Origin of the sequence: Phyllobacterium sp. SL163, from assembly GCF_049896885.1 — a bacterium.
GTDB lineage: Bacteria > Pseudomonadota > Alphaproteobacteria > Rhizobiales > Rhizobiaceae > Phyllobacterium > Phyllobacterium calauticae.
The window spans coordinates 54,821-110,913 of the sequence record NZ_JAFCVE010000002.1; the positions used below are offsets into that span (position 1 = coordinate 54,821).

Sequence of the window (56,093 nt, forward strand, 5' to 3'; positions counted from 1 at the left end):
TATTACGCGCTCGCCCATTGCAGCCAGTTCGGCCTTGAATTCGGCCGCGATCCCGCGCGCAAATTCATCGAGGCGGCAACATTGCTCACCGAAGCGGTGAAGGACGCCGTGCCGCTGGCGCACCCGGATCACAGCGACCTTGCCTTCCTCTATGGTTCCATCCTCACCGACGGTCTCGACGGCTGGTCGGAAGCGCCGACAAGGAATGTCTGCATTTTCGCCGATGCGCAGCTCGACCGCTCGCCGACGGGGTCGGGTGTGACCGCGCGGCTGGCTGCCATGCACGCCAAGGGCCAGATTCATGCTACCGAAGCGCGGATTTTCGAAAGCATTGTCGGTTCGCGCTTTGCCGGGGCTGTCGCCTCGCTCACCAGGGCGGGACCCTTCGACGCCATCACGGCGCGTGTCTCCGGCCACGCCTATTACAGCGGCAAGGCGGAGTTCATCGTTGAAGACGATGATCCGCTCGGACAGGGGTTTCTGGTTCTCTAGAGGGAAGTGACCATGTTCGGGAGGATTGCAGGCGCGGTGTGTTTTTCGCTTTTGATGGCATCCGTGCCGGTTCGTGCCGAGGACAAGAAGCCGGTTGATTCGCGTTTTGCCGCAATCGTCAAAGAACTTAGGACCAGTGTGCAAGCTTGCTGGAACAAACCCGATATGAACAAGGACGATAAGTCCGTCGTCACAGTGATAATTCGGTTGGCAAAAGATGGCACCATCATTGGCAAGCCAGAAATTCAGAGCCGATCTAAGGATAAGGCTTTCAGCCTGTTAGCCGAAAGTGCGGTTCGTGCGGTTACTCGCTGTGCGCCGTATTCTGCCGTTGTAGAAAACCCTGACTTCTACGAGTATTTGAAGGTGATTTACATGAGTTTTTACAATCCGGCCCTCTGAGTGACGCCTTCAAAGCACAAACATTCAAACCCGATTGCCAGTGCGGAAAATCGGCGTATTGTCCCGCCGCACAGACTTCACGCAGAGAGTGATCATGACACTTGCCGGTTTCATCGCCTATTCGGGCGCCCTTGCCATTGCCGCCGCCATTCCCGGGCCCGGTCTCACCGCCCTCATCGCGCGGGCGCTCGGCTCCGGTTTCCGCTCGGCCCTGTTCATGTCGCTCGGCCTCGTCCTCGGCGATCTGACCTATCTGACGGCCGTGGTGCTCGGCCTTTCCATGGTGGCGCAGACGTTCGGAACACTGTTTCTGCTGATCAAATGGGCGGGTGTGGCCTATCTCGCCTATCTCGCCTGGAGTTTCTGGACCGCGGGAATTTCCGCTGAAAAGATTGAAGCCAGGCGCGGCAGCGGCGGGGCTCTCGCCAGCGTGCTTTCCGGGCTTGCGGTTACCCTCGGCAATCCGAAGACCATGATCTTCTATATCGCTCTGACGCCGACGCTGATCGATCTGCACGCCATCACCCCGGCCGATTATGCCCTGCTCGCCTGCGTAACGGTTGTGACGCTGCTTGTCGTGCTGGTGCCCTATCTCGCGCTTGCATCCAAGGCACGCTGGTTCCTGCAATCGCCGCGCGCGCTGAAACGGCTGAACCGCACCGCCGCCGCATTCATGGCGGGCGCTGCACTTGCCATCGCCGGGCGGGCATCCTGACCGTAGAATTTTATTCTAAGGCTGTAGGTATATTGGCATGAAATTCCTGTGATCGGGCTGTTTATGCATAGGCTCGACTATGAATTTTCAAGCTCGCGCCATAAGATGGCTGTCACAGCAATTGAGGGAGCATTTCCATGAGCACGAGTGATGCGCGCAAGCCCGGCCGCGGCCGTATCTACAATTCCATTGTCGATACCATCGGCGATACGCCGATTATCCGTCTTGATAAGCTGGCAAAGGATCAGGGTGTCGAAGCCAATCTGTTGGCCAAGCTCGAATTCTTCAATCCGATTGCCAGTGTCAAGGATCGCATCGGCGTCGCGCTGATCGAATCGCTGGAAGCACAGGGCAAGGCGACGCCGGGCAAGACGACATTCGTTGAGCCGACCTCCGGCAATACCGGTATCGCGCTGGCGTTTGCCGCCGCCGCCAAGGGCTACCGCCTCATCCTCACCATGCCGGAAACCATGTCGGTCGAGCGCCGCAAGATGCTCAAGCTGCTCGGTGCCGAACTGGTTCTGACCGAGGGCGCCAAGGGTATGAAGGGCGCCATCGCCAAGGCCAATGAACTGGTGGAAACCACGCCCGATGCGGTCATTCCCGGCCAGTTCGACAATCCGGCCAACCCCGAGATTCACCGCAGGACCACCGCCGAGGAAATCTGGAACGATACGGACGGCAAGGTCGATATCTTTGTGTCCGGCATCGGCACCGGCGGCACCATCACCGGTGTCGGCCAGGTCCTGAAGCAGCGCAAGCCGGACGTGCGCATCGTTGCGGTCGAGCCGAAGGATTCGCCGGTTCTATCAGGCGGCAATCCCGGCCCGCACAAGATCCAGGGCATCGGTGCCGGTTTCGCGCCGCAGGTGCTCGACACGCACATCTATGACGAGGTCATTCAGGTCTCCAATGAGGATGCCTTCACCTATGCCCGCCTGGTGGCCAAGCTCGAAGGCGTGCCGGTCGGCATTTCCTCCGGCGCCGCGCTCACGGCGGCTATCGAGCTCGGCAAGCGTCCGGAAAACAAGGGCAAGAATATCGTCGTGATCATTCCGTCTTTTGCTGAACGGTATTTGTCGACGGCACTCTTCGACGGTCTCGACGCCTGATAGTACCGATACTGTTCTGCAACCAGCCCCGCCGCGCGCCAAACGCCCGGCGGGGCGGATTGTTTTGCGGCCGCGATAGTTCGGCCGTGATCGAAGCATCGGATCATCCGGCTGCTCTAAAACAGGCCAATCCACACGAAGGAGCGGCCGTTATGAGCATCACCTGCATTATCAAATATGAAATCGACCCCTACCAGAAGGATGCATTCGAGCACTATGCACGTACCTGGAACGAGGCGATCCCGCGCTGCGGCGCCGACCTGATCGGCTATTTCGCCCCGCATGAGGGGTCGGCCACATTGGCCTACGGGATTTACAACATCGAAGATCTGGCGGCCTATGAGGCGTACCGCGCAAAATTGATGGCCGATCCGCTGGGCCGCGCCAATTACGAATTTTCGCGCGAACGGAAATTCATCCGCCGCGAGGACCGCACGTTCCTGCGCCGGGTTACTGGAAACAATGGGGAATTGATCCGATGATTGCTGTGATTTTCGAAGTGGAGCCGAGGGAAGGCCACGAGAAAGATTATTTCGAGCGGGCGGCGAATTTGCGCCCGCTTCTGGAAAAGATGGACGGCTTCATTTCCGTCGAACGGTTCCGCGGTCTTGCCAACGAGAACCGTTATCTCTCCCTGTCGTTCTGGCGCGACGAAGCCTCAGTTGCGGCTTGGCGCCAGACCGAGGAACATCGCGCTGCCCAGAGCGCTGGCCGCGCCGAAATCTTTGCCGATTACCGGCTGCGGATTGCGGCTGTTATGCGTGACTATGGCTTGCGAGCCCGTGATGAGGCTCCGTCTGACGCGCGCGTTTACCATCACGCCTGACCGTGGTTGCGCTGTGCACAGGCGGGGCCGGGGCCGCGCATGTAATGGCGTTCCGGCCGGTAGGACGGTGCAATGAATTCACGGACGACGCGAAGCGTATCGCGCAGTTGAACGAGCATGGTCATATCTTCATTTCCTGAATCTCGATCGCCCGAAAAAATCGGTTAGCGATCATTTAGCTAAAATTTAACCGATAAATATGAACGCTTGCTGAATACCGATGGTTAAGGCCCGGTGAATTCATGGAAAATTAGCTTTAACACCTGAGGCAGGCCGTAATTTCCCGGTTGAAAAGCTAAAAAGAAACCCGGTGTTAACCACCGGGTTTTGTCAATTCTGATTCGCCGCCAAGACACGTTTACACAAGCCGGTCGTCACGCATTGCCGATGAGAATGCCCGTGGCCAGGACGAGGCTGCCGCCCAGCACCACCTGTATCGCCGCGCGGAAGAACGGCGTTTCCATATATTTGTGCTGGATATAGGCAATCGCCCAAAGCTCGACGAAAACCACCAGTGCGGCGATCGTCGTGGCCGTCCAGAAATCTGGGATCAGGTAGGGCAGGGCATGGCCCAGGCCGCCGATTGCCGTCATCAGGCCGTTGGCGAGGCCGCGCTTCAACGGCGATCCTCGCCCGGACAGTTTGCCGTCATCATGGGCGGCTTCCGTGAAGCCCATCGAGATGCCGGCACCGAGCGAGGCGGAGAGGCCGACGAGAAATGTCTGCCAGGTGTCCTGGGTTGCGAAGGCCGCCGCAAAAATCGGCGCAAGCGTCGAGACGGAGCCGTCCATCAGCCCCGCCAGCCCAGGCTGGACATAGGTGAGCAGGAACTGGCGTTTTTCCGTCAGTTTCTCGTCCTGTTGCACCGCATCGGGCGTGTGCTGTTCGCCCAGCCGGTGCGCCAGCGATTCGTGGGTTTTCTCGGCAATGGCAAGATCCCCGAGCAGTTTGCGCGTCGAGGCATCGCTGACCAGTTTTACCGCTTCCGTGTAGAAGCGGTAGGCCTGCTCCTCCATTTTCTCCGCCATCTCGCGCACCTTGTCGATGCCGAGCGGCCGCACCAGCCAGTCCGGCTTGCGCTCGAGATAGCCGCGCACATGTTCGCGCCGGATCAGCGGAATGCGGTCGCCGAAGCGCGCGCGGTGCATGTCGATGAGCACCTGCCGGTGCAGGTTCTCCTCCTCCGCCATATCCTCGAAGACTTTGGCGCTCTGCGGGAAATCGTCCCGCAGCCCGTCGGCATAGGCAAGGTAGATCCGCGCATCGTCTTCTTCCGATGAAATGGCGAGCGCGAGGAGCTGCTGTTCCGACAATTCGTTGAGTTCGTGGCGGCGGGGACCGAAAAAGCGGCTGAGCATGGCACTGTCCTAATTTAGAATAATTCTAAACTATAGAAAGCAGGCGTGCTTTTCAAGAGGGCGCCCGGGACAATGATGACAATGATTTGGATGCCGAAACGCCGCGCCGGTGCTATGAATGGCCAGACCCGCCCATTCTTTAGCCGAGGACATGATGAACGCGTTCGCCATTGCCAATACCGATATCGTCGATGCCGCCATCCGGCTCAAAGGCCAGCTTGTCGCCACCCGGCTGATCGAGTCGGAAGCGCTCAATGCCAAATATGGCGCACGCATCCTGTTCAAGCCGGAATGCCTGCAGCGGACCGGCTCGTTCAAGTTCCGCGGCGCCTACAACCGCATCAGCCAGATGACGGCGGACGAGCGCAAGCGTGGCATCGTCGCCTTTTCCTCCGGCAACCATGCGCAGGGCGTGGCAAGCTCCGCCCAGCTTTTCGGCATCAAGGCTGTCATCATCATGCCGTCCGATGCGCCGCAGTTGAAAATTGCCAATACACGGTCCTACGGAGCGGATGTCGTTCTCTATGACCGTTACAAGCAGAGCCGGGAGGAGATCGCGGCTGAGTATATCAACGGGCGTGGCATGATCCTGGTGCCACCCTATGACGATCCCGCGATCATGGCCGGGCAGGGCACGATCGGCATCGAGCTGATCGACGAGGCGGAGGAACGCGGCATTGTCTTCGACGACCTGTTCGTGCCGAGCGGTGGCGGCGGGCTGATCAGCGGCATTTCCGTTGCCGTCAAGGCACGTTCCCCGCACACCCGCATCTGGGGTGTCGAGCCCGATCATTTCGACGATCTGCGCCGGTCGCTGGCGGCCGGCAGGCAGGTTGCCAACGAGCCGGGCTACCGCTCGATCTGCGATGCGATCCTGACCCAGCAGCCGGGTGACCTGACCTTCCCGATCAACAAGCAGAACCTGGCGGGCGGCGTCGCGGTTTCCGATAAAGCGGTTGCTGCTGCCATGCGCGATGCGGCGACCTATCTCAAGGTGATTGTCGAGCCCGGCGGCTGCGTCGGCCTTGCCGGCGTGGCGGCACGGGCAGACGCGCTGCAAGGCAAGACGGTTGCCGTGGTCCTGTCAGGTGGCAATGTGGACCTGGATATCTATGGCGGGCTGATCGCCGCGGCCTAGGGGCAAAGGCCCGATTTGCAGGTCAATCGTGCGCGTCGAACCACGCACGCGACAGCATGTCTACTTCTCACGCCGTCCGTTCGGGTGACATATGTCCGCAGCGAAAGGACGCCGTCATGGATCCGTTCATTCTGTCGAGAATACAATTCGCTGCGAATATCTCGTTCCATATCCTGTTCCCGACGATCACCATCGCGCTCGGCTGGGTGCTTTTGTATTTCAAGCTGCGCTATCGCCGCTCCAGCGACGAGAGCTGGATGAAGGCCTACCATTTTTGGGTCAAGGTTTTCGCTCTTTCCTTCGCTTTCGGCGTCGTGTCGGGCGTGACCATGAGCTTCCAGTTCGGCACCAACTGGCCGGGCTATATGCAAACGGTCGGCAACATCGCCGGGCCGCTGCTGGCCTATGAAATTCTCACCGCGTTCTTTCTGGAAGCAGCCTTTCTCGGCATCATGCTGTTCGGATTCCGCCGCGTGTCCAACCGCATCCACACGCTGGCAACCCTGCTGGTTGCGTTCGGCACGACGGTGTCGGCGTTCTGGATCATTGCGCTGAATTCCTGGATGCAGACGCCCGATGGTTTCGAGATGCGCGGCGGCAAGGCCTTTGCCACCGATTGGGCCGCCATCATCTTCAACCCGTCCATGCCGTACCGGCTTGTGCACATGCTGCTGGCATCGGGGCTCACCGTATCCTTTCTGATCTCGGGCCTGTCCGCCCTGCGCTGGCTGCTGGGCGACCGCAGCGATGCCATGGGCAAAGCCCTGCGCACAGGCGTTTATCTCGCCGCGGTGCTCATCCCGGTGCAGATCGTCGCGGGCGATCAGCACGGGCTGAACACGCTGGCGCATCAGCCGCAGAAGATCGCGGCGATCGAAGCCAACTGGCAAACCCGCTCCCATGTGCCGCTGCTGCTGTTTGCCCTGCCCGACGATGCGAAACGCGAAAATCGTTTTGAGTTTGGCGTGCCGGATGGCGCCAGCCTGATCTTGCGGCACGACGCTGCGGGTGCCGTGCCCGGCCTCGACCAGTTTGCAGGTAATCACCCGCCGGTTCTGCCGCTGTTTTTCGCCTTCCGCATCATGGTCGGCACCGGCATCCTGATGCTGCTGGTATCGTGGACAGCCGCGTGGATGCTGTGGCGGCGCGGCACGCTCACGCGGCCGCTCGCGCTCGTGCTGGTGCCGATGGCGCTGTCCGGCTGGGTGGCAACGCTGGCCGGCTGGTACACGGCGGAGATCGGCCGCCAGCCCTGGCTGGTCAGCGGCGTACTCAAAGCGGTGGATGCGCTGGGGCCGGTGCCCGCCGCTACGGTCGCCGCGTCGCTTGCGGCCTATCTCAGTGTCTATGCCGTGCTGCTGCTGGCCTATATCGGCGTGATCCTGCGGCTCACGGTCAAGGCCGCCCGCGAGGGCGACCGGCAGCCGGAACCGGGCGTCGAAGACCAGCCCTTGGGCCAGCCGGTGCGGGGAAGCGGATGACCTTTGATCCCGCCATCCTTCTTCCCCTCGTTTTTGCCGGGCTGATGGGCCTGTCGATCCTGGTCTACGCCATCCTCGACGGGTTCGATCTCGGCGTCGGCATTCTTTTCGCCGCAACGGACGACGCGGAACGTGACACCATGGTTGCCGCCATCGGCCCGTTCTGGGATGCCAATGAAACCTGGCTGGTCCTCGCCATCGGCCTGCTGCTGGTGGCCTTTCCCGCGGCGCATGGCATCGTGCTGCCGGCGCTGTATGTCCCCGTCACCGTCATGCTGATCAGCCTGATCCTGCGCGGTGTCGCCTTCGATTTTCGCGCCAAGGTTGACCTGCATGTGAAGCCGCGCTGGAATTTCGTCTTCGCCGTTGGCTCGATCACCGCTTCCCTGGCGCAGGGCTACATGCTCGGCGTCTATGTGCTGGGGCTTGACCAGTCAGCGGCCTGCATCCTGTTCGGCCTGCTGCTCGGTCTTTGCCTCACCGCGTCCTATGCCGCCATCGGCGCCGCGTGGATCATCCACAAGACCGAGGGCGCCTTGCAGCACAAGGCTGTCCTCCTGATGCGCCGGTCGCTGGTTTTCGCCGCGCTCGGCATGGTTGCGGTTTCGCTGGCGACGCCCTTGGCCAGTCCGCGCATTTTCGCCAAATGGTTCGTGCTGCCGCAGATGATCCTGCTCGCGCCGCTGCCGCTGGTCACTGCCGCGCTCTTTGCTGCACTCTGGGCCGTGCTTGCCAGGCTGCCCGCCGCCAATGACCGCTATTCGGCGCTGCCATTCATGCTGATGGCGGGTATTTTCACCCTCGGCTTTGCCGGGCTCGCCTATTCCTTCTATCCCTATGTGGTGCCGGAGCGGCTGACGATTTTCGCCGCCGCCAGCGCGCCGGAAAGCCTCGGCATCATCCTCGTCGGCGTCATCGTCGTGCTGCCCGCCATTATCGGCTATTCCATCTTCGCCTACCGGGTGTTCGGCGGCAAGGCGCACGACCTGCGCTACGACTGACGCGAAAAGGTCAGCCGATCGCGCTCGCGCTGGCTTCCCGCCACGTAGAACTTGTCGAACCACGCGGTGCTTTCACCCGATATGGCCTTGGGTTTCTTCAGGGTGATCTGTTTCGGCAGCGCGGCGATTTCCACCTGCATGCGGTTGCGGAAGTTCAGGTGGTCGAACATGCGCAGTGCCTCGATGGCAAAGGCCGTCGCCACCCGCTGGTCCTCGATGATGACGAGATGATCGCCATTGCCTGTCTCGCCGGAGGGTGAGAAATTGCTCGATCCGGTGAACACCTTGGCCGTCGGCTTGTCGAAATCCACCACCGCGAACTTGTGGTGGATATTGATGCCGCTGCCGCCGGACCATTCGCTCTTGAACGGTTCCGGCGCGTTCTTGGCGAGATAGGCGAAATCGACAAGGCCGTTCTCGCCGCTCGGCTTCTGGATTTCCATCCCGCTCTTCTTGTCCACCACGCCATAGCTGAACAGCGGCTTTTTGATCAGACGGTCCAGCGCCTCGCGCACCGGGCCGGATTTGGTCTGGTTCATGAAGGCGAAGGAATAGAACACCGAGGATGTCGCCTGGTCGATGGCGCCGCCCACCGGCCGCAGCGACAGCTCCGATGTCTTGTGCGGCGAAAAACAGACATGCACCGCCGGGCGGCCCTCGCGTTTCACCGAATGCCAGACTTTCGAAAACGGGTCCTTGTGGAAATTGGCCATGTCGGTGAAGGCCAGCGTGAACATCTGCGCGAACAGCCCCGCCACCGCTTCGTCATCGAAGATGAACAGGTTGTTGGCCTGGATGTAGAAGCCGCGGAACGAAAAGTTCATCGAGCCGCCCAGCACCCGCACCGGTACGCCGTTGCGTTTGGCGATCAGCACCTTGTTGTGCTGCAGCCCGCGAAAATGCCCGCGTTTGACATGGTCCGCCCCGGCGCTGGCGGCAAGCCGCGCCGCCGCCTGGGTTTCCGCACTGTCCGGCGCGCCATGCCCGCTTTTCATGCCACCGCTCTTCTTGTCGGCCACGCCGGAATCATCGACGATCACCCGCAGGCGGCTGCCGAGCTTTTCCAGCTGTGCCAGAAAGTCCGGCTCATTCAGGTCGTAGGCCAGCGCGTCGACCTCGATGGTCGGGTCCTTCACCGCCCAGTCGAGGAAAGCGAACAGCAGCCGGTGCGCCTCGAAACCCAGCCAGTCGTAAATGCCCGTCTTGGCGATTTCGGCTTTCTCAGCCGCGAAGGCGAGGCCGTCATCGGCGTTGCTGGGGATGATGTCATTGGTCAGGTGCAGCCGCTTTTTCTTGTCCTCGAAAGCCTGCGACGAGGCGAAGTTGCGGGTGAAACCGATATCGAGAAAGCCGTCATAGGTGACGCTGTCATAGCGGATCGGCAGTTCGATCATGGTGCCGCGCACCAGCTTGCCGTCCTGCGGCATGTGCATCTTGGTGATGCGGTAGGTGTAGATGCCGTCCTGCGGCTCATAGGGAAAATGCACCCAGCGGAACATCTGCAGCGGCGCTTCGGTGGTTGGGAACTTGACCCCGCCGGTCACCGCCTTCTTGGCCGGTTCGCCATAGTCGAAGGCGATGCGGTTGCGCAGGTTCAAAAATGTGTCGCCCTTCGGCTCCTTGTACTCCACCGCGAAACCGACAAAATCATCCTCCGGCGTATCCACGTCGAAGCCCAGCAGGCACATATATTCGCCCCGCCAGAGCTTGACCCGGAAACCATCCGTCTCCTTGAAATTGAAGAATTCGTCCATCATCACATCCCCGGTGTGTGGCGCAGGGGCAAAATATAGCACAGACGATGCAATCTTGTGACGGTCCGGGCGGGCGGATTGCATTTCCCGCTTTGCGTTTTGCCTGTTCACTGCTAAATCGCGCGCATGAGCACTCCACTTGACCACATCCGTAATTTTTCCATCGTCGCCCATATCGACCATGGCAAATCCACCCTTGCCGACCGCCTGATCCAGCAGACAGGCGGGCTCGAGCTGCGCGACATGAAGGAACAGGTGCTCGACTCGATGGATATCGAGCGCGAGCGCGGCATCACCATCAAGGCGCAGACCGTCCGGCTGAACTACAAGGCCAACAACGGCGAGACCTACGTTCTCAACCTGATCGATACGCCCGGCCACGTCGACTTTGCCTATGAAGTGTCGCGGTCCCTGTCGGCCTGCGAAGGTTCGCTGCTCGTCGTCGACGCCTCGCAGGGCGTCGAGGCGCAGACCCTCGCCAATGTCTATCAGGCCATTGATAACAACCACGAGATCGTCGTGGTGCTGAATAAGGTCGATCTGCCGGCCGCCGAACCCGAGCGCATCCGCGAACAGGTCGAGGAAGTCATCGGCATCGATGCCAGCCAGGCCGTGCTGATTTCCGCCAAGACCGGCCTCGGCATTCCCGATGTTCTGGAAGCCATCGTCAACCAGCTGCCGCCGCCGCGCGAAGGCGACCGCACCAAGCCGCTGAAGGCCATGCTGGTCGACAGCTGGTACGACAGCTATCTCGGCGTTATCGTTCTCGTGCGCATTATCGACGGCGTTTTGAAAAAGGGCCAGACCATCCGCATGATGGGCACCGGCGCCAAATATCCGGTCGAGCGTACCGGCGTGTTCACGCCGAAGATGCTGGCCGTGGACGAGCTTGGACCGGGCGAATTCGGCTTCATCACCGCCTCGATCAAGGAAGTCGCCGACACCCGCGTCGGCGATACCATCACCGAGGACAAGCGCCCGACCGATTCCATCCTGCCCGGTTTCAAGCCGGCGCAGCCGGTGGTTTTCTGCGGCCTCTTCCCGGTCGATGCCGCCGATTTCGAGGATCTGCGCGCCGCCATGGGCCGCCTGCGCCTCAACGACGCCTCGTTCTCCTTCGAAATGGAAAGCTCCGCGGCGCTGGGTTTCGGTTTCCGCTGCGGCTTCCTCGGGCTTCTGCATCTTGAAATCATCCAGGAGCGGCTGGAGCGCGAGTTCAACCTCGATCTCATCGCCACCGCCCCGAGCGTCGTCTACAAGCTCAACATGACCGACGGCACGCAGAAGGAGTTGCACAACCCCGCTGACATGCCCGAGGTGATGAAGATCGCCACCATCGAGGAACCGTGGATCCGCGCGACGATCCTCACCCCCGATGATTATCTCGGCTCCATCCTGAAGCTCTGCCAGGACCGCCGCGGCATCCAGATCGATCTCAACTATGTCGGCAAGCGCGCCATGGTCACCTATGACCTGCCGCTCAACGAAGTTGTGTTCGATTTCTACGACCGGCTGAAGTCGATCAGCCAGGGTTATGCCTCCTTCGACTATCACCTCTCGGATTACCGCGAGGGCAATCTGGTCAAGATGTCGGTGCTGGTCAACGGCGAGCCGGTCGATGCGCTGTCGATGATGGTGCACCGCGCCGCCGCGGAAAAGCGCGGCCGCGACCTCTGCGAAAAGCTGAAGGACCTGATCCCCAAGCACATGTTCAAGATCCCGATCCAGGCGGCCATCGGCGGCACGGTGATCGCGCGTGAAACCATCTCGGCACTGCGCAAGGACGTGACGGCAAAATGCTATGGCGGCGACGTCTCGCGCAAGCGCAAGCTTCTGGAAAAGCAGAAGGAAGGCAAGAAGCGCATGCGGCAGTTCGGCAAGGTCGAAATCCCGCAGGAAGCCTTCATCCAGGCGCTGAAGATGAGCGATAACTGAGGCTTGATGCAAGCCGGTTTTCCCCGCGCCCTGGCGCGGATGCTCGCCCTTTTTGGCATTCTGGCCTGTGCGGCCGCCTGTACCACGGTGCGGCCGCCCGTGCCGTCGGCGCCCGTCCTGCAGGCGGACAGGCCGGAACCGCTGCCGCCGGAGATCAAGCCGCTGACGGTCGAACAGGCCGAACAGGTCGGGCGCTGACCGCCTGATTATGTGCGCGATTTGGCGGTGTTCAGCGCGACGGCAGCGCGGATGAGCGCCTTGAAGGCCTCCTCGTCGATGACATCGCCCTCGTGCAGATCGATGGCGCGCCGGGCATTGCCCTCAAGGCTGGAGTTGAACAGCTTTGCCGGGTCGGCGAGTGCCGCGCCCTTGAGAAAGGTCAGCTTCACCGCGCTCTTGTAGGTCTCGCCGGTGCAGATGATGCCGGCATGCTCCCAGACCGGCACCCCGCGCCACTTCACCTCTTCCACCACCTCGGGGTCGGCCTGCCGGATGAGCGCGCGCACATGCGCCAGCATCGCGCCGCGCCAGTCGCTGAGTTCTTTGATCCGCGCATCGATCAGCGCGGACGGGTTTTCGGTTCTGGTTGCTGCTGTTTTGTCCATCGTCTTGGCGTTTCCCTTTTATGTCGACATACCACCCATGCGCATATTGCACTGCACAATCCGGGCGTGTGGATTTATCTTTGGGGTAACATTACATCGACACGGGTTACACACCAATGAGCTTCATCTTCGATTTCACCGCGCGCGGACGCCGCCGCAAGGACCAGGATTTCCGCAACGCCATGGCGCTCCTCAACGCCATGAGCCCGGCCGACCGCGCCGATATCGGCATCAAGCAGGCGGATTTCACCCGCATCGCCCGGGAAATGTCCCGCCGCTGATTTTGTTTTGCGGCGGTCGCAGTTGCAATAAGCGTGGTTCTCGGTGCGTGGTTCGACAAGCTCACCATGAGGGAAGTGGGTGGACTGCAAAGCTAATCTTAGACGCTGCAGAATATAGCTCCCTGCAATCCTCACCCTCCCTCATGGTGAGCTTGTCGAACCACGCACCGCCAACACTGCAATGGACTCAGCCCCCGCCCGCATGGCGCTTGCTCGCCAGTGCCTCGACCATGATCGCCACGGTTTCCAGATCATCCGGCGAGAGCACCCCGATGGCCGCGCGGATGCGCTGCTGCGCAATCGGCTCGGCCTCGGTCTCGTCTCCGAACGACAGCAATCTGTCCGGCGTCGTCTGCAGCACTTTTGCAATACGCACGACTGTCGCCAGATCAGGCTCGCGCCTGTCCGCAATATAATTCCCGTATCGTCTTTCGCTTAAACCCGCTCTGCGCCCTGCTTCCGAATTGGAGATGCCAAGTTCGGCGGCGCGCTTTTTCAGATTTGATGCAAACTGTTCCATCGGAACAAAATGTTCTGGCAATTACCACGGGTCTAGGTACAATACGACAGAATATACTACCACGTTTTGTCATAAGTTATAATCATGTCCAATTGTTTTGAATGGGTCATTTTCATCGTCTGTCTTTCCCCGATCTGGGGTACGCTGCTCTTCCATGCATGGGAAGCATCGATCAAGCCGTGGCTGGTTCCGCAGGATGAGATCACTGACATGGCCGACGCGCTTGTCGCCAGGCATGGCGCGTTTGCCGGGTATCAGGCCTGGATCGAGGAGGACTATGCATGGCGGCGCGGCGTCATGGTGCGGCAGGGCGTCTGGCGCCGTGTGCGGCGGGAATTGCGGCGGCGGGGATGACTATTTTACCCCCCTCTGTCCTGCCGGACATCTCCCCCACAAGGGGGGAGATCAGCTGCCATCATTGTTTCAGCCAACCTTCAACATTGAAGAGAATGTAAAGCCGTTGATGCCAATGTGATCTCCCCCCTTGTGGGGGAGATGCCCGGCAGGGCAGAGGGGGGTGAGGACACGATGCAATCTCGGCACAGCAGCATCACACCCGGGTGAACTGCATCATCCAGTTGGTTTCCCAGGTTTCGCCGCCATCGCGGGAAAACGCCTGTTCCCAGCATGGGGTGTGCTGGCAGGGTTCCCAGAGAAACCGCACGCGCACCGGCCTGCCGTCATCGGTGTCGTCGCCGTAGAACAGGCCTTCGTCCTGGTCGAACCGGCCGATAACCGGCGCAAACAGGCGGTTGCTCCGGCTGTCCGCCCAGTGCAGCGACCATGAGCCGTCGCGCGGGTTGAACAGGCGCAGTGTGATCCCGGCAAAGCCCTTGGCCGGAATGTCCATCTCTTCCAGATTGGCCGTGTCCTGCAACAGCTTGCGCACGCGCGACGTGGCGGGAAATTCATCCCAGTCGTCGCAACCGGCAAAACGCCGTTTCAGCCGCAGATTGCGGATCGTCCAGTCGCCGATGAGAAAATCGAAATCCGCCGCGCTGCCGGTCGTCTGTTCCCTGCCGTCCATGATGCCCTCCCTCGCGCCTGTCTTCCGGGCGCGCGGTATAGCGCAGGGCTGCTGACAACCTTCTGTCAGGAGCAACCGTTGCCACGCCCGCTTTTGCGTCTGGCCGTTGAAAGAGGAGAATGACGGGCGGTCCTTGGAACGCGGGTCTTGGGGTATGCTGTATGCTATGCTTGCGATCCAAGGACCACCCGCCCCGGCGTTTTCAGGTTTTGCCCGATGTTTCACCACCGAGCCAAACCTCCCCGGCCGCACAGGTTTTCCTCCCTGCATGGCCGAAGCGCCGATCCTTTCCCGACTTTCGAAAGTTTCCGGAAGCATTCCCGCCGGAAAGGACGAGGAGAAGAATAAGCGCGGATGGGAGAACGTGGATAAGTTTCACCCCAATTACTTTTCACCCCCCTCTGTCCTGCCGGACATCTCCCCCACAAGGGGGGAGATCACATCGGCATCAACGCCTTTACGCTATTCTCAATGTTGAAGATTGGCTGAAACAGCTATGACAGCTGATCTCCCCCCTTGTGGGGGAGATGTCCGGCAGGACAGAGGGGGGTGAAAACCTATCCAAGAGCACCCCAACACAACAGCTTACATCCCGATGAGGAAATGCTAAGAAGCTCGGCATGACAACGAAACCGCGCATCACCATCCTTTACTGCACGCAATGCAGCTGGCTCCTCCGCTCCGCCTGGATGGCGCAGGAACTGCTGTCCACCTTTGGTGCTGATCTCGGCGAGGTCGCCCTGATCCCCGGTACCGGCGGCGTGTTCGAAATCCGCGTCGAGGGCGATCTGATCTGGGAGCGCAAGCGCGATGGCGGTTTCCCCGAAGCCAAGGTGCTCAAGCAGAAGGTGCGCGACATCGTCTGGCCCGAGCGCGATCTCGGCCATTCCGACGGGCACAAGACCGCTGTCACCGGCGAGGCGCTTAAGGACGGGGCAGACAATGGGGTCCCCGCCAGCAACGAGCGGAGCGAGGCGCTTAAGGGCGGGGCAGATAATTGAGTAAGCCCGAGATTACCACATCAAGGCTGGACGATGCGGCGCGGGCCGGCTGGCTCTATTACGTCGCCGGCAACACGCAGGATGAGATCGCGGCCAAGCTCGGTATTTCGCGCCAGTCGGCGCAGCGCATGGTGTCGCTGGCCGTGTCGGAAGGGCTGGTCAAGGTGCGCCTCGATCATCCCATCGCCCATTGTCTTGACCTTGCGGCGCAGCTGAAAAAGCGCTTCGGCCTCAAGATGGTGGAAGTGGTGCCGACCGATCCGGGCTCGACCTCGACCACGCTCGGCGTGGCCGATGCGGCGGCGGATGAAATGACCCGCTGGCTGAAATCCGAGGCGCCGATCGTCCTCGGCATCGGCACGGGACGCACGCTGAAAGCGGCCATCGAACGGCTGTCACCCATTGAGTGTCCCCAACATAAGGTTGTATCGCTGACCGGCAATATTTCGCCGGATGGTTCAGCCGCGTATTACAACGTCATTTTCAATATCGCCGACAAGATCAAGGCGCGCTCCTTCCCCATGCCGCTGCCTGTTATCGCCTCCTCGCCGGAGGAGCGTGAGCTGCTGCATGCGCAGGCGATGATCCGCCCGGTCCTGGAATTGTCGGCGCAGGCCAATGTCGCCTTTCTCGGCATCGGCGACCTTGAGGACGATGCGCCGCTCTTCGTCGACGGCTTCATTTCACGCGATGAACTCCTGGCTTTGCGCCGGGCCGGCGCGGTGTGCGAGATCGTCGGGCGGGCGTTCGACCGCAATGGCATGCCCATCGAGGGCCTCACCAATGACCGCGTGGCCAGTGCGCATATTCCCTCGCGCGAGACGGCGACGGTGATCGCCATCGCCATGGGCGCCAAGAAGCTGCCCGGTATTGTCGCCGCGATTAAGGGCAGTCTTATCAATGGCTTGATCACGGACGAACAGACCGCCGAAGCACTCCTCCGTCCCGTCTGATTTCCACCGTTTTGCTGGAAGCGAAGGTTTGATGCTGCAGCGCAGCATCGATTGCCTCTTGACTTGTTTCGGGATTGTGTGAGTATTTGCCCATAAGACAAGCAATTGCTCATAACATTCACGGGAGGAATGAGATGTTAACGAGAACGCTTCTGCTCGGCGCTGCGTCAGTTCTGGCCATGGCGAGTTTCGCCAATGCCGAAACGCTGACCATTGCCACGGTCAACAATGGCGACATGGTTCGCATGCAGAAATTGACCGACGACTTCACCAAGAAAAATCCCGACATCAAGCTGGAATGGGTCACGCTCGAAGAAAACGTGCTGCGCCAGCGTGTCACCACCGATATCGCCACCAAGGGCGGCCAGTACGACATCATGACCATCGGCACCTATGAAGTGCCGATCTGGGCCAAGCAGGGCTGGCTCCTGCCGCTCGACGGCCTTGCCAAGGATTACAGCAAGGACGATCTGCTGCCGGCGATCCGCGATGCGGTTTCGGTTGACGGCAAGCTCTATGCCTCGCCGTTCTACGGCGAAAGCGCCATGGTCATGTACCGCAAGGACCTGGCTGAAAAGGCCGGTGTAACCATTCCGGAAAAGCCGACCTGGGACCAGATCGCCGAAGCGGCGAAGAAGATGACCGACAAATCAACCGAGACCTACGGCATCTGCCTGCGCGGCAAGGCCGGCTGGGGTGAGAACATGGCGCTGCTGACGGCAACCGCCAATTCGTTCGGCGCGCGCTGGTTCGATGAAAAGTGGCATCCGCAGTTCGACCAGCCGGAATGGAAGCATGCGCTGAAGTTCTATGTCGATCTGATGAAGGAAGCCGGACCTCCCGGTGCATCCTCCAATGGCTTCAATGAAAACCTCGCGCTGTTCCAGACCGGCAAGTGCGGCATCTGGATCGATGCGACGGTTGCCGCGTCCTTCGTGACCAACCCGAAGGAATCCAAGGTTGCCGACAAGGTGGGCTATGCGCTCTTCCCGACCGGCGGCGTTGAAAACCACGGCAACTGGCTGTGGGCCTGGAACCTCGGCGTTCCCGCCGGCACCAAGAAGGCGGAAGCCGCGCAGAAGTTCATCTCCTGGGCGACCGACAAGGCCTATACGGAACTCGTTGCATCCAAGGAAGGCTGGGCCAACGTGCCTCCGGGCACGCGCACCTCGCTCTATGCCAATGCCGAGTACCAGAAGGCCGCGCCTTTCGCCAAGATCACGCTCGATGCGATGACCGCCGCGAACACCAGCAAGCCGACCATCAAGCCGGTGCCCTATACGGGCGGCCAGTTCGTCGCCATCCCTGAATTCCAGGGCATCGGCACCGCCGTGGGCCAACAGTTCTCCGCTGCGCTCGCCGGTTCGATGAGTGTCGACCAGGCCCTGCAGGGTGCCCAGGCGCTGACCACCCGCGAGATGACAAAGGGCGGCTACATCAAGTAGAATCCTCCTGGCTCCGGACGGCTTCCGACGCGAATGTCGGAGGCCGCCCGGGCCTCCTTTTGCATTATCGTTTTTGATAATTATCGTATCGGAACCTGACCATGGCTACGCTTCAGACACGTGCAACGGCCCGTATCATGATGTCGCCCGCCGTCATCCTGCTCTTCGTGTGGATGATCGTGCCGCTTGTCATGACGCTGTACTTCTCGTTCCTGCGCTACAACTTGCTGATGCCGGGGACAGAGGAATATATCGGCTTTCTTAACTACCAGTATTTTCTGACCGATCCCGCCTTCTTCACCGCGCTTGCCAATACGCTCATTCTGGTGGGCGGGACGCTGCTCATCACCGTCATCGGCGGCATTCTTCTGGCGCTGGTGCTGGATCAGCCGTTCTTCGGCCAGGGCATCGTGCGGCTCCTGGTTATCGCGCCGTTCTTCGTCATGCCGACGGTTTCGGCGCTGGTGTGGAAGAACATGCTGATGCATCCGGTCAACGGCCTGTTCGCCTGGATTGCCCGCCTGTTCGGCTTCCAGCCGATCGACTGGTTCGCGCAAGTACCGCTGTTTTCGATCATCCTCATTGTCGCCTGGCAATGGCTGCCCTTCGCCACGCTCATTCTTCTGACCGCCCTGCAGTCGCTGGACGGCGAGCAGAAGGAAGCCGCCGAAATGGACGGCGCCGGGGCGATCTCGCGCTTCATCTATCTGGTGCTGCCGCATCTGTCGCGGGCCATCACCGTGGTCATCCTGATCCAGACGATCTTCCTGCTCAGCGTCTTCGCCGAAATTCTGGTGACGACCAATGGCGGACCGGGCATCCAGACGACCAACATCACCTATCTCATCTACATGCAGGCATTGCTGCAGTTCGACGTGGGCGGCGCATCCGCCGGCGGTATCGTCGCGGTGGTCCTTGCCAATATCGTCGCCTTCTTCCTCATTCGCCTCATCGGCAAGAACCTGGAGAGGTAAGAGCCCTTTCTGACCATATTGACCTATTCTGACGGAGGCATGTTGTGACAAGATCAAGCAAAAACAAGAAGTTACGCACTCTTCGTGCGGGCGAGTGGTTTTGCGCCGGGATTGGCGCAACAGGCCCCGTCCCTTCGGGTTTCCGTCTGGCGGACACCCGCATTGTCAGGCGGCTTCGTCCGATGAACCACATCGGCCTCGCTACCTTCCGCGCGGATTGTCTCGCCAGACGAGAAACAGAATACGGCCAATATGGCCAGAAAGGGCTCTAATCATGGCCCGCGCAACCACGACACGCAGCAAAGTCATCTTCACCGTTATCGGCTGGACCATCGGTTTCCTGATTTTCTTTCCGATCCTGTGGACGTTCCTGACCAGCTTCAAATCGGAAGGAGCCGCCGTGGCAACGCCGCCGCAGTTCCTGTTCTTTGACTGGACGCTGGAAAACTACCGCGAGGTGCAGAGCCGCTCCGACTACTTCAAGCATTTCACCAATTCCGTGGTGATTTCGGTGGGCTCCACCCTGATCGGCCTGGCGCTGGCCATTCCCGCCGCCTGGGCCATGGCCTTCTCGCCGACCAAGCGCACCAAGGACATCCTGATGTGGATGCTCTCCACCAAGATGATGCCGGCGGTCGGCGTGCTGGTGCCGCTCTATCTGATCTTCCGTGACTGGGGCCTGCTCGACACGCGTCTCGGCCTTGTCGCCGTCCTGACCATGATCAACCTGCCGATCATCGTCTGGATGCTCTACACCTACTTCAAGGAAATCCCCGGCGAGATTCTCGAAGCGGCGCGCATGGATGGCGCATCGCTGATGAAGGAGATCGTCTATGTGCTGACGCCAATGGCCGTCCCCGGTATCGCCTCGACCATGCTGCTCAACATCATCCTGGCATGGAACGAGGCTTTCTGGACACTGAACCTGACCGCCGCCAACGCCGCGCCGCTCACCGCCTTTATCGCATCCTACTCAAGTCCCGAGGGCTTGTTCTGGGCCAAACTCTCCGCCGCATCCACCATGGCCATTGCCCCCATCCTGATCATGGGCTGGTTCTCGCAAAAGCAGCTGGTGCGCGGCCTGACCTTCGGCGCAGTGAAATAGGTTTCAGCCTTTGGCGCAGCCAAAAGAGATGGGAAGAATATTATGGGAAGCATTACACTCGAAAAAGTATCCAAGTCATTTGGAACCACCTCGGTCATTCCGCACATCGATCTTGAAATCAACGATGGCGAGTTCGTCGTGTTTGTCGGCCCGTCCGGCTGCGGCAAGTCCACGCTGCTGCGCATGATCGCCGGGCTCGAGGACCTGAGCGGCGGGCGCATCATCATCGACGGCAAGGACATGTCGAGCGAGGCGCCGGCCAAGCGCGGCCTGTCCATGGTCTTCCAGTCCTATGCGCTCTACCCGCATATGACCGTCTACGGCAACATCGCCTTTCCCCTGAAAATGGACGGGCAGGAAAAATCCGTGATCGACAAGAAGGTCAAGGACGCCGCGCATATCCTCAACCTCACCAACTATCTCGAACGCCGTCCGGGCCAGCTTTCCGGCGGCCAGCGCCAGCGCGTTGCCATCGGCCGGGCGATCGTGCGCCAGCCGAAGGCGTTCCTCTTCGACGAGCCGCTGTCCAATCTGGATGCGGCGCTGCGCGGCAACATGCGGCTGGAGATCAGCGACCTGCACCATCAGCTGAAGACGACAATGATCTACGTCACCCACGATCAGGTGGAGGCCATGACCATGGCTGACAAGATCGTGGTGCTGAATGCCGGGCGCATCGAGCAGGTGGGTTCGCCCATGGAACTCTACCGCAGCCCGAAGAATGTGTTTGTCGCCGGGTTCATCGGCTCTCCGCGCATGAACCTCATCGAAGGTGCGGAAGCCGCCAAGCACAATGCAACGACGCTTGGCGTCCGCCCGGAACATATCCGCATTTCCGCAACGGAAGGTGCTTGGACGGGCAAGGTTGGCGTGACCGAACATCTCGGTTCCGACACCTTTATCCACACTCAGGTCGATGGCATCGGTCAGGTGACCGTGCGCACCGACGGGGACTTTGACACGAGACATGGCCAGCCGATTTTCCTCACGCCGGATCCGGCTCGGCTACATCGATTTGGCGCGGACGGACAGGTGATTTGACATGAGCAGACTGGCAGGCAAGACAGCATTCATTACAGGATCGGCACGCGGCATCGGCCGGGCCTTTGCGGAGGCCTATCTCAGGGAAGGCGCCGCCCATGTGGTGATTGCCGATATCGATCTGGCGCGCGCGCAGCAGACCGCGACGGAACTGGGCAAGGGCGCGCATGCGGTCAAGCTGGATGTGACGGACCAGGCTTCCATCGATGCCGCCGTCAAGGAGACCGTCGACCTGTTCGGTGGCATCGATATCCTCGTCAACAATGCGGCGCTGTTCGATATGTCGCCGACTGTCGAGATTACCCGCGCCAGCTATGAAAAACTGTTCGCTGTGAATTTTTCCGGCACGCTGTTCACGTTGCAGGCCGTGGCCAAAGCCATGATCGCGCGCGGCAAGGGTGGCAAGATCATCAATATGGCCAGCCAGGCCGGCCGCCGGGGTGAGGCGCTGGTCGCCATCTATTGCGCCACCAAGGCCGCCGTCATCAGCCTGACCCAGTCCACCGGGCAGGATCTGATCAAGCACAGGATCAATGTCAATGCGATTGCACCGGGTGTTGTCGATGGCGAGCACTGGGCCGGGGTCGACGCGCTCTTTGCCAAATATGAAAACCGGCCGCTCGGCGAGAAGAAGCGTCTGGTCGGCGAGGCGGTCCCCTATGGCCGCATGGGCACAGCGGAAGATCTGACCGGTATGGCGGTTTTCCTCGCCAGCAGCGACAGCGATTATGTGGTGGCGCAGACATACAATGTCGATGGCGGCAACTGGATGAGCTGAGCGAAAGCCCGGCTCCTGCTGCGCCCTGAAAACGGGCGCAGACGCAGCTTCATTTGAAAAAAGGGGTTAGGCCCGATGACTGTTAAACTTTCCAAAAGCGCGCTGTCGCAGCTTCCAGCCAACGTCGCTGTTCCCGGCTACAGGCAGGCCGATCTGACGGCCGGCATCATCCATTTCGGTATCGGCAATTTCCATCGCGCCCATCAGGCCGTCTATCTCGACGATCTTTTCAACGCCGGCAGCGATCATGACTGGGCGATTGTCGGCGCCGGGGTTCTGGCATCGGACGAAACCATGCGGCAGAAACTGCGGGAACAGGACTGGCTGACCACGGTGGTCGAACAGGACAGCGGTCATCGCACCGCGCGCGTGACCGCATCGATGATCGACTACCTGAAACCGGGCGAGACGGAAAATACCATTGCGCGGCTTGCCGATCCGAAAATCCGCATCGTGTCGTTGACCATCACCGAAGGCGGTTATTTCATCGATCCGGCCTCCGGCGTGTTCAACCCGCAGCATCCGGCGATCGTGGCCGACGCCGCCGATATCGGCGATCCCAGGACGGTGTTCGGTCTCATCCTCGCCGGACTGATGCGCCGCCGCGCCGAGGGCACGGCGCCTTTCACGGTGATGTCCTGCGATAACATTCCCGGCAACGGGCACGTTACCAGCGATGCCGTCAGCGGTCTTGCGGCGCTTGTCGATGCGGATCTGGCCAAATGGGTGAAGGACAATGTCGCCTTCCCCAACAGCATGGTCGACCGCATCACCCCGGCAACCTCCGACCGCGAGCGCGGCATGCTTGCCAGCGATTTCGGCGTCGAGGACAATTGGCCGGTGTTCTGCGAACCGTTCAAGCAGTGGGTGCTTGAGGATCATTTCCCGACCGGCCGCCCGGCACTGGAAAAGGTCGGCGTCACCTTTGTGAGGGATGTTGCGCCGTATGAGCTGATGAAAATCCGCATCCTCAATGGCGGCCACGCGACCATTGCCTATCCCGCAGCACTGATGGACATTCACTTCGTGCACGAAGCCATGGAGGAACCGCTGATCCGCGGCTTCCTCGGCAAGCTCGAGCGGGAAGAGATCATTCCCGTTCTCCCGCCGGTGCCCGGCATCACCTTCGAGGAATATTACGACCTGATCGACCGGCGTTTCTCCAACCCGAAGATCGGCGATACGATCCAGCGCCTCTGCCAGGACGGGTCCAACCGCCAGCCCAAATTCATCCTGCCGACCACGGCGGACCGCTTGAAGGCGGGCAAGAGCATCACCGGTCTGTCGCTGGTTTCCGCGCTCTGGTGCCGGTTCTGCGAGGGAACAACCGATAGCGGTAAGCCGACGAATTATCTTGACGCCAACGCCGAACGGTTGAAGGTGGAAGCGGTGAAGGCCAGGAGCGATCCCAGGGCATTTCTGGCGATGAGCGATATTTTCGGCGATGTCGGTACGTCGCCCATCTTCGCCCAATCCTTCTCGCGAATTTTGAAAACCCTTTGGGACAAGGGTACGCGCGAGACCCTGACGCTTTATCTCGCAGACAAGCTCTGACGCCATGACCAAGCCCGCTCTTGTCATTTTCGATTGCGATGGTGTCCTCGTCGACAGCGAGCCGATCTCCATTGCTGTTCTGCTCGAGATGATTTCCCGGAGCGGCACGACGCTGTCCGAGGAAGAGGCCTACGAGATGTTTCTTGGCCGCAGCATGGCGACGATCAGCAAAATCCTGCATGAGGATTACGGCTTTGCCGCCAGCGCCGCCGACCTGGAGGATATGCGCGCCAATCTCTACGCACGCTTCCGTGCCGATCTGAAACCGATTCCCGGCATAGCCGAGACGCTCAATGCGCTCGATCTGCCGCGCTGCGTTGCCTCGTCGAGCCAGCCCGACCGGATTCGCCTGTCGCTCAAGCTGACAGGCCTGCTCGATCTGCTGGAGCCGAATATTTTCAGCGCGACCATGGTGAAGCACGGCAAGCCGGCGCCGGACCTGTTCCTGCATGCGGCGCAGGTCATGAACACGCCGCCGGAAGACTGCGTGGTCATTGAAGACAGTCCTGCGGGCATTGAAGCCGCCAAACGGGCGGGCATGCGCGTCTTCGCCTTCACCGGCGGCACCCATGCGCGCGGCGGCCGGCTGGAAGCAGCGCTTGCGTCTCTCGAGCCAGACCTTATATTCGGCGACATGCTGGAATTGCCCGGCCTGTTGTCATCACTACAGGCCCGAACAAACGTTCATTAGAGCGTTCCGGTTCACGACAAGCCGGAAGGTTCGAATGCCAGATTTTGTATGTGCTGTGGATGTGGGAACGGGAAGCGCCCGGGCGGGTATTCTTGATATCAAGGGGAATCTGTTGGGGCGGGTGGAACACCCGATCCTGATGAACCGCCCGCTGCCTGACCATGCCGAACATGATTCGGAAGACATCTGGAAGTCGGTCTGCATCGCGGTGCAGGGTGCGGTCGCGGCGTCCAAGGTCGATCCGTCCGATATCACCGGCATCAGTTTCGACGCCACCTGCTCGCTGGTTGTGCGCGACAGGGATGGCAAGCCGCTGACTGTCTCGACAGGTGGTGACAACCGCTGGGACACGATCGTCTGGCTGGATCACCGGGCGCTCGACGAATCGGATGAATGCACGGCAACGGGCCACGACGTCCTCAAATATCTCGGCGGGGTCATGTCGCCGGAAATGCAGACGCCAAAGCTAATGTGGCTCAAGCGGCATCTGCCCAACTCCTGGGACAAAGCCGGCTATTTTTTCGACCTTGCCGATTTCCTCAGCTGGAAGGCGTCGGGATCGCTGGCACGGTCGCAATGCACGATCACCTGCAAATGGACCTATCTGGCCCATAAGGAACCGGGCTGGCAGAGCGATTATCTCCAAGAGGTCGGCATCGGCGATATGGTCGAGCGCGGCAGCCTGCCGGAGCGGGCAAGCCCGGTGGGGACCGATGTAGGGCCATTGACGCCGGAGGCTGCCAAGGCGCTGGGCCTTACCACGCGCTGCCATGTGGGCGCGGGGCTGATCGACGCCTATGCCGGGGCACTCGGTGTGCTTGGCGGCTTCGCCGGCGATCTCTCGCAGATCGACCGGCACCTGGCTTTGATTGCCGGAACCTCAAGCTGCCTGATGGCGCTGTCGCAGGAGCCGATTTCGTTCAACGGCGTCTGGGGACCCTATTACGGCGCGGCTTTGCCGGATTGCTGGCTGAGCGAGGGCGGACAGTCGGTTTCCGGCGCGCTTCTCGATCACATCATCCGCTGGCACGGGGCTGCGGGCGAACCCAACGCCGCCCTGCACAGGAAGATCACCGACCGCGTCATGGAACTGCGGGAAAAGGAGGGGCTCGATCTGGCCGGCCGCCTGCATGTCCTGCCGGATTTTCATGGCAACCGCTCGCCGCTGGCTGACCCGCATGCGGTGGGCGTCATCAGCGGCCTGACGCTGGACGCCTCCTTTGACAGCCTGTGCCGCCTCTACTGGCGCACCTCCGTCGGCATTGCCCTTGGCGTGCGACATGTCCTCGATGCGCTGAACGAGCGCGGCTACGCCATCGACACCATGCATGTCACGGGCGGGCACACCAAGAACCCGCTGCTGATGGAACTCTATGCCGATGCGACGGGCTGTACCGTCATCACGTCGGCTGCCGAAGATGCCGTGCTTCTCGGCACGGCGATGGTCGCGGCAACGGCGGCCGGGCTTTACCCGGATCTGCCCGCCGCCTGCATGGCGATGAAACAGGGCGGGCGCCCGCGCCAGCCCGAACCGAAGGCGCGCCAGCGCTTTGACCGGGATTACCGCATTTTCCTCGAAATGCATGCCCAGCGCAAAGTGCTGGATTCCATGCACTAGGCCCCAGCTTCCGGTTCTAGTGCGCTTCGTCCCAGTTGTGTGCGGCGCGCGCATCCACCTGCAGCGGCACGGACAGGGAAATCGCCGGCATGGCGGCATTGACCATGATCTCGCGAATGATCGGAATGGTCGCGTCGACTTCGCCTTCGGCGGTTTCAAAGATCAGTTCGTCGTGCACCTGCAACAGCATGCGGGCCGAAAGCTTTGCCTCGTTGAGCGCCGGTTCCATGCGCACCATGGCGCGGCGGATGATGTCGGCGGCCGAACCCTGGATCGGCGCGTTGATCGAGGCACGCTCGTTGAAGGCGCGAACCTGCGGATTGGAGGAGCGGATTTCCGGATAATGCGCCCGGCGCCCGAAGATGGTTTCGACATAACCGTTCTGCCGGGCAAAGGCCTTGGTCGCCTCCATATAGTCCTTGATGCCAGGGAAGCGCTCGAAATAGGTGCGGATATATTGCCCGGCTTCTTCGCGCGGAATCGACAGCTGGTTGGCAAGGCCAAACGCGGAAATGCCATAGATGATGCCGAAGTTGATCGCCTTGGCGCGGCGGCGCACTTCCGAGGGCATGTCCTTGACCGGAACGCCGAACATTTCCGATGCGGTCATCGCATGAATGTCTATGCCATCGGCGAAGGCCTGGGTGAGCTGGGGAATCTCGGCGACATGCGCCAGGACCCGCAGCTCGATCTGGCTGTAGTCGGCGGAAATCAGCTTGTTGCCCGGCGCGGCGATGAAGGCCGTGCGGATCTTGCGGCCTTCAGCTGTGCGTACGGGAATGTTCTGCAGGTTCGGCTCCGACGAGGACAGCCGCCCCGTCGAGGTCGCGGCCATGGCATAGGACGTATGCACCCGCTTGGTATCGGGATGGATATAGCCGGGCAGGGCGTCCGTATAGGTGGATTTGAGCTTGGTCAGCTGGCGCCAGTCGACGATCTTGCGCGGCAGTTCATGCCCTTCCGCCGCAAGGTCTTCCAGCACCTGTGCCGATGTCGACCACTGGCCGGTCTTGGTCTTCGAACCGCCGGGAAGGCTCATCTTGCCGAACAGGATGTCGCCCAGCTGTTTGGGTGAGCCGATGTTGAGCTTTTCCCCGGCAAGCTGGTAAATCTCGTGCTCGATGGCGGCTGCCGCCTGCGCCAGATCGCCGGAAAGCCGCGACAGGATTTGCCGGTCGACGGAAATGCCGCGCTCTTCCATCCGCGCCAGCACGGCAACGAGCGGGCGCTCCAGCCGTTCATAGACCGAGACAAGCCCATCCTCGACCAGACGCGGCTTCAGCAGGCGCCACAGGCGCAGGGTGACATCCGCATCTTCGGCGGCATAGGCGGTGGCGCGGTCGATATCGACCATGTCGAATGTAACCGATGACTTACCGCTGCCGGCCACATCCTTGTAGGCGATGGGCGTGTGGCCCAGCCAGCGCTCGGACAGTGCGTCCATGCCATGGGTGCCTTCACCCGCATCGAGCACGTAGGAGATCAGCATCGTATCGTCGAAGGGGTGCGGATCGATGCCGTAGCGGTGCATGACCAGCCAGTCATACTTCATGTTGTGCGCGATCTTGAGCACCGAACGGTCCTCGAGCAGCGGCTTCAATACGCGCAAGGCATCGTCGAGCGGAATCTGTCCTTCGACGGTGCCGCCGCCGAGGAGATCGCCATTGCCCGACTTGTGGTTGAGCGGGACATAGGCGGCGTGCCCCGGCCGGATGGCGAGGGAGAAACCGACCAGCTCGGTCTGCATCGGATCGAGCGAAGTGGTTTCCGTGTCGAACGCCACCAGTCCGGCTTCCGTTGCCTCGTCTATCCAGAGTTGCAGCGTGGCAAGATCGCGGATGCAGGTATAGGCTGTTGTGTCGATCTTCGAAGCCAGCGCTTCGTCACCGCGCGCTTTGATCAGGTCGGCGGGCAGCATGACGCCGGTCTCCGATTTGTCCTGTGGCTTCTCGGTCGTTGAAGCGGGAGCAGTTCCGTCAGGGATTTCAACGTCCGGTCCGTGCGCCTCGGCGACAGTGTCCACCGCGACCTCAGATGGTTCGACGGCGGCGGCATCGATGCCCGTCGCTTCGGCGGCGCGCCGGGTGAGGGAGGTGAACTCCATGGCCTTGAGGAAGGCGACCAGCTTCGGTCCGTCCTGTGGCTCAAGTCCGAATTCATCAAGCCCGACATCGATGGGTGTATCGGTCTTCAATGTCACAAGCTGGCGTGAGATAAGCGCCTGTTCGCTGAACGCAATAATGTTTTCGCGGCGTTTCTGCTGCTTGATTTCACCGGCACGGGACAGCAGCGTATCGAGATCGCCGAACTCTTCCAGAAGCTGCGCAGCGGTCTTCGGCCCGATGCCGGGAATGCCGGGAACATTGTCGGTGGAATCGCCGGTCAATGCCTGCAGGTCGATCATCTTTTCCGGCGGCACGCCCCATTTCTCGACGACGTCGGGAATGCCGATCTGCTTGTCCTTCATGCTGTCATACATTGACACCAGCGGGGTGACGAGCTGCATCAGGTCCTTGTCCGAGGAGATGATGGTGACTTCCGCGCCGGCGGCTTCCGCCATCCGCGCATAGGTGGCGATAAGATCGTCCGCCTCGTAGCCTTCCTTTTCGATGCAGGGAAGGTTGAAGGCCTTGGTGGCCTGGCGGATCAGTCCGAACTGCGGAATGAGGTCCTCCGGCGGGGCCGAACGGTTTGCCTTGTATTCCGGATAGATTTCCTTGCGGAAGGTGTTCGACGAATAGTCGAAAATGACGGCGAAATGCGTCGGCGTCACCCGGACCGAAGTGTCCCTGGCTTCCCGCAGCAGCTTCCACAGCATGTTGCAGAAACCCGACACGGCGCCCACCGGCAAGCCATCCGATTTGCGGGTGAGGGGCGGCAGCGCATGATAGGCCCGGAAGATATAGCCGGAGCCGTCGACGAGAAAGAGATGATCACCTTTTTTCATGGTGCCTACGATTAAATGATCATCCCGCAAAAGGAAATGATCTGTCTTTCCCATGCACCGAAAGATCGCGGGATAGCCGACTCCTCCTGACAAAATCCGCGGGGCCGCCGCAGCTTATCGGGAGGGTTTGTCCTTCTGCGGATGGATGGTTTCGCCGCGCTCCAGCATGGCAACAAATTTTTCGATGCGCTGCAGGCGTGTCTCGGGTTTCTTGGCATCGTTTACACGGTAGATGATGGCGTAGCGGTTCGCGCTGCTCAATGTCCCGAACATCTGCTTCGCCTCGGCATTCGCGTCGAGGGCTGCCTGCAGGTCGTCGGGTATCGTGGCCTTGCCTTGCGAAAGATACGCCTTGTCCCAGCGTCCATCGGCCTTGGCGCGTTCGATTTCCGCAAGACCGGAGGGGGTGATGCGACCCTGTTCGATCAGCGCGAGGGCGCGCTTGCGATTGATGTCGGACCAGCGGCTTGCGGCCTTGCGCGGCGTGAAGCGGATGAGCCAGTGGTCTTCATCGAATGCGTCGATCTGGCCGTCGATCCAGCCGTGGCAGAGTGCGCCATCGATCGCATCCTGTTTGGACAGGCTTTTGATCCGCGCGGTCTTCTTGGAAAATTTGAGCCATGCGCCCGGCGATGCCGCATGATTGGCTGCCAGCCACGCCTCCCAGTCTGCGCCTGCCGGAAAGAACAGGACCGGCAATTCTGTCGTTGCTTTCGTCATGGAATTCGCCTCCGCTCACGACAGCTTTATGCCGGATCAGACGGGCCTTGAACATATCACTTATGCATCACGCGTTTGTTACAAAGATGTAATGTTCCGTGCCCTTGAATTGCCATGGTTTGAGGCCCAAATCCTAGCTGTCGACGATAGATCGATGTCCGGGATTTAAGGCTCGTCCCCCGCCTGCCCCGGACTTGCGGTGACCTCATCCCCCCTCTCCGGGTCGCCGCATCTGAGTGTAGTGATCTGGTCGCCTGTGGTCCCCCCGCCACGGCGGCCATTTCTTTTCCGGCTCCACTTTTTTCTGCCGTTTCCCCGAAAATGGGCTAAGAAGAACTCCCTTCACGAATCCCGGTCCAACAAATTCAGGAATTACCATGTCAGCGCTTGAACCTGTCTTGAACGCCCTTGATGCCAATCTGGATAAAAGTCTGGAGCGGCTGTTCGAACTGTTGAAGATCAAGTCCATCTCCACCGATCCGGCATTCAAGGCCGAATGCCGCAAGGCTGCCGAATGGCTGGTCGCCGATCTGAAGACCATCGGTTTCGACGCCAGCGTGCGCGACACGCCGGGGCATCCGATGGTTGTGGCGCATCATGAAGGGCCAAGCGCCGATGCACCTCATGTGCTTTTCTACGGTCACTATGACGTGCAGCCGGTTGATCCGCTTGAACTGTGGGAAAACGATCCCTTTGCCCCTGCCATCAAGGATATGGGCGATGGCCGCAAGATTTTGATCGGCCGCGGCACGGCCGATGACAAGGGCCAGCTGATGACCTTCGTCGAAGCCTGCCGCGCCTACAAGGACGTGCATGGCAAGCTGCCGGTCAAGATTTCCATCCTGTTTGAGGGAGAGGAAGAGTCGGGATCGCCGTCGCTGAAGCCTTTCCTCAATGCCTGCAAGGACGAGCTCAAGGCCGACTTCGCCCTCGTGTGCGATACCGGAATGTGGGACAGGCAGACCCCGGCGATTTCCGTCGGCCTGCGCGGGCTGGTCGGTGAGGAAATCGTCATCAAGGCCGCCGATCGCGACTTGCACTCCGGTTCCTTTGGCGGCGCGGCGGCAAACCCGATTCACATTCTCACGAAGATTCTCGCCGACCTGCACGACGAAACCGGTGCCGTGACCATTCCCGGCTTCTACGACGGTGTCGAGGAAACCCCAACGCAGATCCTGCAGACCTGGAACGGACTCGGCTGCACGCCGGAAAACTTCCTCGGCCCCATCGGACTTTCCATTCCCTCGGGTGAAAAAGGCCGTTCCATCCTGGAACTGGTCTGGGCGCGCCCGACCGCCGAGATCAACGGCGTGATCGGCGGCTATACCGGCCAGGGCTTCAAGACCGTCATCGCCGCGCAGGCATCGGCGAAAGTGTCGTTCCGCCTCGTGCACAAGCAGAACCCCGCCAAGATCCGCGAAGCCTTCCGCGCCTTTGTGCGCGCGCGCGTCCCTGCCGACTGCTCGGTGGAGTTCCATGAGCATGGCGGCTCGCCTGCGATCCAGCTGTCCTATGACTCGCCGCTGCTGGCCAAGGCCAAGACGGCCCTGAGCGATGAATGGCCGAAGCCCGCCGTGCTGATCGCCATGGGCGGATCGATCCCGATTGTCGGTGACTTCCAGAACATGCTGGGCATGGAATCGCTGCTCGTCGGCTTCGGGCTTGAGGACGACCGCATCCATTCCCCCAACGAAAAATACGAGCTGAATTCCTTCCACAAGGGCCAGCGTTCCTGGGCACGCATTCTTGACGTGCTGACGAAATAAACCGGAGAGATTTGATGACCATCCGCTTTCACCGCAATGATCTGCCCGACCTTGCAAACTATCAGGTCAATGCCGTTGCCATTGATACGGAGACGTTGGGGCTGAACCCCCATCGCGACCGGCTGTGTGTTGTGCAGATTTCACCCGGTGACGGCTCGGCTGATGTCATCCAGATCGACAAGGGGCAGACATCTGCCCCCAATCTGGTGAAACTTCTTGGTGATGCCGCCATCACCAAGATTTTCCATTTCGGCCGGTTTGATCTTGCCGTGCTCTATCACGCCTTCGGTGTGATGCCGCAGCCGGTCTTCTGCACCAAGATCGCCTCGCGCCTGACCCGCACCTACACGGACCGGCATGGCCTGAAGGAGATTTGCAGCGAATTGCTGGATATCAACCTGTCCAAGCAGCAGCAGTCGTCGGATTGGGCGGCGCCGGAACTGTCGCAGGCTCAGCTGGAATATGCGGCATCCGACGTTCTCTACCTGCACCGGCTGAGCGCCATCCTGATCGAGCGCCTGAAGCGTGACGGACGGGCGGAAGAGGCGGCTGCCTGCTTCCAGTTCCTGCCGACGCGGTCCAAGCTCGACCTGATGGGCTGGGACGAACAGGATATTTTCGCCCACAGTTAAACGGAAAACGGCTCCTGCTATTCTGCAGAAGCAAGCGCGCCCCTGCCTTGCGGTGTGGGCGCGCGATCGATATGCGCCCATTGCGGCCGTTTGAACAGGAACCGGCCATAGCCGGTCCATTGCACCAGCCCATAAAGGATCACCGGCCCCAGGACGCCGCAGACGACGGTCAGGAGCGAAATCGTGCCGATATCCGTGATGACGCCGGATTTGAGCAGGACGGTTCGCGCCACCGCCATAGGCAGGAAGAAGGCCAGGTAGACAACGATGGAATGGGCGCCGAGCCAGCGCAAAGCATGCACAAGCCATTGTGCAAGGGGTGCCGAGCCCAGTCGCGCCAGCAGCGCCGAGACCGAAACAATGGCCAATGCCCCGGCAAAACCGGCAAGCAGCGAGATGATGGGCACATTGCTCCAGCCGCCGAGCCCGCCGGATGTATAGGCCTCCAGCGGTATCCAGGCGGCAAAGGGTTGCGATGCCGGGTGAAATACCAGCCAGCCATTGGCGAGCGCCCAAACGCCGAGGATGGCAAGGGCGGTGAGCGGCCGCTGCCGCAGCCATTGCGCCAGGTCGAAAATGACGGGTGCAAAGGCATAGCCGGCAAAGAAGAAGACATAGCGGCTGCAGAATTCGTCGAGGACCAGCCATCCCGTATGGATGGGGACGGTTTCAAGCGCGGCGGCAATGGCGAGGATGATCCAGACATTGACGGATCTGACGAGGCGCGTGACGACAAAGAACACCGGCAGCAGATAGATGAACCACAGGGTGCCGAAGGGCTGGACGAGGGCAAGGAGATAGGCGCTGACAGCGCCGCCGGGACCGCTCTCGGCGATAATGCCGGGCGCCTTGAACAGGAACTGGATCGTCAGCCACAGCAGGTAGAAATAGGCGAAATGGATGATCTTGCGGTCGGCGTAGCGCAGCCACGGCCGATCGATCACCAGTCCGAGAAACAGACCCGAGATCAGGAAGAAGTCCGGCATGCGGAACGGCTGGGCAAACGACACGACCGGATGCATCCAGCCGCGGGCGCCGGCATCCTCTTCGACGCCAAGCACCGAGTGCATCATGACGACAAAGATGATGCAGATACCCTTGGCGATGTCGACCCAATCGACACGTGTTTTTTCGCCCGTGCTCATCGTTGCTTTGTTCCCCCGCGTTTTACTCTCTTTGATACGCGATATTTCAAAACGGGAAGTAAAATTCAGGTGATGCGCGCAGAAATGACTGTCGGATCACGTTTCCGACGGGCCGATTGTCCCGGAAATACCCGGTTGCTGCATCCGGATACAAAAATGCCGGGCAGAAGCCCGGCGAATTGTGAACGCAAATGCGTCCAGAGGGGAACACGCAACGAGCGAAAAATGGGAGGAGAACCGCTCGTTACGCACCACCAAAATATGCCTGCCGCGTTTAATTTTCAAGGGCGCAAGAATAATAATCTTTTCGCGCGCCAAGATTTGACAGAAAACGACAGCGGCGCTGCGGCGGCCTGAACGCGGTTTCAGTTGACGGCGGCAGCCGCCGGGGCGGTCGCGCCGGTCGCGTCGAGAGGCTCCTTGCACGTCCCGTGACCGCGCAGCTGGCAGCCGCCGAGCCGATACTGTGCCTCGGATTCGGGCGAGGGATTCAGTCTGGCAATGGCACCGCCACCGCAACCGCTGAGGATGATCGCAGCGCAGGCAAGGACCACAAATCGCATTTTCCACTCCATTCCTAATGAGCGGGAAGCTAACTGTCCGGCGCGGATTTCTCAAGCGTGAACCGAACCGTTCGCCTTCACGCATGCTCAGTTTGATGCCATCGGCCAAATTTAACCGCACCTTAAATCGCCGCATTTACCCTGCAACGCGTCGCGAAGGATTTTGCGGCACCGATTGGGGCGGGTATTTCAGTCAATGGCACCACGTGACAAGGGCAGGCAGCGCATCGAGCCGGGGTTCAGTTCGGACCGCCGTTCCGATGACGATGACATGCGCGCCGACCCGGAGGACAGACCCGTGCGAAGCCAGAAGCGCCGGACTTCATCGCGCAAACCCGCCAAGTCGAGGCGCGGCCGCTCCAGCCGCCAGCAGGGTGGCGGTTTCCTGGGTCTCATCCGCCGCACCATCTACTGGTCGTTTGTCCTGTGCATCTGGGGCGGCATCGCCGTCGCGGGCACGGTGATCTATTTCGCCGCCAAGATGCCGCAGACCACCACCTGGACGATCCCCGACCGCCCGCCCAACGTCAAGATTGTTTCGGTCGAAGGCGACCTCATCGCCAATCGCGGCGCCACCGGCGGCGAGGCGATCGGCCTGCACCAGATGTCGCCCTACCTGCCGCAGGCAGTGGTGGCGATCGAAGACCGCCGCTTCTATTCGCATTTTGGTGTCGATCCCGTCGGCTTCGTCCGCGCCATGGCGACCAATGTGATCTCGGGCCGCCTGGTGCAGGGCGGTTCGACCATCACGCAGCAGCTGGCGAAGAACCTGTTCCTGACGCCGGACCGCACGTTGGAGCGCAAGGTCCAGGAAGTCCTGCTCGCCCTCTGGCTGGAGCACAAATACTCCAAGGACCAGATTCTGGAGATGTATCTGAACCGGGTTTATCTCGGTTCGGGTTCCTATGGCGTGGCCGCAGCCTCGCGGCGCTACTTCAACAAATCGGCGCACGACGTCAATCTGTCGGAAGCGGCTGTCATTGCCGGCCTGCTCAAGGCGCCTTCGCGTCTGTCGCCGGCGCGCGATCCGAAAGCCGCCGTCGAGCGTTCCCAGCTGGTGCTGGCGGCCATGCGCGACCAGGGCATGATCGGTGACAAGGAACTGACCGTTGCCATGAAGCAGCCGGCGACCCGCGCTGCGGCCTATTGGAGCGGCTCCGAGCATTATGTCGCCGACCGGGTGATGGAGGAATTGCCCGAGCTTATCGGCGATGTCCGTGCGGACGTGGTTGTCGACACCACCGTTGATCTCGGCCTGCAGAAGCTGGGCGAAGCCTCGATCCGCGATCTGATCCAGAAGAACGGCGACCGGCTCAATGTTTCGCAGGGCGCGCTGGTCTCCATCGATGGCACCGGTGCGGTGCGGGCGCTGGTTGGTGGCTATGACTATGCCAACAGCCAGTTCGACCGCGCCAGCGAAGCCAAGCGCCAGCCCGGCTCCACCTTCAAGCCTTTCGTGTATCTCTCCGCATTGGAGCAGGGGCGCACGCCGGAATCGGTGCGCAACGATGCGCCCATCCGGATCGGCAACTGGACGCCCGGCAACTACAACGGCAAATATTTCGGCAAGGTGACGCTGGCGGAGGCGCTGGCCCGGTCGCTCAATTCGGTATCCGCCCAATTGGTCATGGAAGTCGGCCCCAGCACCGTTGTCGATACGGCGCATCGCCTGGGGATCGTTTCGAACCTCAACGCCAATGCCTCGCTGGCGCTTGGGACCTCGGAAGTCACGCTGCTCGAACTCACCGATTCCTTCGTGCCCTTTGCCAATGACGGCTACAAGGCGCCCGTCCATCTGGTCCGCCGCGTCACCACGCATGAGGGCAAGGTGCTGTATGAATTCAAGAATCCCAAGCAGGAGCGGGTGATCAGCGAGCGCAATGTCAGCATGATGAATGCAATGCTGCGCCAGACCGTCGAAAGCGGCACGGCGACGAAAGCCAAATTCGGCTGGCCCGCTGCGGGTAAGACCGGCACCAGCCAGAATTTCCGCGATGCCTGGTTCATCGGCTACACCTCGAACCTGACCACGGGCGTGTGGTTCGGCAATGATGACGGCAAGCCGACCAAGAAGGTCACCGGCGGCGCACTGCCCGCGCTGGCTTGGAAAGAGTTCATGGTCGCCGCGCACAAGGGCGTGCCCGTGGCCGAGCTTCCCGGCAATTACCGCGTCAATGAAACCGTCATCGACGGCAACGATGCCTTGCCCGGTGCGGATGTTCCGGCGGCCGAAGGTGTGCCGTCAGCCCAGCTCAATCCGGGCGGGCCGGTTCCGCCGGTGGGGCTGGACGATCAAACCGGATCGACCCATCCGACGCCGCCGGTCGGCGTTGGCGGCAATGGCCAGAAGCCGCGCAAGACCACGCTCTTCGACCTGATCATGGGCAACTGACCGGCAAGCCGTCCGGTCCGTGCTTCCCTTCGCTCCCATACAGCTTCTGCCCCCCCCCCTGACGCAGCGATTCCAAATGTCGCTTGACAAGTCGCGACTCTTGTCCTCGTATTATGAAAATCCATTATTAGATATTCTATTCCATAGTAATGGATTAAAACATAATATTCGCTTGACGGATAGGGGAACGAAAAATGTCTAAAGTATTTTACGCGACGGTCGCTGTGGCCGCGCTGCTCGCATTGCCGTTCAATCAGGCTTTCGCGCAGGACAACAAGAGCAAGCTCGATGAGGTGCTGGCCCGCGGCCATCTGGTTGTCGGCACCGGCAGCACCAATGCGCCATGGCACTTCAAGGGTGCTGACGACACGCTACAGGGCTTCGATATCGACATGGGTCATATCATCGCCAAGGCGCTGTTCAGCGATCCCAGCAAGGTCGAGTTCGTCAACCAGTCTTCCGATGCCCGCATTCCCAACATCACCACGAACAAGGTGGATATCACCTGCCAGTTCATGACGGTCACCGGGGAGAGAGCACAGCAGATCGCCTTCACCATACCGTACTACCGGGAAGGTGTCGGGCTGATGCTGAAGGCCGACAGCAAATATGCCGACTATGCCGCGCTCAAGGCCGCGGGTTCTGCGGTGACAATCTCGGTGCTGCAGAATGTCTATGCCGAATCGATGGTGCATGCGGCCCTGCCTGGGGCCAAGGTCGACCAGTATGAATCGGTCGATCTGATCTATCAGGCGCTGGAATCCGGCCGTGCCGATGCGGTCGCCACGGATCAGTCGTCGCTTGCCTGGTACATGACCCAGAACAAGGATCGCTACAAGGATGCCGGCTACGGCTGGAATCCGCAGACCTATGCCTGCGGTGTCAAGCGCGGCGATCAGGATTGGCTGAACTTCGTCAACACGGCGCTGCATGAGGCGATGACCGGTGTCGAGTTCGATACCTATGCGAAATCGTTCAAGACCTGGTTCGGCAAGGACCTGACGCCGCCGCAGATCGGCTTCCCCGTCGAATACAAGTAGTCAACCGGCGGCTCCAGGGTCGTCTGGAGCCGTTTCTCCTTGTCTTGCGATAACGGGGACGTTGTTCATGGGCTATACGCTGAATTTTGCTGCCGTCTGGCGCAGCTTCGATGACCTGCTGTTGGGGCTGGCGCTTAGCCTTGCCCTGGCCTTCGGCTCCATCCTCATCGGCGCCGTCATCGGGCTGTGCACGGCTTTTGGTCTGATATCCAAAAACGGCCTGATAAAGCGTCCGGCCGGGGTCTACGTCTCCATCATCCGCAACACGCCGATCCTTGTGCTCGTGCTGTTCACCTATTTCGCGCTGCCCCAGTGGGGTTTGCGCCTGGGCAAGATCGAAAGCTTCGTCTTCACGCTCTCCCTCTATTCCGGCGCTTATCTGGCGGAGGTGTTTCGCGCCGGACTGCTGTCGATCCCCGCCGGCCTGCGCGAGGCCGGGCTCGCCATCGGCCTGACGGAAATGCAGATACGCACGTCGATCATCGCGCCGCTGATGTTTCGCAATATCCTGCCGTCGCTCGGCAGCACGATCATCTCGCTGTTCAAGGACACCTCGCTGGCCGCGGCCATCGCCGTGCCGGAACTGACCTTTGAAACGCGCAAGATCAATGTGGAAACCTTTCGCGTCATCGAGACATGGATGGTGGCAAGCTGCCTCTACGTCTTTACCTGTTCGATCCTGGCTGCGCTGATGCGCATCGTCGAACGCCGTCTGGCCTTGCCGAGGTGATGTGATGGATATTGTTCATTTCGCGGATGTTCTCTGGCTGGCGCGCTGGCCGATCCTCAAGGGTATCGGCGTCACCCTGTCGATTTCGCTGCTGGCGATCTGCTGCGGCACGCTGCTGGGGGTTGGTGTTGGTCTGGCGCTGACCTATGCCAGGGCACCGCTGCGCTGGATCGTGCGCGGCTATACCGATTTCATCCGCGGCACACCGGTTCTCGTGCTGGTTCTCGCCAGCTATTACGTGCTCGGCACCATCGGCCTCGACCTCGGGCCGTTCCAGGCGGGCATTCTGGCGCTCGCCGTGTTCTGCAGTTCGCATGTGGGGGAAATCGTCCGGGGGGCGCTGCAATCCATACCTAAGGGACAGACGGAAGCTGCCAAGGCCATCGGCCTGACCTTTCCGCAGACCTTCGCCTATGTGCTCGGTCCGCAGGCGCTGCGCCAGGTGCTGCCGGCCTGGGTCAACACCTCAGCCGAAATGGTCAAGGCATCGACCCTTTTGTCCATCATCGGTGTGGCCGAGCTGCTGCTGCGCACGCAGGAACTGATTTCCAGAACCTTCATGAGCCTCGAATTCTATTTCTTCGCCGGCTTCCTGTATTTCGTCATCAACTATGCCATCGAACGTTTCGGCCGCTACGTCGAACGCAAGATGGCGGTTCCGTCCTAAGGGGATTCCGGGATGCCAGACAATCTTCTTGAAATCCGCAACCTGCACAAGAGCTATGGCGAGGTGGAAGTCCTCAAAGGCGTCGACTGCAGCATGAAGCAGGGCGATGTCGTCAGCATCATCGGGTCGAGCGGCTCCGGCAAGACCACCATGCTGCGCTGCATCAACATGCTGGAAGAATTCCAGGGCGGGTCGATCAGCATAGACGGTCAGGAGATCGGCTATGAGATGGTCGGCGGCCAGCGCCGGCGCAAGAAGGAGAAGGAAATCGCCCGCCAGCGCGCCCTGACCGGCATGGCTTTCCAGCAGTTCAACCTGTTCCCGCATATGAGTGCCGTTCACAATGTCATGCTGGGCCTGGTCAAGGTGAAGAAGCTGGACCGGGACGAGGCGCGCACCATTGCGCTGAAATGGCTGGATCGGGTCGGCCTGCTCGCCCGCGCCGATCATTTTCCCGGGCAATTGTCCGGCGGCCAGCAGCAGCGTGTTGCCATCGCCCGCGCCATTGCCATGAATCCCCGGCTGATGCTGTTCGACGAGGTCACCTCGGCACTCGATCCGGAACTGGTGAACGAGGTGCTGCAGGTGATCAAGACACTGGCGCAGGACGGCATGAGCATGCTGCTTGTCACCCACGAGATGCGCTTTGCCTACGAGGTCTCCAACCGGGTGATTTTCATGAATCAGGGGCTTATCGGTGAGGAAGGCAACCCGCGCGACATGTTCCACAAACCGCAGAGCGAGCGCCTGGCCGAGTTTCTGAAGACGTCGAGTTTTTCCTGAATTTCGCGATGTTTGTTCGCAGGCACACGTCAAAATACCGGCGTGCACAGTTCCCTTTGGGCGGCGCTTGCTCTATGGCTCATGCAAACGGAGTTTTCCCATGAGCAGCGATGAAGCACGCAAAGTCCTCGTCTTGACTGGCGCAAGCCGTGGCATCGGCCACGCCACGGTCAAGCGGTTTTCCCGCGCCGGCTGGCGCGTCATCACCTGCTCGCGGCAGGATTTTTCCGATGATTGTCCCTGGCCTGCCGGTCCCGACGATCATATCAAGGTGGATCTCGCCGATCCCGCCGATGTGGATCATGCGGTCCTCGAAATTCGCCAGAGACTGGAGATCGAAGGCGGCAAGCTGCATGCCCTGATCAACAATGCCGGTATCTCGCCCAAGAATCCGGGTGGTGACCGGCTGGATTCGATCGAGACACCCATGCACACATGGTCCACGGTGTTTCAGGTGAATTTCTTCGCACCCATCATGCTGGCGCGCGGCCTGTTCAAGGAGCTGGAAGCGGGCAAGGGTTCGATTGTCAACGTCACCTCCATCGCCGGAAGCCGCGTGCATCCCTTTGCCGGAACGGCCTATGCGACATCGAAGGCTGCGCTGGCATCCCTGACACGGGAAATGGCCTCGGATTTCGGCCCGCACGGCATTCGCGTCAACGCGATCGCACCGGGCGAGATCGATACGGCGATCCTGTCGCCGGGCACCGACAAGCTGGTGGAACAGCTGCCGCTGCGCCGTCTCGGCAAGACCGCTGAGGTTGCCGAGACGATCTATTTCCTGTGTTCCGAGGCATCGTCCTATGTGACCGGCTCGGAAATCCACATCAATGGCGGCCAGCACGTCTGATGCTTGAAGGGGGAATGGCTGTGAACACCCCCCTCTATCCTGCCGGACATCTCCCCCACAAGGGGGGAGATCACATCGACATTTTTACGTGCTTTGCGATGTCTCGGAACTGGTCGAAATCGTAATGCAGGCTGATCTCCCCCCTTGTGGGGGAGATGGGCGGCAGCCCAGAGGGGGGTAAAAACTCTCCCTCAAACGTAGCGGTTGACCACGTTCTCCAGATATTCCTGGCGGCCGGAGCGCGGCTGCGGCTGGATCTTCTTGTCCTCGACATGCTTGGCAATGTCTTCGAGCGACAGCTTGCCCGACAGCATGGCCTGTGCGTCAGGCTTGGCCCAGCCCGCATAGCGCTCCTCGACAAAACCGGTGAGGGCCTTGTCCTCGACCATCTTCGCCGCTGCCTTGAGGCCGCGGGCGCAGGTATCCATGCCGCCGATATGGGCGATCAGCAGGTCCTGCGGATCGAGCGACTGGCGGCGCAGTTTGGAGTCGAAATTGGTGCCGCCCGTGGTGAAGCCGCCGGCTTTGAGGATTTCATAATAGGCCAGCGCCACCTCGGGCACGTTGTTGGGGAACTGATCCGTATCCCAGCCGGACTGGTAATCATTGCGGTTCATGTCGATGGAACCGAAAATCCCGAGTGCCGCAGCGGTTGCCAGCTCATGTTCGAAGGAGTGGCCGGCAAGGATGGCGTGGCCCTGTTCGAGATTGACCTTGACCTCGTTTTCCAGGCCAAAGCGCTTGAGGAAGCCATAGACTGTCGCCGCATCGTAGTCATACTGGTGCTTGGTCGGCTCCTGCGGCTTCGGCTCGATAAGGATCGCGCCCTTGAAGCCGATCTTGTGCTTGTAGTCGACGACGAGGCTGAGGAACCGGCCCATCTGGTCGAGCTCGCGCTTCATGTCGGTGTTGAGCAGGGTCTCGTAGCCTTCGCGGCCGCCCCAGAGCACGTAGTTCTCGCCCTTCAGCTTCTGCGTGACGTCGATACAGGTTTTCACCGTTGCTGCCGCATAGGCGAAGACATCGGGATCGGGATTGGTGGCGGCACCGGCCATGTAGCGCCGGTTGGAGAACAGATTGGCGGTGCCCCAGAGCAGCTTGGTGCCGGTCTTCTCCATCTTGCCCGCGAAATAGTCTGCAATCTCGTAAAGGCGCTTGTTGCTTTCGGCGAGTGTCTCGCCTTCCGGGCGAACGTCCGCATCGTGGAAGCAGAAATACGGTGCGCCCAACAGCGAGAACATCTCGAAAGCCACGTCGGCTTTCAGCTTCGCGCCTTGCATCGTGTCATTGAACCACGGACGTTCGAAGGTCTGGCCGCCGAAGGGATCGCCGCCCGGCCAGGTGAAGGAATGCCAGTAGGCGACCGCAAAGCGCAGATGGTCTTCCATGCGCTTGCCATTGATCAGCTCTTCGGGATTGTAAAAACGATAGGCAAGCGGATTGGTGCTGTCCGGCCCCTCATATCTGACTGGTTTGATGTCACCAAAAAATCCGCTGCTCATGATTGAACTCCCTTTAATGCTGGATAGAGGTTGTGGTAGCGCCGGTAGGCGATGTCGAAATCGGCGGTGAGGCCCTTGTCGGGCTCGATGGTCTTTTCCGTTGCGGGCTGCGTGCAGATGGCACGCGGATCGGCCTTTTCCGCTGCGATGAGGCCAAGCCTTGCGGCACCGAAGGCTGCGCCGAAATCCCCGTCGGCAGGCACGTCGACGGGAATGTCGAGCGCTGTGGCAATGGTTTTCAGCCAGTAAACGGACCGCGAGCCGCCGCCGACCGCGGTCACCCGGTCAAGCCTGGTGCCGGCACTGGCAAGCGCATGCAGGCAATCGCGGAAGGCAAAGGCGACGCCCTCAAGGACAGCCTGTGTCAGGCTCGCACGGTCGCTGGCATGTTCCAGTCCCTGGAACGAGCCGCGGATGGCAGAATCATTGAGCGGCGTGCGTTCTCCGGAGAGATAGGGCAGGAAGGTGACGCCGGAAGGGGCTCGTAAATTGTCACCCAGCTCATCGGTCAGTTCCGCCGGCTTGCGCGCGGTGATGCCGGCATACCAGTTGAGCGCGTCAGTGGCGGAGAGGATCACGCCCATCTGGTGCCACGTGTCCGGGAGGGCATGGCAGAAGGTGTGAACGGCACTGGCCGGGTTGGGCAGATAGGCATTGTTGGCGGCAAACAGCACGCCGGATGTGCCGAGCGAGACGAAGGCATGGCCTTCCGCCACTGTGCCCATGCCGCAGGCGGAAGCAGCATTGTCCCCGGCGCCCCCGGCAACAACCACCCCGTTGCCCATGCCCCAACGCGTGGCCAGACTGGCTTTCAGCGTGCCGGAAACCTCGGTTCCCTCGACGAGGGATGGCATGTGGCTCCTGTCGAGTCCCGATGCGCCGAGCAGCTCGTCCGACCAGGCGCGTCTGCCGACATCGAGCCAGGAGGTCCCCGCCGCATCGGACATTTCGGAGACGTGCTCGCCGGTCAGCCAGAGCCGCAGATAATCTTTTGGTAGCAGCACCCGCCGCAGTTTTGCGAAAATCTCCGGCTCGTTGTTCTTCACCCACATGACTTTCGGTGCGGTAAAGCCGGGAAAAACAATGTTGCCGCTGAGCGCGCGAAAGATCGGGTTGCCGTCGAGTTCGGCTGCTTCCGCGTGGCTGCGCGTGTCGTTCCACAGCATGCAGGGCCGGAGCACGCTGTCATTGCCGTCAAGCAGCGTTGCGCCGTGCATCTGGCCGGACAGGCCGATGCCTTTCACAGCAGCCAACTCTTTGGGGTGACTGGCCTTCAGCGCGGCAATGGCATCTTCCGTTGCGCTGATCCAGTGCGCCGAGTCCTGTTCGGACCAACCGGAATGCGGCCGTGAAACATCCAGTGTTCCTGTGCCGGAGCCAATGACGGATTGCTTGTCGTCAATCAACAGCGCCTTGACGCCGGATGTGCCTAAATCGAGACCGAGATACATGGAAGATCCTTTGAAATGTGGAGGCTAGATCGCCCGCCGCAGCGGTGCTTCACGCAGATCGCCGGGGGCGAAAAGCTGGGTATCGAGATGCAGCAGGGACGTCATCATGCAACCCTGCAGGATGAGCGGATGCTCGTCGGGATAGCAGCGGATGGTCAGGTCAGGCTTGCCGCCCCAACCGGTCGTACCGGATACGATTTCCCGCAGGTCCGCCTCGATGAGGTCGAAGACACCCGCGCCGGGCCCGACAAGCGCGATGGGCACGGGATCGATCAGCGAGAAAAGACTGCGCAGGCCGGAGCCGATGGCCTGTCCCGCCTTGCGGAATGCCGCCCGCTCCGCACCGTCGCGGCTGCGGGCACGGTCGGCCACGGCATTGAAGGAAGCGGCGTCGACATCCTGGGCCGGCTGGGCCTGTTCGTCCTCGCCCGCTGTCCGGCGCAGGATGGCATAATCACTGGCATAGGCTTCGATGCAGCCGTGGCGGCCGCAGCGGCACAGCGCGCCGTTGGGGACATGCAGCATATGGCCGAATTCGGCACCGGAAGACTGGACGCCGAGAAACGGCTTGCCCTTGAGATAAAGACCCATGCCGATGCCGTGCGACAGGAGGATGGCGGCAAAGTCTTCGGCGTAATGTTCCGGATCGGTCCAGCGCAGCGCCTCGGCAATCATGCTGCAATCATTGGCAACGGCAACGCTGACGCCATAGCGGGCGGAAAGGATTTCGCCGAAGGCCACATTGATGTCGGGCGTGATCGGTGACCAGAGCATGGTCGCGCTGGCGGCATCAGTGACACCCTGCACGCCCATGGAGATATGCATGAGCCTGCCCGCGCTGCCCGGCATGGCGGCGAGCAGGCCGTCAAGCATTTCGCAGATCGCCCGGCTCAGGTCGCCGGCGCTCGCATCGAGCGTCGGGATGCGGCGGATTTCCTGCGCGATCACCTGTCCCTTGTAGTCGAACAGCACCGTGTGGGCGAGGTTGAGTGCCAGTTCGACAGTGGCGATCGTCGCGATTTCCGGGTTGAGCGTCAGTGCCACCTGCGGGCGGCCGCGGCGGTTGGCCGTGACATCGCCGTCGCGGCTTTCATTGACAATGCCTTCGGCGATGAGGGCCGTGGTGATGGCTGAAACCGTCGATGCGCTGAGGCCGGTCTGGGCCACGATATCGGTGCGCGAGAGGAGATCATGGCCGCGCAATGCGGCCAGGACGAGCCTGCGATTCTGACGCCGGACATCGTCCGGCCGGGCTATCTCATCTACCAACGAACGATCTCCTCCCGAAATCTTTTTTTGATGCGATGCAAAAATATTGTTGCAACGCAATAACTTAGCAGATCAGATTCTATGTTGACATGGAAATGAAATTAAGTCACTATTTTTTTCGAGCCTCGAAATAAAGAGGTTTGGGTGACTGGCCGGAGGTGAAAGGCCTGACATCCGACGGGATCAACGTGCCATGTGCACTGGGAGGATTATCATGAAAAAATACGCAACCGCTCTGGCGGGTGTTGCTCTTGCCGTTTCTTTGGCCGGCCCTGCGCTGGCGAAAGACAAGATCATTGGCGTGTCCTGGTCCAACTTTCAGGAAGAGCGCTGGAAGACCGATGAAGCTGCCATCAAGAAAGCGCTTGAAGCCAATGGCGACAAGTATATTTCGGCCGATGCCCAGTCTTCCGCTTCCAAGCAGCTCACCGACGTTGAAAGCCTGATCGCCCAGGGCGCCAATGCCCTGATCATTCTTGCGCAGGATTCGAGCGCAATCGGACCAGCTGTTGAAAAGGCGGTTGCTGAAGGTATTCCGGTCGTCGGCTATGATCGCCTGATCGAAAACAAGGATGCATTCTACATCACCTTCGACAACAAGGAAGTCGGCCGCATGCAGGCGCGCGGTGTCCTGGCTGTGAAGCCGGAAGGCAACTACGCCTTCATCAAGGGCAGCTCGGCCGATCCGAACGCCGATTTCCTCTTCTCCGGCGCGCAGGAAGTTTTGAAGGACGCCATCGCGTCCGGCAAGATCAAGAATGTCGGCGAAGCCTATACGGACGGCTGGCTGCCGGCCAATGCCCAGAAGAACATGGAACAGTTCCTGACCAAGAACGACAACAAGATCGACGCTGTCGTTGCGGCCAATGACGGCACTGCCGGCGGCGCCATCGCTGCCCTGCAGGCCCAGGGGCTTGCCGGTACGGTGCCCGTGTCCGGTCAGGATGCGGATTTCGCCGCCCTGAACCGCATCGCGCTCGGCACCCAGACCGTTTCGGTCTGGAAAGACTCGCGTGAGCTGGGCAAGGAAGCAGCCGGTATTGCCGCGGCGCTCGCCGACGGCAAGAAGATGGGCGACATTCCGCATGTGCAGAAGTTTGCCGGCGGTGCGAACAAGGTTGAAGTCAATGCCGTGTTCCTGACGCCCGTTCCGATCACCAAGGACAACCTCAACGTCATTATCGACGCGGGTTGGGTGAAGAAGGACGTTGTCTGCCAGGGCGTCAAGGCCGGTTCGGTCGCAGCCTGCAAGTAAGTCCTGAATAATCTGCTAATATTGAGCGCCGCTGGTCCACTGGATCGGCGGCGTTTTAAAAAGAACCTGAAACTGGGGAGAGACAAATGAGTGATCCGGCAGTCAGTATTGACCGGGCCCGCGCCTCCGAACTTGGCCTTACCGCCCGCTTCTTCAAAGCCACCGAACTTGATACCCGGCTTCTGGGTATGATCGGTGCGCTGGTTGTCATCTGGATTGCTTTCCAGGTTCTCTCCGGCGGCCAGTTCCTTACACCGCGCAACCTGTGGAATCTTTCCGTGCAGACGTCATCCGTTGCCGTGATGGCGACCGGCATGGTGCTGATCATCGTGACGCGCAATATCGACCTGTCGGTCGGTTCGCTGCTGGGTTTCATCGGCATGATCATGGGCGTCATGCAGACGGAAATGCTGCCGAAACTCATCGGCTTCGAACATCCCGCCACCTGGATCATCACGCTTGGCATTGGCATTGTCGCCGGTGCCGTCATCGGCGGCTTTCAGGGCTTCATCATCGCCTTTCTCGGGGTTCCTGCCTTCATCGTGACACTCGGCGGCCTGCTCGTCTGGCGCGGTGCCGCCTGGTGGGTCACGTCGGGCCGTACGGTCGCACCGATGGACTCGACCTTCCGCCTGATGGGCGGTGGTCCGGAAGGCTCCATCGGCTCCATGTGGAGCTGGATTCTCGGCATCGCTGCCTGCATCGCCATCGTCATCATGGTGGCCAACAGCCGCCGCCAGCGCCAGCGGTTCAATTTTCCGCGCCGTCCCGTCTGGGCCGAAGTGTTCATGGCTGCCATCAGTTGCGGTCTGGTGCTCGGGGCCGTCTCGATTGCCAATGCCTATTACTGGCCCATCGGCATCGTGCGCAAATATGCTGATGCCAACAACATCACCATTCCCGACGGCGGCCTGTTCATCTCGCATGGTATTGCCATACCGGTGCTGATTGCCGTGGCAACCGGGATCATCATGACATTCGTGACCACGCGCACGCGCTTCGGCCGCTATGTCTTCGCCATGGGCGGCAATCCCGAAGCTGCCGATCTGGCCGGTATCAACACGCGCTGGGTCACCATGAAGATCTTCATCATCATGGGCATTCTCTGCGCCATCGCCGGTGCGATCTCGACCGCCCGCCTCAACGCGGCAACCAATGCCCAGGGCACGCTGGACGAGCTTCTGACCATTGCCGCCGCCGTGATTGGCGGAACGTCGCTGGCCGGCGGCGTCGGCACCATCGCCGGTGCGATGATCGGCGCGCTGCTCATGCAGTCGCTGAGCTCGGGCATGGTGCTTCTCGGCCTCGATACGCCGCTGCAGAACATTGTTGTCGGTATCGTTCTGGTGATAGCCGTCTGGCTCGACACCATCTATCGCCGCCGTACCGCGTGAGGGAGGAAAGATCATGAGCACTGTACAGACACCTCTCATCGACATGGACAATATCTCGATCGCATTCGGCGGTATCCGCGCGGTCGACGGTGCGTCCGTCAATCTCTATCCGGGCGAAGTGGTGGCCCTGCTCGGCCACAACGGCGCCGGCAAATCGACGCTGATCAAGATCCTGTCCGGTGCCTACAAGCGCGACAGCGGCACGATCAAGGTCAATGGCGAGGAAGCCTCGATCGGCAATCCGCGCGATGCCAAGGCCTACGGCATCGAGACGATCTACCAGACGCTGGCCCTGGCCGACAATGTGGACACCGCCGCCAATCTCTATCTCGGGCGTGAACTGATGACGCCGTGGGGCACGCTCGATGACGTCGCCATGGAGCACAGCGCGCGCGAAGTGATGGGGCGGCTCAATCCGCGCTTCCAGCGCTTCAAGGATCCGGTCAAGGCCCTGTCCGGCGGGCAGCGGCAGTCCGTCGCCATTGCCCGGGCGATCCTGTTCAATGCCCGCATCCTGATCATGGACGAACCGACGGCGGCGCTGGGGCCGCAGGAAACCGCGCAGGTGGGCGAGCTGATCAAGCAGTTGAAGAGCGAAGGCATCGGCATCTTCCTGATCAGCCACGACATCCACGATGTCTTTCATCTCGCGGACCGGGTGGCTGTCATGAAAAACGGCCAGGTGGTCGGCACCGCCAAGGTGGGGGATGTCACCGAGGACGAGGTGCTCGGCATGATCATCCTCGGCAAATGCCCGCCCGGCGCCATACCCGGACCCGGCGCCGTGAACTGATATCTGCGGACGCTATAGATGGATAACAAAAAGGCCGCATCAAGCGGCCTTTCTTATATCAATATCTGAAAGTGGTTTAGATCGCTTCGACCTGCTGAACTTCCGGCACGAAATGCTTCAGGAGGTTCTGGATGCCATGCTTCAACGTTGCCGTGGAAGACGGGCAGCCGGAGCAGGCGCCCTTCATGTGCAGGTAAACCGTGCCGTTCTCGAAACCGCGGAAAGTGATATCGCCGCCATCCTGCGCCACGGCAGGGCGCACGCGGGTCTCCAGCAGTTCCTTGATCGTGTCGACGATCTCGGTGTCGGCCGTGTCGAAAAACTCGCCGTCGCCTTCCAGCTGGGCTGTGGCCGCAACCGATGTCGCGCTGGCCATCACAGGTGCGCCGGACATGAAGTGTTCCATGATCGCGCCGAGGATGGCCGGCTTCAGGTGCTGCCATTCCGGGCCTTCGGCCTTGGTGACGGTGACGAAATCATAGCCGAAGAACACGCCCGTCACGCCGGGAACGGCAAAAATCTTGGCGGCGAGCAGCGAGGCTTCCGAAGCGGTTGCCGCATCGCGGAAATCCGCCGTGCCTTCCTCAAGCACAACCTTGCCAGGCAGGAATTTCAAGGTCGCCGGGTTGGGCGTTGCTTCGGTCTGGATGAACATGGCGGATATCTCGCGTGTCTAGTTTAGAACGGTTCAAAGGCATATAGGCCTTTCGGCCAGTCTCTTCAAGGCAAGAGTGTATCACGGTTTCAAGATGCAATCATGTGATTGCGTCAATATCTTCGTTCGAGAGATTATAGGGCACGACGGTGACGGGAATGGAGAAGGATTCGCGGCCGGCCAGGGTCTGAACCAGCGGGCCGGGGCCATCCTTGCCGGAACCGGCCGCCAGAACCAGAATGGCGATATCCTGGTCTTCCTCGATGAGCTTCTGGATCTGTTCGGCGGTAATACCTTCGCGCACCACAAGCTCGGATTCGATATTGATGGTTTCCCGCACCGAAGCGGCAAACTTGCTCAGCGTCGAATGTGCCCGTTCCTCGGCTTCCGCCCGCATGATCTGCTCGACCCCCAGAAACTGCTGGAAGTCGGCGGAGTCGATGACAAACAGCAGGACCAGCACGCCGTTCGTGGTCTTGGCGCGGCGCGAGGCATAGGCAACCGCCCGCTCGCATTCCGGCGTTTCGTCGATCACCGCCAGGAACTTGCGGCGGTGCCCTGCTTCACGGCTGAGACGTCTTGATACCATCTGTTCAACCTGCCCTGCCTGTTGAGACTAATCCTGAAGGAATCCGACAATATCACGCACATTGCGCATCGTCTTCTCCGCCAATATAGCTGCACGCTCGCCGCCATTTTTCAGCACGGAATCGATATAGGCGGTATCGGCGGATAGGCGGCGCATCTCGCTCGCAATCGGCGCCAGCTTCGCCACCGCCAGATCGGCCAGCGCCGGCTTGAACACGGAGAACTGCTGGCCGCCGAAATCGCGGATGACGCCTGCCTTGTCCGTATCGGTCAGCGCGGCATAGATGCCGACAAGATTGTCGGCTTCCGGGCGATCGTTCAGGCCCTCGATGTCCGATGGCAAAGGCTCGGAATCCGTCTTTGCCTTGCGGATCTTCTTCGAAATCGTGTCCTCGTCATCGGTCAGGTTGATGCGCGACAGGTCGGATGGATCGGATTTCGACATCTTCTTCGTGCCGTCGCGCAGGCTCATCACCCGTGCGGCCGGACCGCCGATGACCGGTTCGGTCAGCGGGAAAAAGCTCTGGATTGTTTCATCGCCGGACTGGGTCTCGATGCCGAGGCCGAGTTCCGCAATGCGATCGGAGAAGTCTGTGTTGAATTTCTGGGCGATGTCGCGTGTCAGCTCCAGATGCTGCTTCTGGTCTTCGCCGACCGGCACATGGGTGGCGCGGTAGACAAGAATATCGGCAGCCATCAGGTTGGGGTAGGCGAAGAGGCCGACCGAGGCGTTCTCGCGGTCCTTGCCTGCCTTGTCCTTGAACTGGGTCATGCGGTTCAGCCAGCCCATGCGCGCGATGCAATTGAACACCCAGGCAAGCTCGGCATGCTGGCGCACGCGGCTCTGGTTGAAGACAATATGCTTCTCGGCATCAATGCCGGCGGCGAGGAACGCGGCGGTTACTTCGCGCGTGTTGCGCTGCAGCTCGGCCGGACCGCCCCAGACGGAAACCGCCTGCGTGATGGCGTGCTGGTCGACCACGCAGTAGATGCAATTGTTGTTTTCCTGCAAGGCAACCCAACGCCGCACCGCTCCCAGATAGTTGCCGAGATGCAGATTACCGGTTGGCTGGACACCGGAAAAGACGAGCGGCTCAAACGTGCTCATGAACAGTCCTTGATCGTTCGGGGACCGGGCCGTTCCGGCCCGGTGGCAATGGAGAGGAGGTTTTGGCAGAGCAGGGCGCTCTATTCAAGCCCTATCGGGACCGCACGAGCTATTTGAGCTGCAGAAGATCCCACGTGTTGCCGTAAAGGTCTTCAAACACCGCAACGCTGCCATAGGCTTCATGGCGCGGTTCCTCGAGAAAATGCACGCCGCTTTTCACCATCGCCGCGTGGTCAGTGGTAAAGTCATCCGTATGGAGAAACAGCGCGACCCGCCCGCCCGTCTGATTGCCGATGCTGGCGGTTTGCGCATCGTCATCGGCCTGTGCCAGCAGGATTTTTGCTCCATCCTTTTCAGGTGCGACAACAACCCAGCGCTTCGTCGGCGACAGGGCGGTATCGCCGACCAGCGAAAAGCCGAGCACCCCGGTGTACCAGGCAATCGCCTCGTCATAATCGCGGACGACCAGGGTGACCATACCGATATGCCGGCTCATGCCGCAGGGCCCTCCGGCGGCAAAACCGGTGCTTTGGCGCCGCGTTTCACATTGCGGCGGATCATGCCGAAACTGGCGCCGCCGGTTGCGAAGGCCAGGACGAAATAGACAACCATCGACAGCATGATCAGGCCGAAGACCACGGGCGCCTGGATATGCACCGGCGTATGGGAGGCAAGGTAGGGCGTGGCCCAATGGATGGCGTAATACAGGGCAACAGCCATGGCCGCCGCCGAAAAGATCAGGCGCGGAATGCGGGTGAGCAGCGGGATATCGCGGCCCCAATGGCCCCGCCACACCAGCGTTGCAAAGAGGAGAATGGCATTGACCCACCCGGCCGTCACTTCCGCCGTGGCAATGCCGGTTTCGGCCATCAGCGGAAACAGCGTCAGCGCCATGCTGACATTGATAACAACGGAAACCGCTGCATAGATCATCGGTGTCTTGGTGTCTTCGCGGGCGAAGAAGCCGGGAATGAAAGCCTTGATCAGCACGAAGGCGGGCAGGCCAAGGCCGTAGACCGCGAGAATATTGGATACGCGCCGCGTCGATTCGGCGGTGAATTCACCGCGCTCGAGCAGCAGGCGGATGATCGGCTCGGACATGACCAGCAGCGCTGCCGCTGCCGGCAGCGTCAGGAACAGGATGAACTCGACCGACCGGTTCTGCAGGCTACCGGCTTCCCGGTGGTTGCCGGAGCGCAAGGCACGGGCAAGCTCGGGCAGCAGCACCGTTGCAACGGCAATGCCCACCACGCCGAGGGGCAGCTGATAGACGCGGTCGGCATTGGCGAGCGACGTCACCGCGCCCTCCTTGCCGGAAGCGATGTTCGTGTTCACCAGAAGGTTGATCTGGGTGATGCCGCCGGTGATGGCCGCGGGCAGGGCCAGCACCAGCAGGCGCCGCACATTCGGCGTGAAGTGCGGCAGCCGGAAGCCGATGGAAATGCCGGCATTGCGCACGGCAAACCAGACGATGGCCAGTTGCACCAGCCCCGCCGCCATGACGCCCCAGGAGAGGCCATAGCCGATCGTGATGCCGTCATGGCCCTTGTACCAGGCATAGGCGAGCACGCCGATCAGGATCACGTTGAGGAAAACCGGAGCGACGGCGGCAGCAAAATAGCGGTGCAGCGAGTTCAGCATGCCGCTCATCATCGCCGCCAGCGACATGCAGGCGAGATAGGGAAACATGATGATCGCCATCGACACCGTATTGCCGAACTTGGTCGGATCGTCGAGGAAGCCCGGCGCGATCACCGTGCGCACGATCAGCGGCATCGACAGTTCCATCAGAATGGTCAGTGCCATCAGGACGGTGAACAGGACGCCGAACACCTCCTCGGAGAAGCGCTTTGCCCCGTCCATGCCGTTCGCCTCGATCTCCTTGGCAAACAGCGGGACGAAGGCCGCGTTGAACGCACCTTCGGCAAACAGGCGGCGGAAGGTGTTGGGGAAACGGAAGGCGGCATTGAACGCATCGGCGACGGGGCCGGTGCCAAGGGCCGCTGCCATCAGCATTTCACGCGTCAGCCCGAAGACACGGCTCATCAGGGTGCCGGAGGCCACCGTCGCGAATTTTTTGACCAGACTCATATCTGTTCCAGATTCCGAATAAACATGGGTGCTGAACCTATTCTGCCGACATCAGGATGTTGTGCCGCTGCGGTTGGGCCGTGGTGATATCGCCTTCGCCGAACAGGGCGAGCAGCTTCTTGCGGATGCGGTTCTGCCGCGCCCCGTTGGTGACCTGGTGGCCGACAAGATCGGTGACGTAGAACACGTCGATGACCTTTTCGCCGAACGTCGTCACATGCGCCGATGCGATATCAAGCGACAGATCGGAAATGACGCCGGTGATCTCCGAGAGCAGGCCCGGACGGTCCAGCCCCTCGACCTCGATGACGGTGAACTTGTTCGACAGCGTGTTGTTGATTTCGACGCGCGGCGTGATGCGGAACGCCTTGACCGCGCGTTTCGGCTTGGTGCGCGATGCCAGCATCTCCGGCAGGTAGGATTTGCCGGACAGCACATCCTCGATCAGGCGCCCCACCCGCATGGCGCGGCGGCGCTCGTCGTCATCGGTCGGGAATTCGCGGCTGATCAGGATCGTATCGAGCGCACGGCCGTCGCTCGTGGTGAAGATCTGCGCGTCGACGATATTGGCGCCGGCGGCAGCGCAGGCGCCGGCGATGATCGACAGAAGGCGCGGATGATCGGGCGAAAGCACGGTGATTTCGGTGACACCTTCGAAATCATGGGTTTTGACCATGGTCGCCAGGGTCTTTTCCGAGCTGTCGGATTCGCGCACGAAATTGGCATGGCGGATCTGGTCGTCGAGGCTGACCGTCAGCAGGTAGTTCTGATAGTGCAGGGCGAGATAGGACTGACGCTCGAGCTGCGGCCAGGATGACAGGGCATGTTCGAGCTGCGCGCGGGCGTGGTCGGTGCGTTCCTTGCGCGACACTTCCGAGAAACCGCCGGTCAGCATCAGTTCGGTTTCATAGAACAGCGTGCGCAGCAGCTGGCCCTTCCAGCCATTCCACACGCCCGGCCCGACCGCCTTGATATCGCACACGGTGAGGATCAGAAGCAGTTTCATCCGGTCAAGCGTCTGGACGATCTCGGCAAAGTCCTCGATGGTCTTGCGGTCATTGAGATCGCGTGACTGGGCAACCATGCTCATGGTCAGGTGCTGCTCGACCAGCCACGACACGGTTTCCGTGTCGGACTTGGACAGGCCCAGACGCGGGCAGACGCGCTTGGCGATGCGCGCACCGGCAAGTGAGTGGTCTTCCGGTCGGCCCTTAGCGATATCGTGCAGGAGCAGGGCGACGTAGAGGAGTTTGCGGTCCTTTTTCAGGGCTGGCATGATCTGGTTGGCCAGGGGATGCTCATTGCTGAGGTCGCCGTGATCGATCTCGGACAGTACGGCGATACAGCGCAAGAGATGCTCGTCGACCGTATAGTGATGATACATGTTGAACTGCATCATCGCGACGACCTTGCCGAAATCCGGGATGAACCTGCCCAGCACGCCGGATTCGTTCATGCGCCGCAGGATGAGTTCGGGATTGCGCTCGGAGGTCAGGATTTCAAGAAACAGGCGGTTGGCCTCGGGATTTTCGCGCAAATCCGCCTTGATCAGCGACAGGGAGCGGGTCACCAGCTGCATCGCATCGGGGTGGAGTTCGAGCCCATGCTGATCGGCCAGGTGGAACAGGCGGATGAGGTTGACCGGATCCTTCTGGAAAACGCCGTCATTGGCGATGGTGATGCGGTGGTTGTCGACGACGAAATCCGACGTTCCCGGCAGTTTGCGCTTGCGACGCGAGAAGGTGAGGAAAATCCGGTTGAAACCGGGAACATGTTTTGCCTGTTCTTCTTCCAGCGCGGCGCAGATGATGCGCGTCAGGTCGCCCACTTCCTTGGCGACGAGGAAGTAATGCTTCATGAAGCGCTCGACATCGCGCTGGCCGGGATGTGCCGTATAGCCGAGCCGCTGGGCAATCTCGCTCTGGATGTCGAAGGACAGCCGTTCCTCCGCCTTGCCGGTATAGAAATGCATATGGCAGCGCACGGCCCATAAAAGGTCTTCGGCCTTGCGGAAAATATTGTGCTCGGCGCGCGACAACACCCCGAGCTTGACCAGTTCGTCACTGGTCTTGACGTGGTAGTAATATTTGGCGATCCAGAACAGCGTGTGCAGATCGCGCTGGCCGCCTTTGCCTTCCTTGACGTTCGGTTCGACGAGATAGCGGGTCGCACCGGCCTTGCGGTGCCGTTCGTTGCGCTCGGTCAGCTTCGCCTCGATGAAGGCCGGTCCTGTCCCCTTGACGACTTCCGTATCGAAGCGGCGCACCAATGTGGTGAAAAGCTCGTCATTGCCGCAGACGTAGCGGGCTTCGAGAATACTGGTGCGGATGGTCATGTCGGCGAGCGACTGGCGGATGGATTCGTCGACATTGCGCGTGGCGTGGCCGACCTTCAGGCCCATATCCCAGAGCATGTAGAGGATATACTCGACCACCTGTTCGCCCCACGGGGTCTGCTTGTAGGGCAGCAGGAACAGAAGGTCGATATCGGAACCAGGCGCCAGCCCGCCGCGGCCGTAGCCGCCGACCGCCACCACCGTCATCCGTTCTGCCGTGGATGGATTGACCGAATGATAGACATGGGTGATCGCAAAATCGTAGAGCGCCGAAATGATCTGGTCCATCAGATAGGACAGGCGCACGGAGCAGCGTGTGCCGCCGCCGTCCTTTTTCAACATCTCCTCGGCAGTCTTGCGACCCGAAACGAGTGTCTCTTTCAGGAGCTGCAGCACGTCATTGCGATTGACGGAAGCGGCGCCTTGTTTTTTTGCCGCCCTGACCAGATCTTCAAGCTGACGATGAAGTTTGGCCGGACTGACGATCTGTTCCAGTTTCAGGTCTGCGCTCATGAACACGACTTTATGAATGATGGCCGCACGCTATAGCGCGTATTTGCCATAAACGAAATGCTTACCTTTGAAGACACTGTGCCCCCAAGTCTTCACGATGTCGGGTTTGTGGCGAGGCCTTTCAACCGGTAGAGCGCGTCAAGCGCCTCGCGCGGCGTCATTTCATCGGGATTGACCGTCGAAAGGGCTGCCAGCAGCGCACTGTCCTTGCCCTTGGCAGGCGCTTTCACCTCACGTTTGACCTCGACCGAGAACAGCGGCAGGTCATCGATCAGCTTGTCAGCCTTCCCCGATGTCTCTCCGGCTTCCAGCTGATGCAGAACGTCGCGGGCGCGGTTGACCACGGCTTCCGGCAATCCGGCCAACCGCGCCACCTGCACGCCATAGGAGCGGTCTGCGGCGCCCTTGGCCACCTCATGCAGGAAGACGACGTCGCCGTCCCACTCCTTGACCCGCATGGTGACGTTGCTCAGGCGCGTCAGCTTTTCCGACAGCGAGGTCATTTCATGGAAATGCGTGGCAAAAATTGCCCGGCACTGGTTCTTCTCATGCAGATATTCCACTGCTGCCCATGCGATCGACAGGCCGTCGAAGGTCGCGGTGCCGCGGCCGATCTCATCGAGAATGACCAGGGAATGGTCGCTGGCCTGATTGAGGATGGCGGCTGTTTCCACCATCTCCACCATGAAAGTGGACCGGCCGCGCGCCAGATCGTCCGATGCGCCGACGCGCGAGAACAGGCGGTCGACAATGCCGATATGGGCTGAACCGGCCGGCACGAACGATCCCATCTGCGCAAGAATGGCAATCAGGGCGTTCTGGCGCAGGAATGTCGATTTACCGCCCATGTTCGGTCCGGTCAGGAGCCAGATCGCGCCTTTGGCTGCACCCTCGGGCGAGAGATTGCAGTCATTGGCAACGAACGGGTTGGCGGCCTGACGGCGCAGCGACTGTTCAACAACGGGGTGACGCCCGGCAACGATCTCGAAGGCGAGAGTGTCATCGACCAGCGGGCGGCAATAGCCCTGCTCTTCGGCAAGGGCAGCGAGCGATGCCGACACATCGAGGGTTGCCAGCGCTGCAGCGCCGGCGCGGAT

Annotated in this window: 53 protein-coding genes and 2 pseudogenes (2 of these 55 running past the window's edge); 34 read left to right on the forward strand and 21 right to left on the reverse strand. The window is 60.8% G+C overall.

The genetic code is table 11. The features are described 5' to 3' along the window. The 6 genes from ACP7B1_RS03830 to ACP7B1_RS03855 form a co-directional block, all read left to right on the forward strand. On the forward strand, positions 1–492 hold the final stretch of the coding sequence (locus ACP7B1_RS03830; RefSeq protein WP_346308393.1) for a proline racemase family protein. 513 nt of this gene lie to the left of the window's left edge; the window shows 492 of its 1,005 coding nt (coding positions 514–1,005); the start codon falls outside the window, past its left edge; the stop codon is at positions 490–492. A gap of 12 nt (positions 493–504) precedes the next feature. Beyond that, positions 505–894 (forward strand): TonB C-terminal domain-containing protein, encoded by a 390-nt coding sequence (locus ACP7B1_RS03835; protein ID WP_346308394.1) that lies wholly within the window; start codon positions 505–507, stop codon positions 892–894. A gap of 94 nt (positions 895–988) precedes the next feature. Next, positions 989–1,609 carry a LysE family translocator gene (locus tag ACP7B1_RS03840; protein ID WP_346308395.1) on the forward strand — a complete coding sequence of 207 codons (621 nt, stop codon included), beginning with the start codon at positions 989–991 and terminating at the stop codon, positions 1,607–1,609. A 137-nt stretch (positions 1,610–1,746) separates the two neighbouring features. Continuing rightward, the gene (gene cysK, locus ACP7B1_RS03845; protein ID WP_346308396.1) at positions 1,747–2,721 is read left to right on the forward strand and encodes a cysteine synthase A; all 975 of its coding nucleotides are present in this window, start codon (positions 1,747–1,749) and stop codon (positions 2,719–2,721) included. 152 nt (positions 2,722–2,873) lie between these two features. After that, complete coding sequence (locus tag ACP7B1_RS03850; RefSeq protein WP_346308397.1) at positions 2,874–3,203, forward strand: NIPSNAP family protein; 330 nt, start codon at positions 2,874–2,876, stop codon at positions 3,201–3,203. Continuing rightward, positions 3,200–3,547, forward strand: a complete 348-nt coding sequence (locus tag ACP7B1_RS03855) for an antibiotic biosynthesis monooxygenase (protein ID WP_346308398.1) — start codon at positions 3,200–3,202, stop codon at positions 3,545–3,547. The genes ACP7B1_RS03850 and ACP7B1_RS03855 overlap by 4 nt, the downstream gene beginning before the upstream one ends. Here ACP7B1_RS03855 and ACP7B1_RS03860 read toward each other — a convergent pair. Continuing rightward, entirely contained in the window at positions 3,538–3,672 is a 135-nt protein-coding gene (locus ACP7B1_RS03860) for a hypothetical protein (protein WP_264319104.1), read from the reverse strand. The two genes, ACP7B1_RS03855 and ACP7B1_RS03860, sit on opposite strands and share 10 nt — an antisense overlap. Positions 3,673–3,921: 249 nt before the next feature. Beyond that, the gene (gene mbfA / locus ACP7B1_RS03865) at positions 3,922–4,905 is read right to left on the reverse strand and encodes an iron exporter MbfA (RefSeq protein ID WP_346308399.1); all 984 of its coding nucleotides are present in this window, start codon (positions 4,903–4,905) and stop codon (positions 3,922–3,924) included. Between the two features lie 154 nt (positions 4,906–5,059). Here mbfA and ACP7B1_RS03870 point away from each other — a divergent pair, with 154 nt between their 5' ends. The 3 genes from ACP7B1_RS03870 to ACP7B1_RS03880 all read left to right on the forward strand — a co-directional run bounded on the left by ACP7B1_RS03870 (position 5,060) and on the right by ACP7B1_RS03880 (position 8,525). After that, the gene (locus ACP7B1_RS03870; RefSeq protein WP_346308403.1) at positions 5,060–6,043 is read left to right on the forward strand and encodes a threonine/serine dehydratase; all 984 of its coding nucleotides are present in this window, start codon (positions 5,060–5,062) and stop codon (positions 6,041–6,043) included. Positions 6,044–6,159: 116 nt separating this feature from the next. Continuing rightward, positions 6,160–7,524: a cytochrome ubiquinol oxidase subunit I gene (locus ACP7B1_RS03875; protein ID WP_346308400.1), complete on the forward strand. Its 1,365-nt coding sequence runs from the start codon at positions 6,160–6,162 to the stop codon at positions 7,522–7,524. Continuing rightward, on the forward strand, positions 7,521–8,525 hold the full coding sequence (locus ACP7B1_RS03880; RefSeq protein ID WP_346308401.1) for a cytochrome d ubiquinol oxidase subunit II: 1,005 nt from the start codon (positions 7,521–7,523) through the stop codon (positions 8,523–8,525). Before ACP7B1_RS03875 ends, ACP7B1_RS03880 begins: the two co-directional genes overlap by 4 nt. Here ACP7B1_RS03880 and ACP7B1_RS03885 read toward each other — a convergent pair. Beyond that, the gene (locus ACP7B1_RS03885) at positions 8,516–10,279 is read right to left on the reverse strand and encodes a phospholipase D-like domain-containing protein (protein ID WP_346308402.1); all 1,764 of its coding nucleotides are present in this window, start codon (positions 10,277–10,279) and stop codon (positions 8,516–8,518) included. The genes ACP7B1_RS03880 and ACP7B1_RS03885 overlap by 10 nt on opposite strands. Positions 10,280–10,405: 126 nt before the next feature. On the opposite strand from ACP7B1_RS03885, the gene lepA reads away from it, so the two are divergent. Together lepA and ACP7B1_RS03895 are read left to right on the forward strand one after the other, a co-directional pair. Continuing rightward, the gene (gene lepA, locus ACP7B1_RS03890) at positions 10,406–12,214 is read left to right on the forward strand and encodes a translation elongation factor 4 (RefSeq protein ID WP_223612298.1); all 1,809 of its coding nucleotides are present in this window, start codon (positions 10,406–10,408) and stop codon (positions 12,212–12,214) included. Positions 12,215–12,220: 6 nt separating this feature from the next. Further along, the gene (locus ACP7B1_RS03895) at positions 12,221–12,412 is read left to right on the forward strand and encodes a hypothetical protein (RefSeq protein WP_346307216.1); all 192 of its coding nucleotides are present in this window, start codon (positions 12,221–12,223) and stop codon (positions 12,410–12,412) included. 8 nt (positions 12,413–12,420) lie between these two features. On the opposite strand, the gene ACP7B1_RS03900 is transcribed toward ACP7B1_RS03895, so the two are convergent. Then, complete coding sequence (locus ACP7B1_RS03900) at positions 12,421–12,819, reverse strand: DUF1801 domain-containing protein (RefSeq protein WP_346307215.1); 399 nt, start codon at positions 12,817–12,819, stop codon at positions 12,421–12,423. A gap of 116 nt (positions 12,820–12,935) precedes the next feature. On the opposite strand from ACP7B1_RS03900, the gene ACP7B1_RS03905 reads away from it, so the two are divergent. Further along, on the forward strand, positions 12,936–13,100 hold the full coding sequence (locus ACP7B1_RS03905) for a hypothetical protein (RefSeq protein WP_223612295.1): 165 nt from the start codon (positions 12,936–12,938) through the stop codon (positions 13,098–13,100). A gap of 187 nt (positions 13,101–13,287) precedes the next feature. Here ACP7B1_RS03905 and ACP7B1_RS03910 read toward each other — a convergent pair whose 3' ends face one another. After that, a complete protein-coding gene (locus ACP7B1_RS03910; protein ID WP_426136803.1) occupies positions 13,288–13,476 on the reverse strand; it encodes a hypothetical protein in 189 nt (62 codons plus the stop codon). Between the two features lie 21 nt (positions 13,477–13,497). Further along, positions 13,498–13,620: pseudogene (locus ACP7B1_RS03915) on the reverse strand (helix-turn-helix domain-containing protein); the annotation flags it as partial. An 84-nt stretch (positions 13,621–13,704) separates the two neighbouring features. Between ACP7B1_RS03915 and ACP7B1_RS03920 the strand changes: the two are divergent. After that, a complete protein-coding gene (locus ACP7B1_RS03920; RefSeq protein ID WP_426136542.1) occupies positions 13,705–13,974 on the forward strand; it encodes a hypothetical protein in 270 nt (89 codons plus the stop codon). Positions 13,975–14,170: 196 nt separating this feature from the next. Here the strand turns inward: ACP7B1_RS03920 and ACP7B1_RS03925 are convergent, their stop codons facing one another. Continuing rightward, on the reverse strand, positions 14,171–14,647 hold the full coding sequence (locus ACP7B1_RS03925; RefSeq protein ID WP_346305956.1) for a hypothetical protein: 477 nt from the start codon (positions 14,645–14,647) through the stop codon (positions 14,171–14,173). Positions 14,648–15,267: 620 nt separating this feature from the next. Here ACP7B1_RS03925 and ACP7B1_RS03930 point away from each other — a divergent pair. The 10 genes and pseudogenes from ACP7B1_RS03930 to ACP7B1_RS03975 all read left to right on the forward strand — a co-directional run. Continuing rightward, positions 15,268–15,540, forward strand: a pseudogene (locus tag ACP7B1_RS03930) (SelT/SelW/SelH family protein); the annotation flags it as partial. A 104-nt stretch (positions 15,541–15,644) separates the two neighbouring features. Then, a complete protein-coding gene (locus tag ACP7B1_RS03935) occupies positions 15,645–16,601 on the forward strand; it encodes a sugar-binding transcriptional regulator (RefSeq protein WP_346305957.1) in 957 nt (318 codons plus the stop codon). Positions 16,602–16,735: 134 nt separating this feature from the next. After that, positions 16,736–18,046 carry an ABC transporter substrate-binding protein gene (locus ACP7B1_RS03940; RefSeq protein ID WP_223612290.1) on the forward strand — a complete coding sequence of 437 codons (1,311 nt, stop codon included), beginning with the start codon at positions 16,736–16,738 and terminating at the stop codon, positions 18,044–18,046. 101 nt (positions 18,047–18,147) lie between these two features. After that, positions 18,148–19,020 carry a sugar ABC transporter permease gene (locus tag ACP7B1_RS03945; protein WP_346305958.1) on the forward strand — a complete coding sequence of 291 codons (873 nt, stop codon included), beginning with the start codon at positions 18,148–18,150 and terminating at the stop codon, positions 19,018–19,020. Positions 19,021–19,294: 274 nt separating this feature from the next. Further along, positions 19,295–20,125 (forward strand): carbohydrate ABC transporter permease, encoded by an 831-nt coding sequence (locus tag ACP7B1_RS03950; protein ID WP_105738106.1) that lies wholly within the window; start codon positions 19,295–19,297, stop codon positions 20,123–20,125. A gap of 42 nt (positions 20,126–20,167) precedes the next feature. Next, positions 20,168–21,166: an ABC transporter ATP-binding protein gene (locus ACP7B1_RS03955; RefSeq protein ID WP_346305959.1), complete on the forward strand. Its 999-nt coding sequence runs from the start codon at positions 20,168–20,170 to the stop codon at positions 21,164–21,166. A gap of 1 nt (position 21,167) precedes the next feature. Continuing rightward, positions 21,168–21,944 (forward strand): L-iditol 2-dehydrogenase, encoded by a 777-nt coding sequence (locus ACP7B1_RS03960; RefSeq protein ID WP_346305960.1) that lies wholly within the window; start codon positions 21,168–21,170, stop codon positions 21,942–21,944. Positions 21,945–22,019: 75 nt separating this feature from the next. Next, positions 22,020–23,498, forward strand: a complete 1,479-nt coding sequence (locus ACP7B1_RS03965; protein ID WP_346305961.1) for a mannitol dehydrogenase family protein — start codon at positions 22,020–22,022, stop codon at positions 23,496–23,498. Between the two features lie 4 nt (positions 23,499–23,502). Next, positions 23,503–24,189 carry an HAD family hydrolase gene (locus ACP7B1_RS03970; protein ID WP_346305962.1) on the forward strand — a complete coding sequence of 229 codons (687 nt, stop codon included), beginning with the start codon at positions 23,503–23,505 and terminating at the stop codon, positions 24,187–24,189. 34 nt (positions 24,190–24,223) lie between these two features. Next, positions 24,224–25,807 (forward strand): FGGY-family carbohydrate kinase, encoded by a 1,584-nt coding sequence (locus ACP7B1_RS03975; RefSeq protein WP_346305963.1) that lies wholly within the window; start codon positions 24,224–24,226, stop codon positions 25,805–25,807. A 16-nt stretch (positions 25,808–25,823) separates the two neighbouring features. On the opposite strand, the gene polA is transcribed toward ACP7B1_RS03975, so the two are convergent. Together polA and ACP7B1_RS03985 are read right to left on the reverse strand one after the other, a co-directional pair. Beyond that, positions 25,824–28,808: a DNA polymerase I gene (gene polA, locus ACP7B1_RS03980; protein WP_426136546.1), complete on the reverse strand. Its 2,985-nt coding sequence runs from the start codon at positions 28,806–28,808 to the stop codon at positions 25,824–25,826. 60 nt (positions 28,809–28,868) lie between these two features. Continuing rightward, entirely contained in the window at positions 28,869–29,474 is a 606-nt protein-coding gene (locus ACP7B1_RS03985; RefSeq protein WP_346305965.1) for a YdeI/OmpD-associated family protein, read from the reverse strand. 377 nt (positions 29,475–29,851) lie between these two features. Here ACP7B1_RS03985 and ACP7B1_RS03990 point away from each other — a divergent pair, with 377 nt between their 5' ends. After that, positions 29,852–31,240: a M20/M25/M40 family metallo-hydrolase gene (locus ACP7B1_RS03990; protein ID WP_426136548.1), complete on the forward strand. Its 1,389-nt coding sequence runs from the start codon at positions 29,852–29,854 to the stop codon at positions 31,238–31,240. Positions 31,241–31,254: 14 nt separating this feature from the next. After that, complete coding sequence (locus ACP7B1_RS03995; RefSeq protein ID WP_223612280.1) at positions 31,255–31,872, forward strand: ribonuclease D; 618 nt, start codon at positions 31,255–31,257, stop codon at positions 31,870–31,872. Positions 31,873–31,889: 17 nt separating this feature from the next. Here ACP7B1_RS03995 and ACP7B1_RS04000 read toward each other — a convergent pair whose 3' ends face one another. Next, positions 31,890–33,017, reverse strand: coding sequence for an acyltransferase family protein (locus tag ACP7B1_RS04000; protein ID WP_346305966.1), 1,128 nt, complete (start codon positions 33,015–33,017; stop codon positions 31,890–31,892). Between the two features lie 365 nt (positions 33,018–33,382). Then, positions 33,383–33,580: a hypothetical protein gene (locus ACP7B1_RS04005; protein WP_346305967.1), complete on the reverse strand. Its 198-nt coding sequence runs from the start codon at positions 33,578–33,580 to the stop codon at positions 33,383–33,385. A gap of 196 nt (positions 33,581–33,776) precedes the next feature. On the opposite strand from ACP7B1_RS04005, the gene ACP7B1_RS04010 reads away from it, so the two are divergent. The 6 genes from ACP7B1_RS04010 (at position 33,777) to ACP7B1_RS04035 (ending at position 40,042) form a co-directional block, all read left to right on the forward strand. Continuing rightward, positions 33,777–35,972: a transglycosylase domain-containing protein gene (locus ACP7B1_RS04010; protein ID WP_346305968.1), complete on the forward strand. Its 2,196-nt coding sequence runs from the start codon at positions 33,777–33,779 to the stop codon at positions 35,970–35,972. Between the two features lie 194 nt (positions 35,973–36,166). Beyond that, positions 36,167–37,012 (forward strand): transporter substrate-binding domain-containing protein, encoded by an 846-nt coding sequence (locus tag ACP7B1_RS04015; protein ID WP_346305969.1) that lies wholly within the window; start codon positions 36,167–36,169, stop codon positions 37,010–37,012. Between the two features lie 67 nt (positions 37,013–37,079). Continuing rightward, positions 37,080–37,742, forward strand: coding sequence for an amino acid ABC transporter permease (locus ACP7B1_RS04020; RefSeq protein WP_346305970.1), 663 nt, complete (start codon positions 37,080–37,082; stop codon positions 37,740–37,742). A gap of 4 nt (positions 37,743–37,746) precedes the next feature. After that, positions 37,747–38,409 carry an amino acid ABC transporter permease gene (locus ACP7B1_RS04025; RefSeq protein ID WP_105738078.1) on the forward strand — a complete coding sequence of 221 codons (663 nt, stop codon included), beginning with the start codon at positions 37,747–37,749 and terminating at the stop codon, positions 38,407–38,409. 12 nt (positions 38,410–38,421) lie between these two features. After that, positions 38,422–39,192 (forward strand): amino acid ABC transporter ATP-binding protein, encoded by a 771-nt coding sequence (locus ACP7B1_RS04030; RefSeq protein ID WP_223612272.1) that lies wholly within the window; start codon positions 38,422–38,424, stop codon positions 39,190–39,192. A 100-nt stretch (positions 39,193–39,292) separates the two neighbouring features. Further along, entirely contained in the window at positions 39,293–40,042 is a 750-nt protein-coding gene (locus tag ACP7B1_RS04035; RefSeq protein ID WP_130268458.1) for an SDR family NAD(P)-dependent oxidoreductase, read from the forward strand. A gap of 191 nt (positions 40,043–40,233) precedes the next feature. On the opposite strand, the gene xylA is transcribed toward ACP7B1_RS04035, so the two are convergent. The 3 genes from xylA to ACP7B1_RS04050 are packed head-to-tail and all read right to left on the reverse strand — an operon-like array spanning position 40,234 to position 44,264. Beyond that, positions 40,234–41,544: a xylose isomerase gene (gene xylA / locus ACP7B1_RS04040; protein ID WP_346305971.1), complete on the reverse strand. Its 1,311-nt coding sequence runs from the start codon at positions 41,542–41,544 to the stop codon at positions 40,234–40,236. Continuing rightward, positions 41,541–42,995 (reverse strand): xylulokinase, encoded by a 1,455-nt coding sequence (gene xylB / locus ACP7B1_RS04045; RefSeq protein WP_346305972.1) that lies wholly within the window; start codon positions 42,993–42,995, stop codon positions 41,541–41,543. Before xylB ends, xylA begins: the two co-directional genes overlap by 4 nt. Positions 42,996–43,019: 24 nt before the next feature. Next, positions 43,020–44,264, reverse strand: a complete 1,245-nt coding sequence (locus ACP7B1_RS04050) for an ROK family transcriptional regulator (RefSeq protein WP_346305973.1) — start codon at positions 44,262–44,264, stop codon at positions 43,020–43,022. 214 nt (positions 44,265–44,478) lie between these two features. On the opposite strand from ACP7B1_RS04050, the gene xylF reads away from it, so the two are divergent. The 3 genes from xylF (at position 44,479) to ACP7B1_RS04065 (ending at position 47,706) form a co-directional block, all read left to right on the forward strand. Beyond that, positions 44,479–45,519 (forward strand): D-xylose ABC transporter substrate-binding protein, encoded by a 1,041-nt coding sequence (gene xylF / locus ACP7B1_RS04055; protein WP_223612268.1) that lies wholly within the window; start codon positions 44,479–44,481, stop codon positions 45,517–45,519. Between the two features lie 86 nt (positions 45,520–45,605). Then, entirely contained in the window at positions 45,606–46,913 is a 1,308-nt protein-coding gene (locus ACP7B1_RS04060; RefSeq protein WP_346305974.1) for a sugar ABC transporter permease, read from the forward strand. Between the two features lie 13 nt (positions 46,914–46,926). After that, complete coding sequence (locus ACP7B1_RS04065; RefSeq protein ID WP_346305975.1) at positions 46,927–47,706, forward strand: ATP-binding cassette domain-containing protein; 780 nt, start codon at positions 46,927–46,929, stop codon at positions 47,704–47,706. Between the two features lie 76 nt (positions 47,707–47,782). Here the strand turns inward: ACP7B1_RS04065 and ACP7B1_RS04070 are convergent, their stop codons facing one another. From ACP7B1_RS04070 to mutS, 7 genes are all read right to left on the reverse strand, one after another. Beyond that, complete coding sequence (locus ACP7B1_RS04070) at positions 47,783–48,361, reverse strand: NifU family protein (protein ID WP_223612265.1); 579 nt, start codon at positions 48,359–48,361, stop codon at positions 47,783–47,785. A gap of 100 nt (positions 48,362–48,461) precedes the next feature. Beyond that, entirely contained in the window at positions 48,462–48,950 is a 489-nt protein-coding gene (locus tag ACP7B1_RS04075; protein WP_223612264.1) for a universal stress protein, read from the reverse strand. Between the two features lie 27 nt (positions 48,951–48,977). After that, positions 48,978–50,057: a tryptophan--tRNA ligase gene (gene trpS / locus ACP7B1_RS04080; protein WP_223612263.1), complete on the reverse strand. Its 1,080-nt coding sequence runs from the start codon at positions 50,055–50,057 to the stop codon at positions 48,978–48,980. Between the two features lie 109 nt (positions 50,058–50,166). After that, positions 50,167–50,553: a VOC family protein gene (locus ACP7B1_RS04085; RefSeq protein WP_346305976.1), complete on the reverse strand. Its 387-nt coding sequence runs from the start codon at positions 50,551–50,553 to the stop codon at positions 50,167–50,169. After that, the gene (murJ, locus tag ACP7B1_RS04090; protein ID WP_346305977.1) at positions 50,550–52,148 is read right to left on the reverse strand and encodes a murein biosynthesis integral membrane protein MurJ; all 1,599 of its coding nucleotides are present in this window, start codon (positions 52,146–52,148) and stop codon (positions 50,550–50,552) included. The genes ACP7B1_RS04085 and murJ overlap by 4 nt, the downstream gene beginning before the upstream one ends. Before the next feature lie 37 nt (positions 52,149–52,185). Further along, a complete protein-coding gene (locus ACP7B1_RS04095) occupies positions 52,186–54,996 on the reverse strand; it encodes a [protein-PII] uridylyltransferase (RefSeq protein WP_346305978.1) in 2,811 nt (936 codons plus the stop codon). A gap of 92 nt (positions 54,997–55,088) precedes the next feature. After that, positions 55,089–56,093, reverse strand: the final stretch of a protein-coding gene (mutS, locus tag ACP7B1_RS04100; protein WP_346305987.1) for a DNA mismatch repair protein MutS. The gene runs 1,716 nt beyond the window's last position; only the last 1,005 of its 2,721 coding nucleotides appear in the window; its start codon lies off the right edge, out of view — the gene reads right to left on this strand; the stop codon is at positions 55,089–55,091.

Excerpts from the sequence above, each read along its gene's own strand:
- xylF (WP_223612268.1), top strand. The coding sequence starts at position 44,479 with ATGAAAAAATACGCAACCGCTCTGGCGGGTGTTGCTCTTGCCGTTTCT.
- ACP7B1_RS04095 (WP_346305978.1), bottom strand. The coding sequence starts at position 54,996 with ATGAGCGCAGACCTGAAACTGGAACAGATCGTCAGTCCGGCCAAACTT.
- ACP7B1_RS03880 (WP_346308401.1), top strand. The coding sequence starts at position 7,521 with ATGACCTTTGATCCCGCCATCCTTCTTCCCCTCGTTTTTGCCGGGCTG.
- ACP7B1_RS04035 (WP_130268458.1), top strand. The coding sequence starts at position 39,293 with ATGAGCAGCGATGAAGCACGCAAAGTCCTCGTCTTGACTGGCGCAAGC.
- ACP7B1_RS04085 (WP_346305976.1), bottom strand. The coding sequence starts at position 50,553 with ATGAGCCGGCATATCGGTATGGTCACCCTGGTCGTCCGCGATTATGAC.
- ACP7B1_RS04010 (WP_346305968.1), top strand. The coding sequence starts at position 33,777 with ATGGCACCACGTGACAAGGGCAGGCAGCGCATCGAGCCGGGGTTCAGT.
- murJ (WP_346305977.1), bottom strand. The coding sequence starts at position 52,148 with ATGAGTCTGGTCAAAAAATTCGCGACGGTGGCCTCCGGCACCCTGATG.
- ACP7B1_RS03840 (WP_346308395.1), top strand. The coding sequence starts at position 989 with ATGACACTTGCCGGTTTCATCGCCTATTCGGGCGCCCTTGCCATTGCC.
- xylA (WP_346305971.1), bottom strand. The coding sequence starts at position 41,544 with ATGAGCAGCGGATTTTTTGGTGACATCAAACCAGTCAGATATGAGGGG.
- ACP7B1_RS03875 (WP_346308400.1), top strand. The coding sequence starts at position 6,160 with ATGGATCCGTTCATTCTGTCGAGAATACAATTCGCTGCGAATATCTCG.
- ACP7B1_RS03985 (WP_346305965.1), bottom strand. The coding sequence starts at position 29,474 with ATGACGAAAGCAACGACAGAATTGCCGGTCCTGTTCTTTCCGGCAGGC.
- ACP7B1_RS03850 (WP_346308397.1), top strand. The coding sequence starts at position 2,874 with ATGAGCATCACCTGCATTATCAAATATGAAATCGACCCCTACCAGAAG.
- lepA (WP_223612298.1), top strand. The coding sequence starts at position 10,406 with ATGAGCACTCCACTTGACCACATCCGTAATTTTTCCATCGTCGCCCAT.
- ACP7B1_RS03860 (WP_264319104.1), bottom strand. The coding sequence starts at position 3,672 with ATGACCATGCTCGTTCAACTGCGCGATACGCTTCGCGTCGTCCGTGAA.
- ACP7B1_RS03940 (WP_223612290.1), top strand. The coding sequence starts at position 16,736 with ATGTTAACGAGAACGCTTCTGCTCGGCGCTGCGTCAGTTCTGGCCATG.
- ACP7B1_RS03900 (WP_346307215.1), bottom strand. The coding sequence starts at position 12,819 with ATGGACAAAACAGCAGCAACCAGAACCGAAAACCCGTCCGCGCTGATC.
- ACP7B1_RS04060 (WP_346305974.1), top strand. The coding sequence starts at position 45,606 with ATGAGTGATCCGGCAGTCAGTATTGACCGGGCCCGCGCCTCCGAACTT.
- ACP7B1_RS04075 (WP_223612264.1), bottom strand. The coding sequence starts at position 48,950 with ATGGTATCAAGACGTCTCAGCCGTGAAGCAGGGCACCGCCGCAAGTTC.
- ACP7B1_RS03975 (WP_346305963.1), top strand. The coding sequence starts at position 24,224 with ATGCCAGATTTTGTATGTGCTGTGGATGTGGGAACGGGAAGCGCCCGG.
- ACP7B1_RS04070 (WP_223612265.1), bottom strand. The coding sequence starts at position 48,361 with ATGTTCATCCAGACCGAAGCAACGCCCAACCCGGCGACCTTGAAATTC.
- xylB (WP_346305972.1), bottom strand. The coding sequence starts at position 42,995 with ATGTATCTCGGTCTCGATTTAGGCACATCCGGCGTCAAGGCGCTGTTG.
- ACP7B1_RS04015 (WP_346305969.1), top strand. The coding sequence starts at position 36,167 with ATGTCTAAAGTATTTTACGCGACGGTCGCTGTGGCCGCGCTGCTCGCA.
- ACP7B1_RS03835 (WP_346308394.1), top strand. The coding sequence starts at position 505 with ATGTTCGGGAGGATTGCAGGCGCGGTGTGTTTTTCGCTTTTGATGGCA.
- ACP7B1_RS03945 (WP_346305958.1), top strand. The coding sequence starts at position 18,148 with ATGGCTACGCTTCAGACACGTGCAACGGCCCGTATCATGATGTCGCCC.
- polA (WP_426136546.1), bottom strand. The coding sequence starts at position 28,808 with ATGGGAAAGACAGATCATTTCCTTTTGCGGGATGATCATTTAATCGTA.
- trpS (WP_223612263.1), bottom strand. The coding sequence starts at position 50,057 with ATGAGCACGTTTGAGCCGCTCGTCTTTTCCGGTGTCCAGCCAACCGGT.
- cysK (WP_346308396.1), top strand. The coding sequence starts at position 1,747 with ATGAGCACGAGTGATGCGCGCAAGCCCGGCCGCGGCCGTATCTACAAT.
- ACP7B1_RS03970 (WP_346305962.1), top strand. The coding sequence starts at position 23,503 with ATGACCAAGCCCGCTCTTGTCATTTTCGATTGCGATGGTGTCCTCGTC.
- ACP7B1_RS03950 (WP_105738106.1), top strand. The coding sequence starts at position 19,295 with ATGGCCCGCGCAACCACGACACGCAGCAAAGTCATCTTCACCGTTATC.
- ACP7B1_RS03925 (WP_346305956.1), bottom strand. The coding sequence starts at position 14,647 with ATGGACGGCAGGGAACAGACGACCGGCAGCGCGGCGGATTTCGATTTT.
- ACP7B1_RS04000 (WP_346305966.1), bottom strand. The coding sequence starts at position 33,017 with ATGAGCACGGGCGAAAAAACACGTGTCGATTGGGTCGACATCGCCAAG.
- ACP7B1_RS03885 (WP_346308402.1), bottom strand. The coding sequence starts at position 10,279 with ATGGACGAATTCTTCAATTTCAAGGAGACGGATGGTTTCCGGGTCAAG.
- ACP7B1_RS04005 (WP_346305967.1), bottom strand. The coding sequence starts at position 33,580 with ATGCGATTTGTGGTCCTTGCCTGCGCTGCGATCATCCTCAGCGGTTGC.
- ACP7B1_RS04030 (WP_223612272.1), top strand. The coding sequence starts at position 38,422 with ATGCCAGACAATCTTCTTGAAATCCGCAACCTGCACAAGAGCTATGGC.
- ACP7B1_RS03895 (WP_346307216.1), top strand. The coding sequence starts at position 12,221 with ATGCAAGCCGGTTTTCCCCGCGCCCTGGCGCGGATGCTCGCCCTTTTT.
- ACP7B1_RS04065 (WP_346305975.1), top strand. The coding sequence starts at position 46,927 with ATGAGCACTGTACAGACACCTCTCATCGACATGGACAATATCTCGATC.
- ACP7B1_RS03955 (WP_346305959.1), top strand. The coding sequence starts at position 20,168 with ATGGGAAGCATTACACTCGAAAAAGTATCCAAGTCATTTGGAACCACC.
- ACP7B1_RS04025 (WP_105738078.1), top strand. The coding sequence starts at position 37,747 with ATGGATATTGTTCATTTCGCGGATGTTCTCTGGCTGGCGCGCTGGCCG.
- ACP7B1_RS03990 (WP_426136548.1), top strand. The coding sequence starts at position 29,852 with ATGTCAGCGCTTGAACCTGTCTTGAACGCCCTTGATGCCAATCTGGAT.
- mbfA (WP_346308399.1), bottom strand. The coding sequence starts at position 4,905 with ATGCTCAGCCGCTTTTTCGGTCCCCGCCGCCACGAACTCAACGAATTG.
- ACP7B1_RS03960 (WP_346305960.1), top strand. The coding sequence starts at position 21,168 with ATGAGCAGACTGGCAGGCAAGACAGCATTCATTACAGGATCGGCACGC.
- ACP7B1_RS03965 (WP_346305961.1), top strand. The coding sequence starts at position 22,020 with ATGACTGTTAAACTTTCCAAAAGCGCGCTGTCGCAGCTTCCAGCCAAC.
- ACP7B1_RS03870 (WP_346308403.1), top strand. The coding sequence starts at position 5,060 with ATGAACGCGTTCGCCATTGCCAATACCGATATCGTCGATGCCGCCATC.
- ACP7B1_RS03855 (WP_346308398.1), top strand. The coding sequence starts at position 3,200 with ATGATTGCTGTGATTTTCGAAGTGGAGCCGAGGGAAGGCCACGAGAAA.
- ACP7B1_RS03920 (WP_426136542.1), top strand. The coding sequence starts at position 13,705 with ATGTCCAATTGTTTTGAATGGGTCATTTTCATCGTCTGTCTTTCCCCG.
- ACP7B1_RS03995 (WP_223612280.1), top strand. The coding sequence starts at position 31,255 with ATGACCATCCGCTTTCACCGCAATGATCTGCCCGACCTTGCAAACTAT.
- ACP7B1_RS03905 (WP_223612295.1), top strand. The coding sequence starts at position 12,936 with ATGAGCTTCATCTTCGATTTCACCGCGCGCGGACGCCGCCGCAAGGAC.
- ACP7B1_RS04020 (WP_346305970.1), top strand. The coding sequence starts at position 37,080 with ATGGGCTATACGCTGAATTTTGCTGCCGTCTGGCGCAGCTTCGATGAC.